This window comes from Streptomyces sp. NPDC015171 (genome assembly GCF_043079545.1).
Taxonomy (GTDB): domain Bacteria; phylum Actinomycetota; class Actinomycetes; order Streptomycetales; family Streptomycetaceae; genus Streptomyces.
Map to the genome: position 1 here is coordinate 1 of NZ_JBIBUO010000001.1, position 56,852 is coordinate 56,852.

The following is a 56,852-nucleotide window of genomic DNA, read 5'->3' on the forward strand; positions in this document are numbered from 1 at the left end:
TCGCCGATCCTCTACTACGGCGACGAGATCGGCATGGGCGACAACATCTGGCTCGGCGACCGCGACGCCGTCCGCACCCCCATGCAGTGGACCCCGGACCGCAACGCCGGCTTCTCGTCCTCCGACCCGGGTCGCCTGTTCCTGCCCACCATCATGGACCCGGTCTACGGCTACCAGGTCACCAACGTCGAGGCGTCGATGTCCTCGCCCTCGTCGCTGCTGCACTGGACCCGCCGCATGATCGAGATCCGCAAGCAGAACCCCGCCTTCGGGCTGGGGTCCTACACCGAGCTGCCCTCGTCGAACCCGGCGGTGCTCGCCTTCCTGCGCGAGGCCCCGGTGTCCCAGGAGGGCGGGGACGACATCGTGCTGTGCGTCCACAACTTCTCCCGCTTCGCCCAGCCCACGGAACTGGACCTGAGCCGGTTCGGCGGGCGGCACCCCGTGGAACTGTTCGGCGGGGTGCGCTTCCCGGCGATCGGCGAACTGCCGTACCTGCTCACCCTCGCGGGCCACGGCTTCTACTGGTTCCGGCTGCGCCGCGACCCCGCGTAGTCCGGCCACCCTCCGGCCGGGTGGGGCGGTGCCGCGTTTCCACCGCCCCACCCGGGGCACGCATCAGTAACACCCCGACGCCCCCCGGGGAAAGGACGTGGCGCCATGGCGGAAACGGTCACCCCCTCCGGCACCTCCGGTTCGCTCCTCGCCTCGCTCGATCCACTGCTGCGCAACTGGCTGCCCCGGCAGCGCTGGTTCGCGGGCAAGGGCCGCCCGGTCACCGGGTTCACCCCGGTGTCCGTCACCCAGCTGCTGCCGGCCGACGGCCGGCTCGGCCTGTACCACCTGCTCCTGCGCGTCCACCAGCCCGACGTACCGGGCGCACCGCCGCACCCCGGCGACTGCTACCAGCTCCTCATAGGCGTGCGCGAGGCGCTGCCGCCCCGGCTGGCGCCCGCGCTGATCGGACATGTGCAGGAGGGCCCGCTCGCCGGACGCACGGTGTACGAGGCCCTGCACGACCCCCGGCCCGCCGAGGTGCTCCTGGAGGCGCTGCGCTCCCAGGCCCGCATCGGCGGGCTGCGTTTCGAGCGGGACCCGCGCCAGGAGATCCGGCCGGGCCTGGTGGCCCGGCTGATGACCGCCGAGCAGTCCAACTCGTCGGTGGTCTACGGAGATACGTTCATTCTCAAGCTGTTGCGCCGGGTCGTGCCCGGCGTCAACCCCGACCTGGAGATCCCCCTCGCCCTGGCCCGCGAGGGCTGTCCCCGGGTGCCGCCGCCGACGGGCTGGCTGCACGCCGACACGGCCGGGGAGCCGTACGTGCTCGCCGTCCTCCAGCCGTTCGTCAGCGGGGCGAGCGACGGCTGGGAGCTGGCGCTGAGCGAGCTGGCCAAGGGCGGGGACTTCACCGCCGAGGCCCGCGCGCTGGGCCGGGCCACCGCCGAGGTGCACACCGGGCTCGCCCGCGCCCTGCCCACGGTCACCCTCGGCCGGGCCCGGGCGGCGCTGCTCGTCGACGGCATGACCGAGCGGCTGGCGGCGGCCGTCCAGGCGGTGCCGGCGCTGCGGCCGTACGCGCGCGGGCTGCGCTCGGCCTATACGGCGCTGGCCGACCTCGCCGACGAGGGCCGCACCTGGACCGCCCAGCGGGTGCACGGCGATCTGCATCTGGGGCAGTGCCTGCGCTCGCCGTCAGGTGACTGGTCGCTGATCGACTTCGAGGGCGAGCCGGCCAGGCCGCTGGCCGAGCGGCGCCAGCCGCAGCCGCCGGTGCGGGACATCGCCGGCATGCTCCGCTCCTTCGACTACGCGGCCCACTCGGCGGTGCCGCCCGCCCCGGACTGGGCGGACATCTGCCGGGCCGCCTACTGCTCCGGGTACGCGGCGGCGGCCGGCCGCGATCCGCGCGCCGACCCGGTGCTGCTGCGGGCCTACGAGACCGACAAGGCGGTCTACGAGGTGGTCTACGAGGCCCGGAACCGCCCCGACTGGCTCCCCGTACCGCTGTCGGCGATCCGTCGCCTCGCCGCGTCCGACCCGACCTGACCCGACCCTCGCCTGGGAGACTCGCTCGTGACGTCCAAGAAGTCAGCCGCCCAGCACTCGTCAGGCAAGTCCAGGGCCGCGCAGCGGGCCGGGAGGCCGCAGGCCGGGCAGGTGCCCCCGCAGCCGGCGCCGCCCCCGCGGGAGCCCGCCGCCTCCCCCGCCCTTGAAGCCGACGACCGCGCGCGGCTGCTGCACGGCACCCACCACGATCCGCACTCCGTCCTCGGCGCCCATCCGGTGCCCGGCGGTGTCGCCTTCCGTGTGTTCCGTCCGTACGCGCGGGCGGTCACCGTGGTCTGCGGCACGCTCCGCGCGGAGCTGCACGACGACGGTGACGGCTTCTACTCCGGTCTGCTGCCGGGCACCGAGGTCGCCGGGGTCCCCGAGTACCGGCTGCTCGTGGCGTACGACGGCACGGTGCGGGAGACGGAGGACGCCTACCGGTTCCTGCCCACCCTCGGCGAGCTGGACCTGCACCTGATCGGCGAGGGCCGGCACGAGCAGTTGTGGCAGGCGCTCGGCGCGCATGTCACCACCCACCAGGGCGTCGCCGGCACCCGGTTCGCGGTGTGGGCGCCGAACGCGCGGGGCGTGCGGGTCACGGGCGGCTTCTGCTTCTGGGACGGCACGGGCTTCCCGATGCGCTCGCTCGGCGGCACCGGGGTCTGGGAGCTGTTCGTGCCGGGGATCGGCGAGGGCGAGCTGTACAAGTTCGAGATCACCCGGCCGGACGGCTCCCGCACGCAGCGCGCCGACCCGCTGGCCCGGCGCACCGAGGTCCCGCCCGCGACCTCCTCGATCGTGCACGCCTCGCACCACGAGTGGGGGGACGCCGCCTGGCTGGCCCGGCGCGGGGACACCCCGGTCCACGAGGCCCCGTTCTCGGTGTACGAGGTCCACCTGCCGTCCTGGCGGCCCGGCCTGACCTACCGTGAGCTGGCGGATGTGCTGCCCGCGTACGTCACGGAGCTGGGCTTCACCCATGTCGAGCTGATGCCGGTCGCCGAGCACCCCTTCGGCGGCTCCTGGGGCTACCAGGTCACCGGGTTCTACGCCCCGACCGCCCGCCTCGGCACCCCCGACGACTTCAAGTACCTGGTGGACCGGCTGCACCAGGCCGGCATCGGGGTGCTGATGGACTGGGTGCCGGCGCACTTCCCGCGCGACGACTGGGCGCTGGCCGCCTTCGACGGGCGCCCGCTGTACGAGCACCACGACCCGCTGCGGGCCGCCCACCCCGACTGGGGCACGCTGGAGTTCGACTTCGGGCGGCGCGAGGTGCGCAACTTCCTGGTGGCGAACGCCGTGTACTGGTGCGAGGAGTTCCATATCGACGGGCTGCGGGTGGACGCGGTCGCCTCGATGCTCTACCTCGACTACTCGCGCGAGCCGGGCCGGTGGACGCCGAACGAGCACGGCGGCCGGGAGAACCTGGACGCGGTGGCCTTCCTCCAGGAGATGAACGCCACCGTGTACCGGCGCTGCCCGGGGGTGGTGACCATCGCCGAGGAGTCCACGGCCTGGGACGGCGTCACCCGGCCCACCCACCACAGGGGCCCGAGCGGTTTCGGCGGGCTCGGCTTCGGCCTGAAGTGGAACATGGGCTGGATGCACGACTCGCTCCAGTACATGGCGCACGACCCCGTGCACCGCGCGTACCACCACCACGAGATGACGTTCTCGATGGTGTACGCGTACAGCGAGAACTACGTCCTGCCCATCTCCCACGACGAGGTGGTGCACGGCAAGCGGTCCCTGGTGTCGAAGATGCCGGGCGACTGGTGGCAGCAGCGCGCGAACCTCCGGGCCTATCTGGGCTTCATGTGGGCTCACCCGGGCAAGCAACTCCTGTTCATGGGGCAGGAGTTCGCACAGGGCGCCGAGTGGTCCGAGGCGCGGGGGCCCGACTGGTGGCTGCTCGACCCGGGGTACGGCGCCGCCGCGGACCACCGGGGCGTGCGGGACCTCGTCCGGGACCTCAACGCGGTGTACCGGGCCACGCCCGCGCTCTGGCAGCGCGACACCGATCCGGCGGGCTTCGGGTGGATCACCGGGGACGCGGCGGACGACAACGTCTTCGCGTTCCTGCGCCTCGACGCGGACGGCTCCCCGCTGCTCGCGGTGACCCACCTGGCCCCGGTGGTCCGGCACGACTACCGGCTCGGGGTGCCCGAGGACGTCCCCGCCTGGCGCGAGGTCCTGAACACCGACGCGGCCCGGTACGGCGGCGGCGACGTCGTCCGCCCGGACGTCGTCAAGCCGGAGGCGCTGGGCCGGCACGGCCGCCCGGCGAGCATCCGGCTGACACTGCCGCCCCTGGCCACGATGTGGCTGCGCCCGGCCTAGGGCCGGTCCGACCCCTTCCCGCCGTCGCCCGCCGGACGGCGAACGGCCCGTCCTGCGTGGCACGGTGGACGGCAGGCGCCAGGCCGCCGGACACCGGCCGCCGCCCCTGTCCACCGACGCGCGCCGGGCCCGGACAGCCCGCCGGACGGCAGGCGGCAGGCGGCAGGCGGCAGGCGGCAGGGATAGGCGGTAGGCGGTAGGGGAACGGACAGGCACAGCGGCTCCGCAAGCGCACCGCCGGGCCTCCGCTCGGTACTTCCGGTCGGGCGGAGGCCGGCCCGCCCCGGCTCGATGCCCGGCCGCCCGGGTTCCCCGGCGCGGCGGCCGGGCCGGGGCCGGACGGGGCGGTCACGCCGGGGGGCCGCCGCGCGGTGAGCAGGTCGGGGAGCGCGGCGGGGCCCTCCGTCAGCGGGGCCGTCCGGCGATCCGAGCGACCGGCCGAAGGACCATCCGGCGATCCGGACGACCGGCCGAAGGACCATCCGGCGATCCGGACGACCGGCCGAAGGACCATCCGGCGATCCGAGCGACCGGCCGAAGGACCATCCGGCGATCCGGACGACCGGCCGAAGGACCATCCGGCGATCCGAGCGACCGGCCGAAGGACCATCCGGCGATCCGAGCGACCGGCCGAGAGACCATCCGGCGATCCGGACGACCAGCCGAGAGACCATCCGGCGATCCGGACGACCAGCCGGGGGGCCGTACCGGTTCGCCGGACTGGGCCCGCCGCGCGCTCGCCCGCCCGCGCCGCCGCTGACCCGGCCCGCCGCCGTCCCGGACACCGCCGGTCAGGCGCGGGCTTGCGCCAGCCCCCGCGGCAGCTCGCCGGTGTGCAGCACGCCGAGCCGCTGGGTGGCCCGGGTCAGCGCCACGTACAGGTCGCTCGTGCCGTAGGCGCCCGGCTCCACCACCAGGACGGAGTCGAATTCGAGGCCCTTGGCCTGGCGGGGGTCGAGCAGGACGACCGTCCGGGTCAGATCGGGCTCCGCGCCGGCCGTGACGCCGTCCAGGCGGGCGGCCAGGGACCGGTGCAGGGCGCGCGGCGCGATCACCGCGAGCCGGCCCTCCGCCGGGGTGAGTTCGGCGACCGCCTCGGCGACCGCGCCGGGCAGGTCGCCGGCCGCCCGCCGCACCCAGGGGTGTACGCCGGTGGAGCGGACCGAGCTGGGCGGCGCGAACTCCGGCTGCTCGGCGCGGACCACGGCCGCCGCGAGGTCCATGATCTCGGCAGGGGTGCGGTAGTTGACGCCCAGCCGGGTGTGCTCCCAGCGGTCCTCGACATAGGGGGCGAGGATCTCCGCCCAGGAGCCGACACCGGCCGCCTCGGCGGTCTGGGCGGGGTCGCCGACCAGGGTCATCGAGCGGGTCGGACTGCGCCGCATCAGCAGCCGCCAGGCCATCGGGGACAGCTCCTGCGCCTCGTCCACGATGATGTGCCCGAACGCCCAGGTGCGGTCGGCGGCGGCCCGCTCGGCGGCAGTGCGGTGGTCCGCCTCCTCCTGCCGCTCGGCGAACCGCTCGGCGTCGATGATGTCGTGCGCGGACAGCACCTCGGAGCCGTCGGGATCGCTGTCCTCCTTGTCCTCGAACTCGTAGGTGCGGGAGGCGTACGAGACGTCCAGCACGCCCTGCGCGTAGGCGACCTGGGTCTCGCGGGCCCGCTCGGCGCGGGCCCTGGCCACCCGGTCGTCCTCGCCGAGGAGTTCGGCCGCCTCGTCCAGCAGCGGGACATCGGCGACGGTCCAGGCACGGGTCACCGGACGGCGCACCGCGTCGGCGTCCGCCCGCGGGAGGTAGGCGTCCGGCTCCGCGAGGAGGTCGGCGACCAGCCGCTGCGGGGTGATCCGCGGCCACAGCTGGTCGACGGCGTCCCAGACCTCGGGGTTCTCGGCGAGGTCGTCGCGGATCTGGGTGATGTCGGCGGGGTCGAGCAGGCTGCCGCCGTCGTAGGGGTCGGTGCCCACGCGCTCGGCGTACAGCTCGGTCAGCGTGTTGAGGATGTAGCCCTCGAAGTACTCGCGGGCCGTGTTGTGCGGCAGCCCGGCCGCGCGGGTGCGCTCGCGGGCGACGTTCACCAGGCCGTCGTCCAGCATGAGGACCTCGCGGTCGTGCTCGATCGCGATGACCGGGTCGGGCAGCGCCTGCCGGTCGCGTACGGCGGCGGCGAGCACCTCGGCCATGCCGGCGCCGCCCTTGACGGCGGCGGCCTCCGGGGTGTCGGCGGCGGTGGCCCGCACGCCCGGGAACAGCTCGCCGACGGTGGCCAGCAGCACCCCGGTCTCGCCGAGCGAGGGCAGCACCTCGCCGATGTAGCCGAGGAAGGCGGGGTTCGGGCCGACGATGAGGACCGCCCGGCGGGCCAGCAGCTCCCGGTGCTCGTACAGCAGATAGGCGGCGCGGTGCAGGGCGACCGCGGTCTTGCCGGTACCCGGGCCGCCCTCGACGACCAGCACACCGCGGTGCGGGGCCCGGATGATCCGGTCCTGCTCGGCCTGGATGGTCTGCACGATGTCGCCCATCCGGCCGGTGCGCGCCGAGTTCAGCGCGGCCAGCAGGACGGCGTCGCCGTTGTGGTCCTCGTGCCCGGTGCGGGTCGCGTCGCCGAGGTCGAGGATCTCGTCGTGCAGGGAGGTGACGGTCCGGCCCTCGGTGGCGATGTGCCGGCGGCGGCGCAGGCCCATCGGGGTGTGCCCGGTGGCCAGGTAGAAGGGGCGGGCGACGTCGGCCCGCCAGTCGATGAGGACGGGGGTGTGCTCGGGGTCGTCCTCGCGCAGCCCGATCCGGCCGATGTGGTGGCTGGTGCCGCCGGCGAGGTCGATCCGGCCGAAGCAGAGCGAGCCGTCCACCGCGTTCAGCGCGGCGAGCAGCCCCGAGCGCTCGGCGACCAGGATGTCCCGCTCCAGCCGGGCCTGCATGGGCTTGTCGCCCTGGGCGAGGGCGTCGGCGACGGAGGACTCGGTGTCGCCGCGCAGCACGTCCGCGCGCGCGTACAGCCCGTCGATGAATTCCTGCTCGTGCCGCAATTCATCGTCCGGAAATTCACTGTTCGATAGATCCGCGTTTGACAATTCCACTCCCGCCCGCATATACTGTGGTCATTGAACTTCTCCGCGACTTCCTTTCATCGGAAGTCGCGAACCATTGAATATACGCACAGAAATCCCCCGGGCGCAATTGCCACGGGGGATTTTTGCGATCCGGTGCGATTTACCGGGCGTCCGCTCGCAGCACGTCCGCCAGATCCGCGAGCAGCCGGCGCTTGGGCCGGGCGCCCACGATGGACCGGACCGGCTCGCCGCCCTGGAACAGCAGCAGGGTGGGCGTCGCCATCACTCCGTAGGAGATCGCCGTCTGCGGATTGCGGTCCACGTCGATCTGTACGACCTTCAGCAGGTCCCCCTCCTCGAACGCGATCTCCTTCAGCACCGGCGCGAGCTGCCGGCAGGGCCCGCACCACTCGGCCGTGAACTGCACGAGCACCGGGAGATCGGAGCCGATCACCTCCGTCGCGAAATCGGCGTCCGTCACCTCGGTCAGTCCGCTCACCAAGCTCACCGTGTCATTCCTCCCCATTCGCATGCGGGTTCCGGGCCCCCCGGAACCAGCGCGTCGGCGAGCAGGTCTCCCCGGATCTCCCGGCCCCCCTCGCACAGGGGGTCCTCCCCGCCCGTCCGCTCGGCCCGCTCCAGCCGTTCCGCGACCGTCTCGCGCACCGTGCTCAGCTGCCCGATGAGCGCGTCCAGCTCGGCCAGCTTGCGCCGGTAGACCACGCGCGAGGCCGGGCAGGCGTCGCCCTCCGGGTGCCCGGCCCGCAGACACTCCACGAACGGCCGCGTCTCCTCCAGGTCGAAGCCGAAGTCCTGCAGGGTGCGGATCTGCAGGAGCAGCCTGAGGTCGCTGTCGTCGTAGGTGCGGTGTCCGTTGCCGTCCCGCCGGGCCGGCAGCAGCCCGCGGGACTCGTAGTACCGCAGGGTGCGTGTCGTGGTCCCGGCCCGCGCGGCCAGCTCGCCGATTCGCATGTCCTCGACCGTACGGGTTGACGTCGGCGTCAAGGCAAGACCGCGGGACCCTTACGTGTGCGCCACGCCGGCCGACTCCTCGACCTCCAGCAGCGAGGCGCTGTGCCGTTCCTCCTCGAACCGGCGCCGCCCGCCGCGCAGCCCGAACAGCCGCTTGGTCAGGGCGATGTAGAGGACGGCGAGGAGGTTCAGGACGAGGGTGGCGATCTTCAGCCAGCTGATGTGCTCGGTGAGTTCGTAGATCTCCAGCGGGAGGAAGGCGGCCGTCGCGACCACCGTCAGGTACTCCGCCCAGCGCTTGGCGTACCAGAGGCCGACCGCCTCGACCAGCTCGATCAGCGCGTAGGCCAGCAGCAGGGCGGCCACCAGCAGGAGCGTGGAGTGCCGGTAGCCGAAGGCCTTCTGGACGGTGCCGACGACCGGTGAGTGGTCGAGGTCGTAGTGGAAGTGCCGGAAGACCGGCCGGAAGACGTCCAGGTACTCGTCGAAGAGCCGGCGCACCGCGTCCTGGCTGTTGCTGAACTTCCACACCGCGACCGCGACCAGCACGATGAACACCCCGCGCACGGCCCGCTCGACGGCGAGGAAGCGCAGCACGAACAGGTCCCGGAGCACCTTGCCGCGCGGCACCAGCGGCGCGTCGGCGGCCGGCCCGGAGCCGTGCGGCTCGCCGAGCGCGAAGTCACCGCAGCGCAGGCACCGCCAGGCGTCGCCGAGCGCGGTCGCGGCGTGCAGCCCCGCCCGCAGCCGGGGGTCGTCGGGCGCGTAGGTCACATGCCCCTTGCGCGCGCAGGTCCGCCGGTCCCAGTCGATCTTCATCCCCCGTGCCTCTCCTTGCTCGTCCCGGACATACGTACGGACGCCATGGACCAACGAGCCGTTCCGGCCCGCGGGTACGGCATGTCACCTCGGCGGGGCGCCGGCGCCCGGTGTCACGCGCCGGCGGCCGGCCCCGGCGGTGTGCCGGTGCCGAGGACCCTGGCCGTGAACGCCGAGAGCTGGGCCCGCAGCTCCTCGCGGGACCGGCCCTCGCCCGCGGCCAGGTACTCCACCAGGTCGGCCCGGACGGCGGCGAGCAGGGCGTGGGCGGTGAAGTCGCCGCCCGCCAGGCCCGGGATCCGGGCCAGCAGCGTACGGAGCAGGGTGTGCCAGCGCGCGTAGTGCTCCGCGTCGTAGGGGCTGCTGCCGCCGCCGGTCTGCTCGAGGGCGAGCGCGAGGTGGCGGTTGTCGAGCTTGAAGCAGAGCACGGCGTCGAGCAGGGCCGGCACCCGCACCTGCGGCGGGGTGCCGGGCCCGAGCGGCGCCGGGCCCTCCTCCACGGCGGCCCTGACCGGTTCGAGGCGTGCCTCGTAGAGCGCGCGGATCAGCCCGGTGCGGTCGCCGAAGGCGCGGAAGAGGGTGGCCTTGCCGACGCCGGCCGCCGTCGCGATGTCGGCCATGGTGACGCTGTCGGGGCTCGGGCACTCGGCGAAGAGCGCGTCCGCTGCGGCGAAGACGGCCGCCCGGTTGCGCAGGGCGTCCTTGCGCGGTCGGCGCTCGGTCACGTGGTTCCTCCCTGGCGGTGGCTTGCGATCCGGACCGGCGGTCCGTATCGTCAATCAAAGCGGACCGCCGGTCCGTATCGTACGCCACGGAGGACCTTCATGCCCACGCCCATGCCCGCGGACACCTCACCGGAGCAGCTCTACCGCCACAGCCTGCGGCTGCTCCTCGACAAGGACATCCCCGCCTGGACGGGCCTGTGGGCCGAGGACGGGGTCATGGAGTTCCCCTTCGCGCCACCCGGCTGGCCCGAGCGGCTGGAGGGCCGGGAGGCGATCGCCGCCTATATGCGCCCCTACCCCGACCACATCGACCTGCACGACTTCCCCGCCCTGCGGATCCATCCGACCGCCGATCCGGAGACCCTCGTCGTCGAGATGCGCGGCGTGGGCCGCATGGTGGAGACGGGTGCCCCCTTCGACATGGCGTACATCGCCGTCGTGACCGTACGGGACGGCCGCTTCGTCTCCTACCGGGACTACTGGAACCCCCTCGCCGTGCGGGAGCCCGGCGCCGGCTTCGCGGGCGGCGAGGCCCGATGACCGCCACCGGCACCACCCTCGTCATCGGGGCCACCGGCACCACCGGCAGCCGGACCGCCGCCGCGCTGCTCGCCGCCGGCCACCGGGTCAGCGCCGCGAGCCGCCGGGCCACCCCGCTCCCGGGCGCGCGAGCGGTCCGGTTCGACTGGTACGACCCCGCCGGCTTCGGCGCCGCCCTCGCCGGCGCCGACCGCGTCTACCTCGTCCCGCCCGTCGGCGACCCGGACCCGGCCGCGGTCATGCTGCCCTTCCTCCGGCAGGCCCGCGCCGCCGGCGTGCGGCGTGCGGTACTCCTCGGTTCCTCGGCCGTCCCCGAGGGCGGGCCGGGGGTCGGCGCCGTGCACCGGGCCCTGCCCGGACTGTTCGACCAGTGGGCGGTCCTGCGGCCCTCCTGGTTCATGCAGAACTTCACCGGCACGCACGCGCACGCCCGGAGCATCCGCGACGAGGGCGTCGTCCTGAGCGCGACCGGCACCGGCCGGATCGGATTCGTGGACGCCGACGACATCGCCGCCGTCGCCGCCCGCGCCCTGACCGACGACCGCGCGCCCGGCACCGACCTGGTGCTGACCGGGCCGGAAACGCTCGGCTACGACGACATCGCCGCCGTGGTCAGCGAGGTCACCGGCCGTCCCGTGGTCCACCGCCGGCTGACCTACGCGCAGATGCGCGACCGGCTGGCCGCGTCCGTGCCCCGGGAGTTCGCCGCCATGCTGGCCGGCATGGACCGCGCCATCGCCGAGGGCGCCGAGGATCGCACCACCGACACCGTCCAACGCCTCACCGGACGCCCGCCGCGCGGCTTTCGGGAGGTGGCCGAACGGGAGTTGTCCCGGGCAGGCGTTGCCCGCGCCCGCACGGATCACTAGAGTCGATCACGTGACTGCCGGGTCGGCCATGGGCCACGCACGAGTGAGGTTCCCGGCCTCGGCGTGAGCACGAGGCGGGCGAGAGGCCCGCCCCCCTTCTCCGCGTTCCTGCCCCGGCGCCCGCACGCGGCGCCCCTCCCCAGCGGACCCCAAGACCCGGAGAAGCCCACCGATGCCCGCTGTCCAGCAGCACCCGCACACCACCGAACCGGCGCCCGCCGCCGTCCAGTTGAACCACACCGCCGTCTACGCGAGCGACCGGCACCGGTCCGCCGGGTTCCTCGCGGCGGTCCTCGGCCTCGCGGTCGGCACCCCGTTCGGACCGTTCCTCCCCGTCGACCTCGGCAACGGCGTCACGCTCGACTACTACGAGAAGCGGGACGAGCCGGTCCAGTCCCAGCACTACGCGTTCCTCGTGCCCGACGAGCGGTTCGACGGCATGATCGCCCGGCTGGAGGCGGCGGGGGTGACGTACTACGCCGACCCGCACCACACCGACCCCGGCCGGATCAACCGGCTGTTCGGCGGCCGCGGCGCCTACTTCGAGGACCCGGACGGCCACAACATGGAGATCATGACCCGGCCCTACATACGCCCCTGACGGGCACCCCGGCCGAACGCCGCAGGACCGCCGCCGGCAGCGTGCCGACGGCGGTCCTGCGGTCCTGCGGTCCTGCGGTCCTGCGGTCCTGCGGTCCTGCGGTCCGGTCCGGTGGTCCGGCGCACCTGGTCGCCGTCCGCGACGCGTGCCGTTCGCGGGTGCGCCCCGGAGGACGTCCGGGGCGGCCCCCGGCGGCCGGTTCCCGCGCGAGGCGCCGGCCGCCGGGAGCGCGTGTCCCGCCGGCCTCGCCGCGGCGTACGCCGACCAGGCGCACCCAGCCGTCGACGCGACACGGGTCGGTCCGGCCGTGTCGAACGGCCGGACCGACCCTGATCGCATCGCGACGGCGGACGCGCGCCCGGCCAGGTCAGCTCGTCGTGCTGTCGGCGAGTTCCTCGGACCGGTCCGCCGCCTCGGGGCCGGCCTGCGCCGCCGTGGACCCGTGGCGCGGCAGCAGGACGGCCACCAGGACGGTGCCGATGCCGAGGATCACCGCACCGACCAGGCTGGTGTGGGCGACCGCGTCGGAGAAGGCGGAGCCCACCGCGTCGGCCATCTGCCGGGCGCCCGACGCCAGTTCGCCGGCCTGCTGCTTGAGCTGCGCGGCCTGCTGCGGGTCGCCCGCCTGCTGGGCCTTGGCCGCGGCCTGCTGGGCCTTCTCGCCGATGCCCTGCGCGACGGCGTACCCGGCGCCGACCGAGTCCTGCGCGGTGTCCAGGGCGCTCGGCGGGAGCTTGCTGCCCGCGGTGGCGTCGGTGAGGTGGTCGCCGTAGGAGGTGGCGAGCAGCGAGCCGAGGATGGCGATGCCGAGCGAGCCGCCCAGCTCCAGCGAGGTGTCGTTGACGGCGCCGCCGACGCCCAGCTCGGACTCCGGGAACGCGCCCATGATGGCGTCGGTGCAGGGCGAGAGGGCGAGGCCGATGGCGAGGCCCAGGATGATCAGGGGCGCCACGAAGTCGCCGTACGTCGAGCCCGCGTCCACCTGCGTCAGCAGGGCGAGGGCGGTCGTGCCGCCGACCATGCCGGCGGTGACGGTCCACTTCATGCCCACGCGCGGGGTCAGCCAGCCGGTCAGGGCCGAGCCGACGAAGACCGCGCCGGCCAGCGGCAGCATGCGGACGCCGGTCTCCAGGGCGTCGTAGCCGAGGACGAACTGGAGGTGCTGGGTGAGGTAGTAGAAGGCGCCGAAGACGGCGAGGAAGAAGAGGGCGACGGCGAGGTTGGAGCCCGCGAACCGGCGGCCGGCGAAGCGGCGCACGTCCAGGATCGGGCGCGGGTGGCGCAGCTCCCACAGCACGAAGGCGGCCAGGCCGACGCCGGCGACGACGGCAGCGCCGACGGCCTTGGCGCCCCAGCCGAAGTGCGGACCCTCGATGATCATGTAGATCAGCGCGCCGGTCCAGATCACCGACAGCAGGCCGCCGACGTAGTCGATGCGGTCGTGGTGGCCGGCCTTGGACGGCGGCACGAGGACGAGGGCGGCGACGATCGCGACGGCCGCGATGGGCACGTTGATCAGGAACGTGGAGGCCCAGCCGTGGTCGCGCAGCAGGGCGCCGGCGACCACCGGGCCCGCCGCGATGGCCAGTCCGGCGGTGGCCGTCCACAGGGTGATGGCCTTGGCGCGCTCGGCGCGCGGGAAGGTCGCGGCCAGCAGCGAGAGCGTGGCCGGCATGATCAGCGCGGCGCCGACGCCCATCACGGCACGGGCGGCGATCACGGTCGCCGCGCTGTCGGCGAGGTAGCCGAAGACGGCACCGCCGCCGAAGACGACGAGCCCGAGGACGAGCGCCCCGCGCCGGCTGTACTTGTCGCCGATCGCGCCGAGCAGCAGCATCAGCGCCGCGTAGGGGACGGTGTAGCCGTCGATCACCCACTGGAGGTCCGCGCTGGAGAGCCCGAGGTCCTTCGTCATGTCGGGCGCCGCGACCGTGAGGGCGGTGTTCGCCATCACGATGATCAGCAGGCTGAGGCAGAGCACCAGCAGTGCCCACCAGCGCCGGGCGTAGGGCCGGCCCATCCTTTCGACCGGTTCGGTCATGACGAGTCGCATGGCAGGGGTCGCCTTCCTCGGGTCGCGACGGGACTTGCACAATGGCGTGCAATTGCACAACCATGTGCAATGTACGACGTTGCACAGTGCTGTGCAAGTCGGGTCGGGACGGCCCAGGGGAGGCACAATGACCGCCATGACCACGGGTAACCTCAGCCGCGCCGACGCCAACCGGCGCCGCATCCTCGACGTCGCCCTCGCCGAACTGCTGCGCGATCCCGACGCCTCCATGGACCAGATCGCGCGCGCCGCCGGGGTCGTACGAAGGACGGTCTACGGCCACTTCCCCAGCCGGGAGGCGCTGATCAGCACCCTCACGGACGGGGCCGTCGCGGCGCTGGCGGACGCGGACGCACGGGCCAGGACCGGCGTGAGCGATCCGGCGGAGGCGGTGGCCCGCACGGTGCTCGCGCTCTGGCCGATCGCCGACCGCTACCGGCTGCTGATCGCCCTGGCCCAGCGCACGGTCACCGTGCAGGGCATCCGCGACCGCCTCGCACCGCTGCGCGAGAACAAGATCCGCGTGCTGCAACAGGGCCTGGACGAGGGTGTGTTCAGCTCGCCGCTGCCCGCGCCGGCCCTCGCGTACGTGCACGAGCAGATGCTGTTCGCGGTGATGGAGGCGGTGAACGACGGTCTCCTGGCGGCCGGGGAGGCGGGCCCCTCCGCCACGGTCGCCGTCCTGACCTCGGCGGGCGTCCCCGCCGCACGGGCCGCCGAGCTGGTCGCCGAGGTGTCGTAGCGCGCCGAGACGGCGCGGCACGCCGAGGTGTCGCAGCGCACGCCGAGATGGCATGGCACGCCGAGGTGTCGCGGCGCACGCCGAGACGGCGTGGCACGCCGAGGTGTCGTAGCGCACGCCGAGGTGTCGTAGCGCGCGGAGATGCTCCAGCGCGCGCCGAGGTGCCGTGGGGCACGGCGAGAGCCGGGCGGCTGGGACAGGGGGGTCTCAGCCGCCCGGCGGCGGTCACCGGATGCCCGGCCCGGGTTCAGGCCGGGCCGGACATCCGGAGTCGTAGGGCGCTGCGCGGCCCTCAGGCCTTGGCCAGCTCCTCCTGACGGGGCTCGGGAGCCTCGCTCACCGTCCCGCCCTCGTCCAGCAGCGTCGTCTCGTCGAACGGCAGCTCGCCCGCGAGCACCTGGCGCACCCGCGCCTTGTCGATCTCCTTGGTCCACGTGCCCACGAGCACGGTGGCGACCGCGTTGCCCGCGAAGTTCGTCAGCGCCCGCGCCTCGCTCATGAACCGGTCGATGCCGACGATCAGCCCGACCCCGTCGACCAGCGCCGGCTTGTGCGACTGCAGCCCGCCGGCCAGGGTGGCGAGCCCCGCGCCGCTGACCCCGGCCGCGCCCTTGGACGCCAGCAGCAGGAAGAGCAGCAGCGGGATCTGCTCGCCGACCGACATCGGCGTACCCAGCGCGTCCGCGATGTACAGCGAGGCCATGGTCATGTAGATCATCGTGCCGTCGAGGTTGAACGAGTAGCCGGTCGGCACGGTGATGCCGACGACCGGCCGGCTGACGCCCAGGTGCTCCATCTTCGCGATCAGCCGCGGCAGCGCGGACTCGGAGGAGGAAGTGGACAGGATCAGCAGGAACTCCCGGGCGAGGTACTTGAACAGGGAGAAGACGTTCAGGCCCGCGACGATCCGGAGCAGTGCGCCGAGCACGATGAAGACGAACAGGAAACAGGTGAGGTAGAAGCCCACCATCAGGACGGCGAGGCTCTTGAGCGCGTCGACGCCCGCGGAGCCGACCACGGCCGCGATCGCGCCGAACGCACCGACCGGCGCGGCCCACATCACCATGGACAGGATGCGGAAGACGAGCCGCTGGATGTGCTCGATGCCGCGCAGCACCGGCTGTCCGGCCGAGCCCATGGCCTGCAGCGCGAACCCGGCGAGCAGGGCGACCAGCAGCGTCTGGAGCACCTGGCCCTGGGTGAAGGCGGACAGGAACGTGGTCGGGATGATCGACAGCACGAAGTCGACGGGCGGCAGGGCGTCGCTCTCGACCTGGTCGTGCCCGGTCTGCTTGAGCGCGTCGGTGAGGTGCAGCCCGTCACCGGGGTGCAGCACGTTGCCGACGACGAGCCCGATGGCGAGCGCGACGAGCGACATCACGAGGAAGTAGCCGAGGGCGATACCGCCGACGGCCCCCACCTTGGCGGCCTTGCGGACGGAGCCGATGCCGAGCACGATCGTGCAGAAGATGATCGGCGAGATCATCATCTTGATCAGATTCACGAACCCGGTGCCCAGCGGCTTCAGCTCCACCGCGGCATCGGGCCAGATGAGCCCCACGGCGATGCCGAGCGCGACCGCCGCGATGACGGCGATGTACAGGTAATGAGTCCGGTCCCGCTTCACACGGGGTGCGGCAGGTGCCGTATCGGGGGTGCTGGCGGCCACGACTGCCCTCCTTGACGTCTTCGTCGGCGAACAACCGGCGTGCGGCTCACGTCCGGGCGTTGTAGGGAATGCCGTGACTATCTCCCGGCGTGTGAGGGCGGTCACCCTTCCGTTCATTTAGTTCACGCTCGGCCGGAGAGGCACACTGCTGGCATGCGCCTCCCCACCCTGCCGCGGCCCCGCAGCCTGGCCGGCCAGCTGTTCGCCATGCAGGCCGTGCTGATCGCGGTGGTCGTGGCCGGGTACGCGCTGTTCACCTACGTCAGCGACCAGCGGCAGGCCGAGGACGCCGCCACCCGGCAGGCCACGGCGGTGGCCCGGTCCATCGCCGACTCGCCCTCGGTGCGCGCGGCGATCCGCACCGCGGACCCCACGGCCCGGCTGGAGCCGTACGCCCTCCAGGTCACGCGGGACGCGAACGTCGACTTCGTCACGATCATGAACCCGTCCGGCATCCGCTGGACGCACCCCGACAGGAAGCAGATCGGCAGACGCTTCCTGGGCACCATCGGCCCCGCCCAGCACGGCCGCACCTTCACCGAGACCTACACCGGCACGCTCGGCGCGTCCGTGCGCGCGGTGACCCCGATCAGCGACAACGGGCGGATCGTCGGCCTGGTGAGCGCCGGCATCAAGGTGGAGACGATCAGCGCCCGGGTCTCGGACCAGGTCACGGCCCTGCTCGGGGTGGCCGGGGTGGCCCTGCTGCTGGGCGCGGTCGGCACGTACGTCATCAACGCCCGGCTGCGCCGTCACACCCACGGCATGAACGCCGGCGAGCTGAGCCGGATGCACGACTACCACGAGGCGGCGCTGCACGCGGTCCGGGAAGGGCTGCTGATGCTGGACGGCGGGTACCGGGTGGCGCTGATCAACGACGGCGGCCGGGAGCTGCTGGGCGTGGGCGGCGCCTCGGACGCGGACCTGGTCGGCCGCTCGGTGGCCGGCCTGGGCCTGCCGGCCCCGCTGACGGGCGCCCTGCTCTCCTCCGAGCCCCGCGTGGACGAGGTGCATCTGACGGCGACCCGGGTGCTGGTGGTGAACACCTCCCCGGTGTCGGGCGGCGAGCAGCGCGGCACGGTGGTCACCCTGCGCGATGTGACCGAACTCCAGTCCCTGATGGGCGAGCTGGACTCGGAGCGGGGCTTCACCACGGCGCTGCGCTCGCAGGCGCACGAGGCCGCGAACCGCCTGCACACGGTCGTCTCCCTGATCGAGCTGGGCCGGGCCGCGGAGGCGGTGGAGTTCGCCACGGCCGAGCTGGAGCTGGCCCAGGCCCTGACCGACCAGGTGGTGGCGGCGGTGAGCGAACCGGTGCTGGCCGCGCTGCTGCTGGGCAAGACCGCCCAGGCGAACGAGCGGGGCGTGGAGCTGGTGGTCTCGCCGGACAGCCGGCTGGACGACGGCCTGCTCCCGGAGCGCCTTTCGGCCCGTGACCTGGTGACGATCCTCGGGAACCTCATCGACAACGCGGTGGACGCGGCGCAGGGCACCGCGCGGGCGCGGGTGACCGTGACGGCGTACACCACGTCCGCCGAAGTGGTGCTCCGGGTGTCGGACACCGGCCCGGGGGTCGACCCGGCCCATGCCGGCCTGGTATTCCAGCGGGGGTTCTCCACGAAGCCGGCCGGGCCCGGCGGGCGGGGGCTCGGTCTCGCCCTGGTCCGGCAGGCGGTCGCCCGCCACGAGGGCACGCTGACGGTGGCGGGATCCGGCGAGGACGGCGAGGGCGGAGCGGTGTTCGAGGTGCGGTTGCCATTGCGCACGTCCACGGGCGGCGGCAGATGACGGACGAGCAGCGGCCCATCCGCGTCCTCGTCGTCGAGGACGACCCGGTGGCCGCCGACGCGCATGTGCTGTACGTCGGCCGGGTGCCCGGGTTCGTCGCGGTCGGCAAGGCCCACACGGGCGCGGAGGCCCGCCGGATCCTCGACCGCACGCCCGTGGATCTCCTCCTGCTCGACCTGCACCTGCCGGACGTGCACGGGCTGCAGTTCGCCCGGTCCCTGCGGGCGGCCGGGCACCACGCGGACGTGATAGCGGTGACCTCGGCACGGGACCTCGCGGTGGTGCGGGAGGGGGTCTCGCTGGGAGTCGTCCAGTACGTGCTGAAGCCGTTCACGTTCGCGACGCTGCGCGACCGGCTCCTGCGCTACGCCGAGTTCCACGCCGCGGTGGGCGAGGCGAGCGGACAGGACGAGGTGGACCGGGCGCTGGGGGCCCTGCGGGCGCCGACACCCGCCGCGCTGCCCAAGGGGCTGAGCGGGCCGACGCTGGAGCGGGTCACGGGAGCGCTGCGGGAGGTGGCGGAGGGCCTGACGGCCGCCGGGGTGGCCGAGGCCGTGGGCATCTCCCGGATCACCGCCCGGCGCTATCTGGAGCACCTGGTGGAGGCGGGCCGGGCCGTGCGCAGTCCGCTGTACGGGCAGGTGGGGCGGCCGGAGTTGGTGTACCGATGGGTCGTCCAGGGACGCTGACCGAGTCCGGCCCGGACACCGGACCCGCGTCCGGCGTTCCCCCTCCCGCCGGCCGGCCCGGGCGACGCGCCGGCGGCTCGCGGCGGCGGGCGGGGGTACGGGCGGGGGTACGGCCGGCCGTGGTGACGGTGGGGGTGCTGCCGGGCGGGGCACCGGCCGGGCGGGCACCGGCGCGCGGCAGGGCGGCCGAGGGCGCCGCGGAGGGTTCCCGGGGGCCGTGCGGGAGCGCGCGCACCGGGTCTTGAGGCGGCGTCTGCCACGGGGCCGCCGGCGCGAGGCGGGCCGGCGCCGGGCGCGGCCCGGGCCCGTGCGGCGGACCGGTGCCGCGCGGCGCCGCCCCCCGCGAAGCCGTCGGGGCCCAATCCGGCACCTACGCATTGACCTGGCCGGACCACTCCTCTTACCTTCACACGGCAGTCATCTCCGCGCCACCCCCACGTGTGCTCAGGAGGTCATGCCCGTGCGCCCCACCGCCGCCCTCTCCGCCCTTCTCGCCACCGCCCTCGCCGCCACCGCGCTCACCGCGTGCGGCGGCGGCTCCGGCAGCGGCCCCGACACGGTCAAGGTGTCGTACAAGCAGTCCACCGACAACTCCGTGAAGGTGATGGACACCTATCTCGCCGGGATCAAGGCGGAGTTCGAGAAGAAGTACCCCGGCAAGAAGGTCGAGTTCGTGCCGATCAAGGCGCCGGACTCCGAGTACTACACCAAGGTGCAGCAGATGCTGCGGTCCCCGCGGACCGCGCCCGACCTGGTCTACGAGGACACCTTCCTCATCAACTCCGACATCACCAGCGGGTACTTGAGGCCGCTCGACGCCTACCTCGCCAAGTGGCCCGACTGGCAGCGGTTCATCGACACCGCGAAGTCGGCGGCCCGGGGGGAGGACGGGAAGACGTACGGCGTTCCGGACGGCACCGACACCCGCGGGCTGTGGTTCGACAAGCGGGTGTTCCGGAAGGCCGGGCTGCCGGCGGACTGGCAGCCGGAGAACTGGGACGAGGTCCTCGCCGCCGCCCGGACCATCAAGCGGAAGGTGCCCGGCGTCACGCCGCTCAACGTCTACACCGGCAAGCCCGCCGGCGAACGGGCCACCATGCAGGGCTTCGAGATGCTCCTGTACGGCACCGGCGACGGCACCTCCGATCCGCTCTACGACAGCACCGCGAAGAAGTGGATCACCGCGGGGCAGGGCTTCGAGGACGCCCTGGATTTCGTCGGGACCGTGTACCGGGAGAAACTCGGCCCCGAGGTGTCCGACGCCCTCGATCCCAACTTCGCCACCGCCGTCAACGGCGAACTCCTCCCCCAGGGCAAGCTCGGCATCGACCTGGACGGCTCCTGGCTGCCGCAGGCCTGGCTCCCGGGCAGCGGCCACGCCTGGCCCGGCTGGTCGAAGCAGCTGGGTCTCGCGTACATGCCCACCCAGCACGGGCAGGCACCCGGCAAGGTGAGCATGTCCGGCGGCTGGGCCTGGTCGATCCCGGCCAAGGCCGGCAACCCGGACCTCGCGTTCGACTTCATCAGGACGATGCAGACCGAGGCGAACGCCAGGAAGTGGTACATCGCCAACTCCGGTATCTCGGTGCGCGAGGACGTCGCGAAGGACCCGGCGTACGCGAGCGCCCAGCCCGGCATCAAGTTCTTCACCGACCTGGTGGCGAGCACCCACTACCGGCCCGCGTTCCCGGCGTACCCGAAGGTGTCGACCGCCGTGCAGGAGGCGATGGAGGGGGTCACGACCGGTGATCTGTCCGCGGCGGAGGCCGCGAGCGGCTACGACGCCACGCTCAAGGACGTCACCGGCGACCGAGTGATCCAGAAGTGAGGCGGCGCCACCTGGTCCTGCGGACCCTCCCGCTGGCCCCCGCCGTGGTCCTGCTCGCCCTCTTCCTCGCCGGACCGATCGCCTACTGCGTCTACATCGCCTTCACCGACCTCCAGCTGACCGGCCAGGCCCACTCCTCCTTCGTCGGCCTCGCCAACTTCCGCCGGGCGTTCCGGGACGACGCGTTCCTGAACGCCGTATGGCTGACCCTGGTGTTCACGGTGCTGTCCTCGCTCGTCGGGCAGAACACCCTGGGGCTGGCCCTGGCCGCGCTGATGAAGCGGGCCTCCAAGCCGGTCCGTACCCTCGCCGGCGGGGTCGTCGTCACCGCGTGGGTGCTGCCCGAGGTCGTCGCCGGGTTCCTGCTCTACGCGTTCTTCCGGCGCGAGGGCACCCTGAACGCGATCCTGGACTGGCTGCATCTGCCCCGGGAGAACTGGCTGTTCACCCTGCCCGTCCTCGCCGTCTCGTTCGCCAACGTGTGGCGCGGGACGGCGTTCTCGATGCTCGTCTACTCCGCGGCGCTCGACGAGATCCCGGCCGAGATCACCGAGGCCGCCGAGGTGGACGGGGCCGGCGGCTGGCGGCGGCTGTGGCACATCACGCTGCCGATGATCCGCCGCTCCATCGGCACCAACCTCATGCTCAACACCCTCCAGACGCTCTCCGTCTTCGGGCTGATCTGGGTGATGACCCGGGGCGGTCCCGGTGACCGGAGCCAGACCCTGCCGCTGTTCATGTACGAACAGGCCTTCCAGAACAGCATGATCGGGTACGGCACCGCCGTCGCCCTGCTCCTGCTGCTCGTCGGCTCCCTGTTCTCCGCCGTCTATCTGCGGCTGCTGCGGACGGAGGTCTGATGCCCCGCAAGCGCGCCTCCCGGCGTCTCGCCGCCGATGTCTCGCTCCTCGCCGTGGCCGCCGCCTTCGCGCTGCCCCTCGTCTGGGTGCTGCTGTCCGCCGTGGATCCGGGCGCCGGGCTGCGGGTGAAGGTGCCGGACGGACTCACCCTGGACAACTTCCGGGCGGTCCTGACCCCGGACATCACCTACACCCCGCTGCTCAACAGCCTGATCCTGTGCGGGGGCGGCACGGCGCTCACCGTCGTCTGCGCCGCCCTGGCCGCCTATCCGCTGTCCCGGTTCCGGTCCCGGCTCAACCGGCCGTTCCTGCTGACGATCCTGTTCGCGACGAGCCTGCCCATCACGGCGATCATGGTGCCGGTGTACGCGCTGTTCGTCCGGGTGAACCTGATCGACACCCTGCAGGGCACGGTCTTCTTCTTCGCCGCCTCCCAGCTGCCGTTCGCCATCTGGCTGATGAAGAACTTCATGGACGGCGTGCCGCGGGAGCTGGAGGAGGCGGCCTGGACGGACGGGGCCTCGGCGGCGCAGTCCCTGATCCGGATCGTGCTGCCGCTGATGGGCCCGGGCGTCGCGGTCGTCACCGTGTTCTCGTTCGTGATGATGTGGGGGAACTTCTTCGTCCCGTTCATGCTGCTGCTCACGCCGGACCAGATGCCGGCCTCGGTCAGCATCAACGACTTCTTCGGCAACCGGGGCATGGTGGCCTACGGACAACTCGCCGCGTTCTCCGTGATCTATTCGACGCCGGTCATCCTTTTGTATGTTCTGGTGGCACGGCGGCTCGGCGGCGGCTTTGCGCTGGGCGGTGCGGTGAAGGGGTGACGCGGGGTAAGACCAGGTCACAGCGGTATGGCACGGGGTGCCAGCGCACTCGGTGCGATCACCCCGTACGTTTCTACGATCCGTGATCTCGGTGGAACCGACCGTAGTCATCGCCCCGGCGTGCCCCTACTTTGTGCCGGGTGCGCCACTCAGCCCAACCGAACCCTCCGGCCCTCCCGTTCAACGCCCCGGCCGCCCGCAGGCTCCGCGCCGCGCTGGGCATGGGGCCCGAGCACGTCGCCTACGGAATGCGTGCCTCCTACGGACTGCCGTACGTCACCCCTGACCTCGTGATCGCCTGGGAGCGCGGGACCACCGCTCCCAGCAGCCCCGAACTGACCGCCCTGGCCGGTGTGTTGTGGTGTGCGCCGGGCGAACTCATCGGCCGGCCGCGGACGCTGCGCGAGCACCGCATGGCCCGTGCCGTCGCGCCCGAGGACGTCGCCCACGCCGTCGGCATGGAGCTGCGCGCCTATCTGCGGGCGGAGGAGAGCGGCCAGTGGCGGGGCAACGAGCGCCAGTCGGCCGAGCTGGCGCGGGCACTGGAGCTGGCCCTGCCCGACTTCGTGGCCGTCACCGGCCGCGAGGCGAAGCTCGCCGATCTGCTGCACAGCGCGGTGACCACCCGCTGGCAGGCCTATGTGCGTCCGGTGATGAAGCTCGCCCCGGTGGACAAGGGCGTCCTGGAGCAGGTCCTGCAGGAGCTGCACCAGGACTACCAGGGGCACATGGCCGCCACCCTCAGCTGGGGCGGCGGCAGCCGGAGCGCCAGCGAGCCGGGGCAGAGGTTCCTCGACGACATCGTCGACCGCTTCTGGACCGCCGTGACGGACCGGACCGGCTGACCGGACCGGCCGACCGTGCCAAAGGACCCGGCCGAGGGAGCCGACCGGGGGGCCGGCCGCGCGTTCCCGGGGGCCGGCCGGTCGCCCTAGAAGACCGACTCGGCCTCGTCCATCCGGTCCTTCGGCACCGTCTTCAGCTCGGTGACCGCCTCGGCGAGCGGCACCATCACGATGTCGGTGCCGCGCAGCGCGGTCATCCGGCCGAACTCGCCGCGGTGCGCGGCCTCGACGGCGTGCCAGCCGAAGCGGGTGGCGAGGACGCGGTCGTAGGGGGTGGGCACACCGCCGCGCTGGACATGGCCGAGGATGACCGGCTTGGCCTCCTTGCCGAGGCGCCGCTCCAGCTCGTAGGCGAGCGCGGTGCCGATGCCCTGGAAGCGCTCGTGGCCGTACTGGTCGATCGCGCCCTTGCCGTAGTCCATGCTGCCCTCGACGGGGTGGGCGCCCTCGGCGACGCAGATGACGGCGAACTTCTTGCCGCGGGAGAAGCGCTCCTCGACCATCTTGACCAGGTCGGCGGGGTCGAAGGGGCGCTCGGGCAGGCAGATGCCGTGGGCGCCGGCGGCCATGCCTGATTCCAGGGCGATCCAGCCCGCGTGCCGGCCCATGACCTCGACGACCATCACCCGCTGGTGGGACTCGGCGGTGGTCTTCAGCCGGTCCATCGCCTCGGCGGCCACGCCGACGGCCGTGTCGAAGCCGAAGGTGCGGTCGGTGGAGGAGATGTCGTTGTCGATGGTCTTGGGCACGCCGACGACCGGGAGGCCGGCGTCGGAGAGCATGCGGGCCGCGGTCAGGGTGCCCTCGCCGCCGATCGGGATCAGCGCGTCGATGCCGAACTCCTCGACCATGTCGGCGGCGCCCTCGCAGGCCTCGCGCAGCCGGTCGCGCTCCAGCCGGGAGGAGCCGAGGATGGTGCCGCCGCGGGCCAGGATGCCGCTGACCGCGTCCAGGTCGAGGCCGCGGTAGTGCCGGTCCAGCAGGCCCCGGTAGCCGTCCTCGAAACCGATGACCTCGTCGCCGTACTGGGCCACCGCCCGGTGCACGACCGACCGGATCACGGCGTTCAGGCCGGGGCAGTCGCCGCCTGCGGTGAGGACTCCGATGCGCATCGTGCTGTGTCTCCTGCTCGCTGTCGGTGCCGGTGAGCCAGTGACGATTGTTTCACGTCCGCCGGACCGGTGAAGTCTTGACGGGCGCCTTATCCGTCGACAGAGGTATTGTCAAGAGGGTTCCGCTCACCTCGGTGGGCGATTTTTATGCCGACAGGATGACGCCCACAGGCCGGCACGGACGCCCAAGATGGCATGGACGGCACGGACGACATGAGGAACGGAGTGGACGCGTGACGCGCAGCGTGTACGTGACCGGGATCGACCGCGGTGACGGCCGCCAGGTCGTGGAGCTGGGAGTCATGGAACTCCTGACCCGGCAGGTGGACCGGGTGGGCGTGTTCCGGCCGCTCGTCCACGATCGGCCCGATCGGATGTTCGAGCTGTTGCGCTCCCGGTACCGCCTCTCCCAGGACCCGGCGTCCGTGTACGGCATGGACTACCACGAGGCGTCCGCGCTCCAGGCCGAGCAGGGCTCCGACGAGCTGGTCTCCACCCTCGTCGACCGCTTCCACCAGGTGGCCCGCGACTACGACGTCGTCCTGGTCCTCGGCACCGACTTCGCCGACACCCAGCTGCCGGACGAGCTGGCCCTCAACGCGCGGCTCGCCAACGAGTTCGGCGCCTCGGTGATCCCGGTGGTGGGCGGGCGCGGGCAGTCCGCCGAGTCCGTGCTCGCCGAGACCCGCAACGCCTACCGCGCCTACGACGGCCTGGGCTGCGACGTCCTCGCCATGGTCGCCAACCGGGTGGCCCGGGAGGACCGCGACCAGCTCGCCGAGCGGCTCGGCAACCGGCTGCCGGTGCCGACGTACGTCCTGCCGGACGAGCCCGCGCTGTCCGCGCCGACGGTCGCCCAGATAGCCCAGGCCCTCGGCGCCAAGGTGCTGCTCGGCGACGACGCCGGGCTCGCCCGGGACGCCCTCGGCTTCGTCTTCGGCGGTGCGATGCTGCCGAACCTGCTGGGCGCGCTCACCCCCGGCTGCCTGGTCGTGACCCCCGGGGACCGCGCCGACCTGGTCGTCGGCTCGCTCGCCGCGCACAGCGCCGGCACCCCGCCGATAGCCGGTGTGCTGCTCACCCTGAACGAGGTGCCGAGCGAGGAGATCCTCACGCTCGCCGCCCGGCTCGCCCCGGGCACCCCGGTGCTCTCGGTCCCCGGCAACAGCTTCCCCACCGCAGAGCGGCTCTTCTCGATGGAGGGGAAGATGACCGCGGCCACCCCGCGCAAGGCGGAGACCGCGCTCGGCCTGTTCGAGCGGTACGCCGACACCGCCGGCCTGGCCCGCCGGGTCTCGGCGCCGAGCAGCGACCGGGTCACCCCGATGATGTTCGAGCACAAGCTCCTGGAGCAGGCCCGCTCCGACAAGCGGCGGGTGGTGCTGCCGGAGGGCACCGAGGAGCGGGTGCTGCACGCGGCCGAGGTGCTGCTGCGCCGGGGCGTGTGCGATCTGACCCTGCTCGGGCCGGTGGACCGGATCCGCAAGAAGGCCGCCGACCTCGGTATCGACCTCGGCGACACCCAGCTGATCGACCCGGCCGCCTCCGGGCTGCGCGACTCCTTCGCCGAGAAGTACGCGGCCCTGCGCGCCCACAAGGGCGTCACCGTCGAGCTGGCCTACGACGTGGTGTCCGACGTGAACTACTTCGGCACCCTGATGGTCCAGGAGGGCCTGGCCGACGGCATGGTGTCCGGCTCCGTGCACTCCACCGCCGCCACCATCCGGCCCGCCTTCGAGATCATCAAGACCAGGCCGGACTCCTCGATCGTCTCGTCCGTGTTCTTCATGTGCCTGGCCGACAAGGTGCTGGTCTACGGCGACTGCGCGGTCAACCCGGACCCCGCCGCCGAGCAGCTGGCGGACATCGCCATCCAGTCGGCGGGCACCGCGGCGCAGTTCGGCGTGGAGCCGCGGATCGCGATGCTGTCGTACTCCACCGGTACGTCGGGCTCGGGCGCCGACGTCGACAAGGTGCGCGAGGCGACCGAGCTGGCACGCTCGCGCCGGCCCGATCTGAAGATCGAGGGCCCGATCCAGTACGACGCGGCCGTGGAGCCGTCGGTCGCCGCGACCAAGCTGCCGGGGTCCGAGGTGGCGGGCCAGGCCAGCGTGCTGATCTTCCCCGACCTCAACACCGGCAACAACACCTACAAGGCCGTGCAGCGCTCGGCCGGCGCGATCGCCGTCGGCCCGGTGCTGCAGGGTCTGCGCAAGCCCGTCAACGACCTGTCCCGGGGCGCTCTGGTCCAGGACATCGTGAACACCGTCGCCATCACGGCGATCCAGGCCCAGAACCCCAGCGAGAAGGCTGACCAGCAGTGACCTCCCCCACCCGCGTCCTCGTCCTCAACTCCGGCTCCTCGTCGGTGAAGTACCAGCTGCTGGACATGCGGGACAGCAGCCGGCTCGCGGTGGGCCTCGTCGAGCGCATCGGCGAGCAGACCTCCCGGCTGAAGCACACCTGCCTCACCTCGGGCGACACCCGCGAGCACACCGGGCCGATCGCCGACCACGAGGCCGCCCTCAAGGCGGTCGCCGAGGAGCTGACCCGCGACGGCCTCGGCCTCGACTCCCCCGAGCTGGCCGCGATCGGTCACCGCGTGGTGCACGGCGGGCTGTTCTTCACCGAGCCCACCGTCATCGACGACGAGGTGCTCACCGAGATCGAGCGGCTGATCCCGGTCGCCCCGCTGCACAACCCGGCGAACCTCACCGGCATCCGCACCGCGCAGGCGCTGCGCCCGGACCTGCCCCAGGTCGCCGTCTTCGACACCGCGTTCCACACGACGATGCCGGAGTCGGCGGCGCGCTACGCGATCGAGCCGAAGATCGCCGACCGCCACCGCATCCGCCGCTACGGCTTCCACGGCACCTCGCACGCGTACGTCTCCCGGGCGACCGCGCGGCTGCTGGGCAAGGACCCGTCCGAGGTCAACGTGATCGTGCTGCACCTGGGCAACGGCGCCTCCGCCTCCGCGGTGGAGAAGGGCCGGTGCGTGGACACCTCCATGGGCTTGACGCCGCTGGAGGGGCTCGTGATGGGCACCCGCTCCGGCGATCTGGACCCCGCCGTCATCTTCCATTTGGCACGGGTCGGCGGAATGTCCATGGATGAGATCGACACTCTTCTCAACAAGAGGAGCGGTCTGTTCGGTCTGTGCGGGGACAACGACATGCGGGAGATCCGCCGCCGGATCGACGAGGGGGACGAAGAGGCCGCGCTCGCGTTCGACATTTACATTCACCGGCTCAAGAAGTACATCGGCGCCTATTACGCGGTGCTCGGCACGGTGGACGCGGTCGCCTTCACGGCCGGCGTCGGCGAGAACGCGGCACCGGTGCGGGAGGCCGCGATCGCGGGCCTCGACGGCCTGGGTCTCGCGGTCGACCCGGAGCGCAACGGCGTGCGCGGTGACGAGCCCCGGCTGATTTCGCCGGAGTCCGCCCGGGTGGCGGTCGCCGTGGTGCCGACGGACGAAGAACTGGAGATCGCGACCCAGACCTACGCACTGGTCGGAATGAACAACTGAATAGCACCTGAGCGGTGTGCCACTCATTTGTACTTTCCGCCAGACGGAATATTCCGTAGCGAAACAAACCGATAGGATCGCTCCATGCGCCGTTCGAAAATCGTCTGTACTCTCGGCCCCGCGGTCGACTCCCACGAGATGCTCGTCGCCATGATCGAGGCGGGCATGAACGTAGCCCGGTTCAACTTCAGCCACGGCAGCCAGGCCGAGCACCAGGCGCGGTACGACCGCGTCCGGGCCGCGTCCAAGGAGACCGGCCGCCCCATCGGCGTCCTCGCCGACCTGCAGGGCCCGAAGATCCGCCTGGAGACCTTCGCCGAGGGTCCGGTCGAGCTGGAGCGCGGTGACGAGTTCGTCATCACGACCGACGACGTGCCGGGCGACAAGCACATCTGCGGTACGACGTACAAGGGTCTGCCCGGTGACGTCTCGCGCGGCGACCAGGTCCTGATCAACGACGGCAACGTCGAGCTGAAGGTCCTGGACGTCGAGGGTTCGCGGGTGCGGACGATCGTCATCGAGGGCGGTGTCGTCTCCGACCACAAGGGCATCAACCTGCCCGGCACGGCCGTCAACGTCCCGGCGCTGTCCGAGAAGGACGTCGAGGACCTGCGCTTCGCCCTCCGCATGGGCTGCGACATGGTCGCGCTGTCCTTCGTCCGGGACGCCAAGGACGTGAACGACGTCCACCGCGTGATGGACGAGGAGGGCCGCCGGGTCCCGGTGATCGCCAAGGTGGAGAAGCCGCAGGCGGTCGACAACATGGAGGACGTCGTCATGGCGTTCGACGGCGTGATGGTCGCCCGTGGCGACCTCGCCGTCGAGTACCCGCTGGAGAAGGTCCCGATGGTGCAGAAGCGCCTGGTGGAGATGTGCCGGCGCAACGCCAAGCCGGTGATCGTGGCGACCCAGATGATGGAGTCGATGATCACCAACTCCCGGCCCACCCGCGCCGAGGCCTCCGACGTCGCCAACGCGATCCTGGACGGGGCCGACGCGGTCATGCTGTCGGCGGAGTCGAGCGTGGGCGCGTACCCGCTCGAGACCGTGAAGACGATGTCGAAGATCGTCGTCGCGGCCGAGCAGGAGCTGCTCTCCAAGGGCCTGCAGCCGCTGGTGCCGGGCAAGAAGCCGCGCACGCAGGGCGGTTCGGTGGCCCGCGCCGCCGCCGAGATCGCCGACTTCCTCGGCGCCAAGGGCCTGGTCGCCTTCACCCAGTCCGGCGACACCGCGCGCCGGCTGTCCCGGTACCGCGCCTGCCAGCCGATCATCGCCTTCACCACCGACGAGGCCACCCGCAACCAGCTCACCCTCAGCTGGGGCGTGGAGTCGCACATCGTGCCGTTCGTCAACACCACCGACGAGATGGTCGACCTGGTGGACCAGGAGATCGCCAAGCTGAGCCGCTTCGACTCGGGCGACACGGTCATCATCACCGCCGGCTCGCCCCCCGGCGTCCCCGGCACCACCAACATGCTCCGCGTCCACCACCTGGGCGGCCAGAGCAGCTGATCCGTCCCGCACGGACCCGGCACGACACCGAGGGCGCCCCCTGCGACAGGGGGCGCCCTCGGTGCTTCGCGGCTCCCGGACCGGCTTGTGCGACCGCTCAGTCGGTGGTGTACACGTGCATGCCCGGCACGTGCAGGTTGCCGCCGAACTGCGCGGCCTGTACCACCTTGACGTCGGTGAAGTAGATCAGCGGGATGTTCAGCGGCGGCGGGCTGTCGGGGCTGAACGTCACCGGGATCAGGCCGAACAGGTTGCCCGAGATGCTCTCGGTGTACATCACCGTGTCGCCACCGGTGATGGTGGACGTCGAGCCCTTGGCCGCCTGGACGTGGTAGGTCTTCTTGGCCTGCTTGTCGTTCACCGTCTGGTGCAGGTCACCGATGTCGGTGCCGCTGGAGATGACGTACTTCAGCACCTTCTTCTTGGTGCCGTCGGCCGTCTTCACCTCGACGATGCCCTGGTAGTCGGCGCCCTTGAGGAGCAGGGAGCTGGCGTTCAGGTACCAGGGGTCGTCCGCCACCGGCACCTTGTTGTCGACGCCGCCCTCGTCGTCCGTGGCCGCCGGGCAGTCCTCCGCCGAGGCGGAATCACTGGCGGACGGGCTCGGGGTGGCCGGGTCCGTCGCGTCGCCGGCCTTCCCGGCGGCGTCCCCGGCCTTCCCGGCGGCGGTGCCGGCGGCGTCCCGGGCCTTGTCGGTGACCTTGTCCCCGGCCTTGTCGGTCGCCTTCTTCACCGTGTCCTCGACGGTGTCGGAGGCGCCGGTGCCGGAGTCCTTGCCGGCCTTGCCGGCCGTGCCGCCGCCCGCCGGGGTGTCCGTGGCGGACGACGACGGGGACGCGGACGGGGCCGGGGTCGCGGACCCCGTACCGGAGTCCTTGTTCCGGCCGCCGGTGAGGATGTCGCCGATCGTGTCGCCGATCTGGCCGAGGATGTCCCCGCCGCTCTTCTCGGTCGCCGACGGCGCCGGCGTGTCCGTGGCACCGCCCGAACCCGGCTCCGGGGAACCGGAGTCCGAGCCGGCCGAACCCGGACCGGAGGTCGCGGTCGGCTCGGGCGCGGACTCGTCGCCGGAACCTGAATCCGGCGAAGAGGTGCCGCCCGAGCCCGCGGTGTCCTCGGTACCGTGGCCGTCCTCGGCGTCCGCGGTCCCGGTGGAGGACGGCGTGGGCGTGTCGGCGGGCGTGCTCTGCGACTCCGAAGGCGACGGCGAGGACGAGGGGTCCCCGGCGTCGTCCAGCGCCTTCACGCAGTCCTTGTACTCGTCGGCCGTCAGGCTCTTGGCGGACGTCGACGGGGACGGGCTGCCGTTGTTGTCGGCGAGCGCGAGCGTGGACGTGAACCCCATGCCCATGAGGACCGCCGTGGGCATCGCGACGGAGGCTATGGCCTTGCCCGCGGGCATGTGGAACCTGGTGAACAGCGGCTTTCTGGGGGCCGCGTGGCGGGGCCCGGTTCTCGCGCGGGACACGTCCACGTCGGTCCCGCGGGTCACCTCGTCAGCCGGCACTGTGCCTCCCGTTCGCCCCGTTGGCCGGGCTCGTTCCTGACAGGTCGTTCTCCCACGGCGTCTTGTAGGTGTGGGAGGGGCTCGCCTCGCCCGCCGGGCCCGCGCCACCCTGGTGCGGCACCGGGCCGGTGCCCTGGTGCGGCGCCGGGGCAGCCTCGGGGGCACCGCCCGCGGCCGGAGCGGCCCCGGCCGGCGGCTGCGGCTGCGGAGGTGCGCCGGGGGCCCAGGCCACGGCCATCGCTCCGCCGACCAGGGCGAAGAGGAAGCCCACGACGAAGCCACCGAAGTTGGACACCGGGATGGACACCAGCCCGAGCAGGATCGCGGCGACACCCGCGAAGGTCCGTACGTGCTTCTGGAACCAGAGGCTGATGCCCAGAACGATGAGCAGCACACCGATGATCAGGGACCCGGCTCCCGCGGTGGTCGACATCGCCAGCGTCAGATGCCCGAACCGGAGGTGGGCGTACGGGAAGTACATGATCGGAAGGCCGCCGAGCAAGACGAACAGACCAGCCCAGAACGGACGCGTGCCCCGCCAGGCGCGGAACTGCAGCCTCCGGCGGGTGAACTGGCCGGGTGCGGCGGCAGGAGTCTCGGCGCTCATGGAAAACAGCTCCCTGGTGCGGCGTTGCTGTGGTGGTGATGTGTGCCGCGCGTGAGGACGCGGCCGGAGAGTGGACGGGCGGGGGCGCCATCGGCTCCCCCGCCCGTCAGCGAGTGCCTAGTAGCACTCCTTGACACCCGTCGACAGCGACATGTGCAGACCGCTGAGCTTGAAGGTGCCGGCGGTGGTCGCCCACGCCGTCTGCTTCACGCCGACCAGCGTGGCCTTGTCGGCCTGCTGGGCGAAGCCGAAGGGGTTGGCCTGCTCGCCGCCGCCCTTCATGCCCGGACCCTTGGAGGCGTCCTTGGTGGCCACACCGATGTCGATGTTGTCGAACGTCGCGTCGGCTTGGAGGTCGGCAACATCGATGTAGATGTTGTCGGCCTGGACCTTGTCGTGGCCCTCGCCGCCGGCCCGCAGGATCAGGCTGACGTTGCCGAAGATCGGCACGTCCGGCGTGACCACGGACTGGCACAGGTTGGTGATCTCGGCGTGCTTGAACGCCGAGACGGCCACCGGGTGCGCCGTCTTCTTGCCGTCCATCGTGTAGCCGCTGTCGATGGCGCCGTACTGCTCGAACCCGGTGCCGACGAGCTGGTCGGCGGACACCTTGAACGACTGGCCGGACACGCTGAACGAGGCGGCGAGAGCGCCCTGCGCGAGGGCGACACCTATACAAGCCGTGGCGGCCACGCTGGGCACCATGACCACAGCGAACCGCTTCCATCTGGTCCCGCCACGCACCTGGGACTCCATATTTCCTCCTTCTCGGACGTACATCTCCTGGCCCGGATGCGCCCACGTTCGGCGGCTCAGCCGGGCAGGGATGGGAGAAGTGCTACGTCCTCGGGAAGGAGAGCGCCTGCGCTCGGCGGCGCGAACCGCGCCCGAATCACCGGCGATCACCCCCGAGCGACAACCACTGGTCGCGCCTGACACGCATCACGCACAACCCTGCTGGACAGGCTTCGCCGGCCGGCGAAGACCCCCCTGTCCTAGAGCCGGCGCCACTGCCGCCGGCTCTGCTCGGTGGGGACCCTGAGTCTCCCGCGACCCGGCCGGATGCCGGGGTACGGGAATGGACCGAGCGTCGCCGATCGTGGTGCATTCTCGCCCCCGGCACAAGGGGGTTCGTTACTGGCTAGTAACGGCTGGATAACCGGAGGACGACCGACCGGTCTCGGAGCGCGACTCTCGGTGGCATCAAAGGGCAGAGCAAAGCCGTTGATCCGTGGACGAATCCCGACAGATCAACGGCTTCGACTTACTCCGAGTAACAGCAGCCGCGATTACCAAGATTTGGTAAAGCGCGGCTGCCCTGACGCCTCATCGGCGAATCTTTCACCCCGGCAACACAAGCCGTGGCGTTTAGCGACTGGTCAGAACAGCGCCCGGGCCAGCGCCCGGCGCGCACCGATCACCCGCGGGTCCTCCTGGCCCACGACCTCGAACAGCTCCAGCAGGCGGACCCGTACGGCGTCCCGGTCCTCGCCCGCGGTGCGCTGCACGGTCTCGATCAGCCGCCCGAAGGCGTCCTCGACATGTCCGCCCACCAGGTCCAGGTCGGCGGCGGCGATCTGCGCCGCGACGTCCTTCGGCTGCCCGGCGGCGTCCTGACGTACCTTCTGCGGATCCATACCCTGCACCCGCTGGAGCAACTCGGCCTGCGCCAGGCCGAGTTTCGCCTCGGGGTGCGCCGGGTCGTCGGCCAGCACGCTCTGGTAGGCCCGGACGGCCCCGCCCAGGTCGCCCTCGTCCAGCGCCTGCGCGGCCGCGTTCAGCGCCGCGTCGTAGGGGCCCTCGGGCACCGCCGTCTCGGCCGGACCGCCCGGCTCGGCGTCCGCGTCGACGGTCAGGCCCGTCAGGCCGAAGCGCTGCTCGCCGACCGCCACCAGCTGGTCCAGGGTCTCCCGGATCTGCTGCTCGCCGGCCGCGCCCTGGAACAGCGGCAGCGCCTGGCCGGCGACGACGGCGAAGACGGCCGGGATGCCCTGGATCCCGAACTGCTGCATCAGCATCTGGTTGGCGTCGACGTCGATCCGGGCGAGCAGGATGCGCCCGTTGTACTCGACGGCGAGGCGCTCCAGGAGGGGGCTCAGCTGCTTGCAGGGCTCACACCACTCGGCCCAGAAGTCGATGACGACGGGGACTTCGGCGGAGCGCTGCAGGACGTCCCGCTCGAATCCTGCCTCATCGACGTCGATGACGAGATCGGCCGGGGAGACGGCCCCCGTCCCGCCCTGTCGGGCGGCTTCGGCGCGCGTCTGCTCGGCTTTGGCCTTGGCCTCCTGGGCCGCCTTCACCGCGGCGAGGTCGACGACACCGCTCATGGACATGTTCCGTGGCTGCATGCGTCTATCCTCCCCCGATCCCGTGCCTGAGTGAAAAATCGATGTACGTGAAAAGCGAGGTGCGGCGCCGGGTCCCCACCCCACGCCTGTGGTCGTCGCCCGTGCAGGTGCCTCACGAGCTTTCGCTACGACCCGTAGCGTAATGCCAGGAGGGCACCGCGCGACACCACACCCCGGTGATCTCCCTCACGGCTGCGCACGACCCGCCGGTTATGGTCGGGGGATGCAGAGCCGCACCCCCGCCAGCCGCACCGGGCGCCCGCGCAGCGCCGCCGCGGACACCGCGATCCTGGCCGCGACCCGGGAGGCTCTCGTCGAACTCGGCTGGTCCCGGTTCACCCTCGGAGACGTCGCGACACGGGCCGGGGTTGCGAAGACGACGGTCTACCGCCGCTGGGCGGGCAAGAGCGAGCTGGTCACCGATGCCCTCGCCACCCTGTTCGACCAGCTGGTCCTGCCGGACCGGGGCAGCCTGCGCGCCGATATCGAGGGCGTGGTGCTCCAGTTCGCCGAGCTGCTGGAGCAGCCCGCGACCAAGACGGCGCTGATGGCGGTGGTCGCCGAGGCCACCCATGACGAGGCCCTGCGGCAGCGGCTCCGCGAGAAGATCGTGGCCCGGCAGAAGCGGCTGGTGGTCGAGGGGCGCCGCCGCGCCCAGCACCGCGGGGAGATCCCGGCGGACGCGACCGACCCCGCTCCGCAGATCGACCTGATCTTCGACGTGATCGCCGGTGCGGTGGTGCACCGCACCCTGGTCTCCTGCGAGCCGGTCGACGCGGACTGGGCGGCCCGGTTCGCCGCCGTCCTGCTGGACGGGCTCGCCACCGCCGGCGCCTGAGCCGCGCCCGTACCCGCCGTTCGCCCTGTGACATTGACACGACTCTTGTCACAGTGTCATGTCACCGTCATTCTGGTCGGGCGGATCTACTCGCATAGATCCGTACGTCGCACCGCTCCACCTGACCGCGTCACCCCACTCGCCAGGAGGACCGATCCACGTGAGACCCCGTCATCCCCGCCGCCGCGCAGCCGTGGCCCTCGCGGCCGCCCTGGCCGCTCTCGGCACCGGCCAGGCCCTCGGCGCACCGACCGCCTCGGCGGCCCCGCGCTCCCCCGCACCCGCCGCCGCGGTGGCCGCGGCACAGGACCAGGCCGCACGCGCCATCGCCGGCTCGCTCTCCGACCCCGTCTGGCGCGCTCGCGTCCGCACGGCGGCACTCGCCTCCGACGAGGTGCCCGTCGGCACGCTGGCCGAGGGCTCCCTGAAGTCCGCCCTGACCGCGGCCGACCACCGCGTCGCCGTCGCCAAGGGCCTGGACGGCCAGGTCGGCTCACTGCTCCGGCTGCGCTTCGGAGACGACTCCATGCGCACCGCGCCGGCCGCCGGCGGCGTCCCCTGGGTCGCCGCCGCGGCCTCCGACGACGACACCGCCTCCGTCACCGCCTACGACAGCCGCGGCCGGGCCCACACGCTCGACGCGCGCGAGGCGCCCGCGCACCCGGTCTACGTCGTCGACATCGACGGTGACCAGGCGCTCGCCGCCGGTCTGCGGGTCCTCGGCACGGAGCTGCACCGGCTCGGCGTCGCCTCGGCCGCCCCCGCCGCCGGGCATCGCACCAGGACGCCCCGCCCGGACACCGCCGGCCGGTCCGCGGGCGCTGCGGCGGCCGGCTTCTGGACCACCCGGATCACCTCGGTGGAGCTCTCGGACGACGAGGAGCCCTGGGTCAAGGGCGACGCGGAGATCTACACCCTGGTCACCGGCTTCGGCCAGGACGGCAAGGTCCGCGTCGACCCGGTCGACATGCCCTACCTCGACAACGACGGCACGGTGTACCGGCCGAACCAGATCCTCGTCAACTGGTCGAACTACAAGTACGACCTGGCCGACGCCGTGATGATGGAGGAGGACGGCAGCACCAACTACCGCGACCTCGCCAAGGCCATCGCCACGGCCCTGCTCACCATCGCCGACCAGGGCGCCTACATACCGCTCGTGAACGCCGTCCTGGACGCCATCCCGGACGACTGGTGGACCGACGACCCGGACTACGTCGACTCCTGGTACACCCTCGCCCGGAGCGACGACGGCACCCGTGACGGCGCCCGGGGCAACGGCCGGATGACCGTCGAGCCGTACTTCGTACCGGAACTCTGAGCCGCGCCGCCCCCGGGCGGGGCGGCGGCGGGCCGGCGGAGCGACTCCGCCGGCCCGCACGTGTCCCCCGGCCGCCCGCCGACGGCCGCCGACGGCTGCCGTCAGAAGCCGGCGGGCTCCGTGTACACCCCCCACTCGTCCCGCAGCACCCCGCAGATCTCGCCCAGCGTCGCCTCCGCGCGCACCGCGTCCAGCATGGGTCCGATCATGTTGGAGCCGTCCCGTGCAGCGGCCAGCATCGCGTCGAGCGCGGACCGTACGGCGCCCTCGTCCCGGGCCGCCTTGCGCTCGGCGAGCACCCGCACCTGCTCCCGCTCCACCTCATGGCTGACCCGGAGGATCTCCAGGTTCCCGGTCACCGACCCGGTGTGGGCGTTGACGCCCACGACCCGCTTCTCGCCCTTCTCCAGAGCCCGCTGGTAGCGGAAGGCGGACTCGGCGATCTCCCCGGTGAACCAGCCGTCCTCGATCCCGCGCAGGATGCCCGAGGTGACCGGCCCGATCGGGTGCCGCCCGTCCGGATGGGCCCGCAGGCCCCGCTCCTTGATCTGCTCGAAGATCTTCTCCGCGTCCGCCTCGATCCGGTCCGTCAGCTGTTCGACGTACCAGGCGCCGCCCAGCGGATCGGCCACGTTGGCGACCCCGGTCTCCTCCATCAGCACCTGCTGGGTGCGCAGCGCGATCTCCGCCGCCTGCTCGCTGGGCAGCGCGAGGGTCTCGTCCAGGGCGTTGGTGTGCAGCGAGTTGGTCCCGCCGAGCACGGCCGCCAGCGCCTCCACGGCCGTACGGACCACGTTGTTGTACGGCTGCTGCGCGGTCAGCGACACACCGGCCGTCTGCGTGTGGAAGCGCAGCCACTGCGCCTTGTCGGTCTTCGCCCCGTACACGTCCCGCATCCAGCGCGCCCAGATGCGCCGGGCCGCGCGGAACTTGGCGATCTCCTCGAAGAAGTCGAGGTGCGCGTCGAAGAAGAAGGACAGACCGGGGGCGAAGACATCGACGTCGAGGCCGCGGCTGAGCCCCAGCTCGACATAGCCGAACCCGTCCGCCAGCGTGTACGCCAGCTCCTGCGCGGCCGTCGCGCCCGCCTCGCGGATGTGGTACCCGGACACGGACAGCGGCTTGTACGCGGGGATCCCCGCCGCGCAGTACTCCATGAGGTCGCCGATCAGCCGCAGATGGGGCTCCGGCTGGAACAGCCACTCCTTCTGGGCGATGTACTCCTTGAAGATGTCGGTCTGCAGCGTGCCGTTGAGGACCGACGGATCCACGCCCTGGCGCTCGGCGGCGACCAGGTACATGCAGAAGGCGGGCACGGCGGGCCCGCTGATGGTCATGGAGGTCGTCACATCCCCCAGCGGGATGTCCTTGAACAGCACCTCCATGTCGGCGGCCGAGTCGATGGCGACCCCGCAGTGCCCGACCTCGCCGAGCGAGCGCGGGTCGTCGGAGTCGCGCCCCATCAGCGTCGGCATGTCGAAGGCGACGGACAGGCCCCCGCCGCCGGCGGCGAGGATCATCTTGTACCGCTCGTTGGTCTGCTCGGCGTTGCCGAAGCCGGCGAACTGCCGGATCGTCCAGGTACGCCCGCGGTAGCCGGTGGGATGGAGCCCACGGGTGAAGGGGTACTCCCCGGGCCAGCCGATCCGCTCGAATCCCTCGTACGTGTCACCCGGCCGGGGCCCGTACACCGGCTCCACGGGGTCGCCGGAGAGCGTGGTGAAGTCCGCGTCGCGCTTGCGCGCGGCGTCGTAACGGGCCTGCCAGCGTCGGCGGCCCTCCTCGATGGCGTGAGCGTCCATACCCTCGAATTTACTAGGACGTCCTAGTAAATGTCGATGGCATACCGCCGTACGGATTCCGTACGGCGGTGTGACTAGGCCTTGACGGCGGCCGGGACCTGGTCGCCCGCCCTGGCGTCCAGCTCGCGGCTGATCTTGCGCTCGACGAAGAAGGCGGCGGTGGGGATGGTGCCCGCGAGGAGCACCCACAGCTGCTTGCCGACCGGCCACTTCGCCTTGGAGCCCAGGTCGAAGGCGAAGATCAGGTAGACGACGTACAGCCAGCCGTGGGCGATGGCGACGACCCGGGTGAAGTCGGCGGCACCGTCGACGTCCAGCCCGTACTTCGCGATCATGCCCAGGCAGAGCAGCACCAGGAGGACACCGGTGAGGTAGGCCATGACTCGGTAGCGGGTCAGCACGCTCTTTTTCATGGAGATGAGCGTAACCACCCGTTCCGGGAGATCTTGGCCCGGGTCACTCGTCGAAGTCGTGTGCCGCGACCCGCAGCGGGCGGAACATCGCGAAGATCTCCTGGCACTCCTCCGCGTCGTACGCCCCGAGCCCGAAGTCCATGGCCATCAGGTCGCGGGTGGCCGCGTCGACCACCTCACGGCCCTTGTCGGTGATGACGGCGAGGGTGCCGCGGCCGTCGTTGGGGTTGGGGCGCTTGGCCACCAGGCCGGACTTCATCAGCCGGTCCACGGTGTTCGTCACCGATGTGGGATGCACCATCAGCCGCTCGCCGATCTTGGACATCGGCAGCTCACCCGCCTTGGAGAAGGTGAGCAGCACCAGCGCTTCGTAGCGGGCGAACGTCAGTCCGTACGGCTTGACCACCGCGTCCACCTCGGCGAGCAGGATCTGCTGGGCCCGCATGATCGAGGTGATCGCGGCCATGGACGGCACGTTGCCCCAGCGCTGCTTCCAGAGCTCGTCGGCGCGGGCGATGGGGTCGAAGGGGAGACTGAGAGGCTTCGGCACGTCATCAGACCCTACCGGCCGGTCATATGCCGGTCAGCTCCGTCTCGGGTTTCGGTCACCCGCCGGTCCCGGCCGGCCTGCGGACCGGCTCCCGGGCCGCCCGGCGGCCGGGGCGAGGGCGCCGCAGCACAGCCTGCCGAGCCCGCCCGCGCCCGCCCACCCGCGCGAGGAACGCGAGGAACGCGAGGAACGCGAGGAACGCGAGGAACGCGAGGAAGGTGCCGACGGTGATCAGCGGGGCGCGGCGGGGGGGGTGACGGCGGTGAGCAGCAGTCCGCCGAGGCAGTAGCAGGCGAGCAGGGCGCTCCGGGCGACGAGCAGGGCGCTCTGGGCGACGAGCAGGGCGCTCTGGGCGACGGAGGGCAGGCCAGGAGGTGGCGCCGCCAAGGGGGCGGGGCAGTCGGCCACCGCGGACGGACGGCCACCGGGTGCGGGCGGACACCGGTGCGGACGGCCACCGCTCCGGACGGATGTCAGGTGCGGGCGGTCGCCGGGGCTAGCCGTTCCGCCCCGCCGCCCGGCGCCTCAGCTGGTGCCGGACGGCTCGCTGGGCGACCGGGCCCAGCGACTCCACCGCGGCCACCAGCGCGCCGAGCTGCTCCAGCGCGTCCAGCGCCGCGTGCGCCCCGGCCTCGTCGACCCCCTCGTACAGCTCGATGCCCACGAAGGAGGCGGCGACCGCGCGGGCCAGCCCCGCCGGGTCGGCGAACTCGCCGAAGGGCGTCGCCGCCAGCACCCGTACGAGGACCTGTTCGATCTCGTCGATCCACTCGCCGAGGCCGGCGGCCGTGGCCGGGCCGAGGGCCGGATGGGTCGGGGCGCCGGCCAGCAGCTGGCCCAGCAGGGCCACATGCCCGTCCGCCCGCTCGTGCGTATGGATCTCGCGGCCCACGGCGAGCAGCTCGGAGAGCGAGCCCACCTCGGCCAGCCGCTCCCGGTACCGGGCCACCGCCTTCCGCGCCCCGTACCGGCAGGCCGCCGCGAGGAGTTCGTCCACGGAGCCGAAGTGGTAGAAGACCAGCGCCTGGTTGACCCCGGCCGCCGCCGCGACCGTACGCGCGGAGGTCTTGGCGATCCCCTGCTCGGTGAGCGTCCGCAGCGCGCCCTCCAGCAGCTTGTTCTTCGTCTCCAGGGACTTGGCGGTCTCCGGGCTCACGCGCGCGACTCCTCACGGACGGGCCGCAGCCCGGGCCGCACCCCGCCCCCGCGGATGTCGGTGTACGACGCCGTGAAGGAACCCTGGTAGCCGAAGAGCGGGCCGAAGTACCGGTTCACGACCCGGACCCGGATCCGGAAGCGGCCGGCCGCGTCGTCGTAGGACTCGCGCACCTCGGCGGTGGCGCCGATCAGTTCGGGGACGCGGACGTCCACCGGGCCCTCGCGGAAGCGGTGTTCGCCGGAGCGGATGAGCAGGGAGCCGTCGGGCTCGGCGTGGAAGTGCAGCTCGCTGGCGAGGTGCTGATGGGTGCCGAGGTAGTCGAGGATGCGGTCGCCCTTGGGGCTGAGCACCATCTGGGCGTCGAAGCGGCGGGGGCGGCCCGGCAGGTCGAAGGTGCGCACGAAGCTCACCGTCTCACGGCCGTGGGTGTCGGCATAGGGCACGTTCTCGATCACGAAGGGGACGTTCCGCCCGGCCTCGGGGACCAGGATGTTGCGGGTGGTGCCGAGGGCCAGGAACGGCTTCACGAACGCGGGACCGTGCCAGACGCGCTCCATCACGCCCCGGCCGGTACATGCCTCGCCGCTCGCCAGGCCGACCGAGAAGCGGCGCTGGAGGCGCGGGTGCAGACGGTCGAAGCCGGAACCGAGCACGGCGCGGAACATCGAGGTCATGAGTGCTTCTCCAGGGTGCGCAGGATACGGGGCGCCCGCACCCTGGTCGCCGGCGCGCGCAGGCAGCGGCGGGCGGCGGGGGTGGTGGCGAGCGGCTTCTTGAACAGGGCCAAGAAGACGCCGACGACCAGCAGCAGCGGGCACAGGAAGGCCAGGGCGTCCGTGAAGGGTCCCGGCAGGCCGGGGAGCGAGCCCCGGCCGAGCCCGGCCGCGCACAGAGTGAGGACGAGCGCCCGGACCGCCAGCTCGGCCAGCCAGTTGCGCAGCGCGCGCTCCGGGGTGATCCCGCGCTCGAGCCACAGCCGCAGCCGGTCGAAGGACCAGGCCGTCGCCCAGCCCATCAGCGGACGGAACAGCACGCGGTCGGCGAGCGCGCCGAACGCCCCCCAGCGCGGGCGGTAGTCGTATCCGGTGAGGAAGCGGACACCGTCGCCGACCGGGACGTAGCGCCAGTAGCCGCTGCCCTCGGCGAGCAGGGAGAGGGGGTGCGGGGAGGCGAAGCGCAGGGCGGAGGTGCGGGTGCCGTCGGGGCGCTCCCGCTCCCCCGCCGAGACCCCGGTGCCGGAGACCGTGAGGAACGGCAGCACGCGCACGGCGTACCGGAAGCGCTGCGGCTCGCCCTCCGCGCGCGGGAGGTGATCGATCTCGGTGAACCTCAGGTCCCAGCGCTGGTGCCGGGCCGGGTCCTGGGTGTGCGCCCACAGCGCGTCGAGGTCGGCGCGGATGCGCGCCTCTATGTAGAGCCCCATGTGCCTTCGTACCCCCGTCACCAGGCGTTTTGAGCGAGTGCTCAAACTCTTGGAGATGAAGGTACTCCGTTTTGAGCGGTCGCTCAATCGCGGGGGGCGAGAAAACCCCGGCCCTGGGCGGGCCGGGGTCTTCCGCGGCTGCGGACTACGGGGCCAGGTGGCGCTCCACCGTCTCGACCTTGCTGGTCAGGCCGTCGGTCACGCCGGGCCGGATGTCTGCCTTGAGGACGACCGACACGCGCGGCGCGCGGGCCTCCACGGCGGCGACGGCGCGCTTGACGACGTCCATGACCTCGTCCCACTCGCCCTCGACCGAGGTGAACATCGCGTCGGTGCGGTTGGGCAGCCCCGACTCGCGCACGACCCGTACGGCGTCGGCGACGTACTCCCCCACGTCCTCGCCCACGCCGAGGGGGGTCACGGAGAAGGCGACGATCATGCGTTCACGGTTCCTTCCTGGCGGGCCCGCGCGGCGATGACGGCGTCCTCGGCCTCGCGGCGCAGCTTGCGCTCGGCGAAGAAGCCGCCGGTGGGCAGCACCGAGAGGACGAAGTAGAGGGCCGCCGTCTTCCACGGCCACTTGGTGCGGCTCCAGGCGTCGGCCCAGAAGATCACGTACAGGATGAACAGGACGCCGTGGACGGAACCCATCACGGGGACCGCGTCGAAGTCCGAGGTCCGCTTCAGCACCGAGCAGAGGAGCAGGATCAGGAAGGACACGGCCTCCGGAGCCGAGACCAGGCGGAGGCGGCGGAGGGCGGTGGCGGTCTTGATGTCCACGGGTCACCTTCGGGGAGTTTCGACGACGGTCTGCCGGTTGCGGCCTGCCGAAACGGCCTGCCGGTTTGTGAAAGCACGCACAAGCGTTCCTCCATTGTGGCAAACGGTGTCCCTAGGGGTCCGCTCAGGGTGGGTATCCACCCCCGGGCCCTGTTCCGTCCACCCGCGGCACCGCTACTTTCGCAGCGTGGCGATGTTCCGGCTCCAGGGGAGCAAGGTCCTCGCCGTCGACATGACCGGGGACGCCGTGAAGGCGAAGAACGGCTCGATGGTCGCGTACGACGGGCAGATGGCCTTCAAGAAGCTGAGCGGTGGCGGCGAGGGGCTGCGCGGGATGGTGACCCGGCGGCTCACCGGCGAGCAGATGACGGTGATGGAGGTGAAGGGGCACGGGACCTGCTGGTTCGCGGACCGCGCGTCCGAGATCAATCTGGTCGGCCTCCACGGGGACAAGCTGTACGTCGAGGCGGGCAACCTGCTGGCGACGGACGCGGGGCTGCGGACGGGCACGACGTTCACGGGGCTGCGCGGTGCCTCGCAGGGCAACGGCCTGTTCACGACGACGGTGGAGGGGCACGGCCAGGCGGCGATCGTCTCCGACGGCCCGGCGGTCGTCCTGCGCGTCAGCCCGCAGTACCCGCTGATCGTCGACCCGGGCGCCTATGTCGCCCACCAGGGCGACGTCCGGCAGACCTTCCAGTCCGGTGTGACGTTCCGCACGCTTCTCGGGGAGGGCGGCGGCGAGGCCTTCCAGATCCGCTTCGAGGGCGACGGCCTGGTCTACGTGCAGCCGAGCGAGCGGAACACGATCGCGGGGGACCTGTGAGATGACCTTCCGAGAGATCAACTCCAAGATGGTCGAGGCGACCGTGCTGCCGGGGCAGCGGCTGTTCAGCCAGCGCGGCGCGATGCTCGCCTACCGGGGGGACGTGTCCTTCACGCCCAACGTCCAGGGCGGCCAGGGCGGGCTGATGTCCATGCTCGGGCGCCGGGTGGCAGGCGAGGCGACCCCGCTGATGACGGTCGAGGGCAGCGGCACGGTCTTCTTCGGGCACGGCGGCCATCACGTCCATGTGATCACCCTGGGCGGCGACACCCTCTATGTGGAGGCCGACCGGCTGCTCGCCTTCGAGGGCTCCCTGCGGCAGGGCACGATGTTCATGGGCTCGCAGGGCGGGGTCATGGGCATGGTGCGCGGGCAGGTCACCGGGCAGGGCCTGTTCACGACGACCCTCCAGGGGAACGGCTCGGTGGCCGTGATGGCGCACGGCGGCGTCTTCGAGATCCCGATCACCCCGCAGCGCCCGGTCCACGTCGACCCCCAGGCCTACGTCGCCCACCACGGCGACGTGCGCAACAAGCTCTCCACCGCGCTCGGCTGGCGCGACATGCTGGGCCGCGGCTCCGGCGAGGCCTTCCAGCTGGAGCTGAGCGGCAACGGCACGGTGTACGTACAGGCGTCGGAGGAGAAGCTGTGAGCACCTACGGACCCCCGGGCGCCGGCCCCGTCGTGTACGACCCGATGACGCTGCCCGTCGACGACAACGTGAACACGTACACGTTCTGCGTGGAACTCAAGAGCGGCCAGTGGTTCCTGCAGAAGGGGAAGATGATCGCCTACTACGGGGCGATCGAGTTCAACGGCATCGGGCATGGTCGACTTGACCGACTTGTCCGCACGTCGTTCCATTCGCCACTGCACGCGAGCGACTGGGTCGTGGCGGCGGGCTCCGGCAAGATGCTGCTGGCCGACCGGGCCTTCGACGTCAACTCCTACGATCTGGACGACGGGAACTTGACCATTCGCGCGGGCAATCTGCTCGCTTTTCAGCCAAGTCTCGCGCTCAAGCAATCGATCGTGCCGGGTTTTCTGACCCTTATCGGAACCGGGAAGTTTGTGGCCGCATCCAACGGTCCGGTGGTGTTCCTGGAACCCCCGCTCCGGGTCGACCCCCAGGCGCTCGTCGGGTGGGCCGACTGCCCGTCCCCGTGTCACCACTACGACCACGGGTACATGGCGGGTGTGCTGGGCGGACTCCGTGCGATGACTGGCCTCGGCGGGGTCTCCGGCGAGGAGCACCAGTTCGAGTTCGTCGGCGCCGGGACGGTTCTGCTGCAGTCCACGGAGGCCCTCATGGCCGAGGCGGCCACCGGCGCGGTGCCGTCCGAACCGGGGGTGCCGGGAGGTGGCGGAACGGCACCGGGCGGACACGGTCCGCAATCGTCGGGCGTACCGCGCCTTCCCGGACAGCTGGGGGACCTCCAGCGTCGCTTCGGGCTGTGAGCGGTAGTCTGCGGAGTGTGACGTCGAACGCGTGCGCACTGTCACACCACCCGAAGTAGTTCGGCATTCAACTTCTTAGGTAGACTTCATTCATGGAGACCGAGACGGCCACGCGCTGGCTGACCGATGCGGAGCAGTGCGCCTGGCGCACCCACCTGGAGGTCAACAGGCTGTTGACGTACCAGCTCGAAAAGGATCTGCAGCCGTTCGGCCTGACAATGAACGACTACGAGATCCTGGTGAATCTGTCCGAGTCGGACGACGTACGGATGCGGATGAGCGACCTCGCGTCCGCCACCCTGCAGTCCAAGAGCCGGCTCTCGCACCAGATCACGCGGATGGAGAACGCGAACCTGGTGCGCCGGGAGAACTGTGACACGGACCGGCGGGGACTGTATGCCGTACTCACCGACCACGGCATGGAGACGATGAAGAAGGTCTCGCCGCACCACGTGGCATCGGTGCGGCGGCACTTCATCGACCTGCTCTCCTCCGACGCGCTGATCGAGCTGGACAAGGCCCTCAAGCCGATCGCCGAGCACCTCAGAGGACAGCGAGGGCGTCCCTGAGAGCGGCCGGGCCCCTCAGGCGGCGGCAGCCGGGCGGGAGCACGGCCGTCGGCCGGCGCTCCCGGCCGCGACGGCGGCGGCCAGGGCCACCGCGCCCGCCAGGGCGAAGCACAGGGCGGTCGGCACACGGCCGATGAGCAGGCCCGCCACCAGCGCTCCCCCGGCACTTCCCGCGTTCACCGCCATGTTCACCCACGCCCCGGCCTGCGTACGCGCGCCCTCCGCCGCCGTCTCGTCGGCCAGCAGATAGGCCGTGGTGAGCGCCGGGGCGATGAACGCGCCCGCGAGGGCCATCGTCCCGGCGAGCGCCCACAGGCCGGGGGCGCGGCCCGCCACGGCGAGCACCAGGCCGAGGGCCGCCGCGAACCCGCACAGCCTGGTGCGGGTTCGCGCGCGCCAGCGCACCGCCCCGTTCGCCAGACCGCCCAGCGCACTGCCCGCCGAGAGCGCGCCCAGGATCCAGGGGACGACGGCGGTGCCGTACGCGCGTTCGACGGCGACGGCCGTCACCAGCAGTTCCACACCGCTGAGGGCCAGGCCGACGCCACGCCCCCACCCACCGGGCGGGCGACGCGCCCTCAGCCCTCCGTGAGGCCCGCCACCAGCTCGTCCGCCGCGCGGTACGGGTCCAGCTCGCCGGCCGCGATGCGCTCCGCGAGCGCGCCGAGCCGGCGGTCACCGTGCAGATCGGCGATGCGCTCGCGCAACGCGGTCACGGCGATCGCCTCCACCTCGCGGGCCGCGCGGGCGGTGCGGCGCTCGGCGAGGACACCGCGCTCCTCCATCCAGGCCCGGTGCTTCTCCAGGGCCTCCACGACCTCGTCGATGCCCTCGGCGCGGGCCGCGACCGTCTTCACGATGGGCGGGCGCCAGTCGCCGGGGCCGCGGGACTCGCCCAGGCCCAGCATGTGGTTCAGCTCGCGGGCCGTGGCGTCGGCGCCGTCCCGGTCGGCCTTGTTGACGACGTAGATGTCGCCGATCTCCAGGATCCCGGCCTTCGCCGCCTGGATGCCGTCGCCCATGCCGGGGGCCAGCAGCACCACGCTGGTGTCCGCCTGGGAGGCGATCTCGACCTCCGACTGGCCGACGCCGACCGTCTCGACCAGGATCACGTCGCAGCCCGCCGCGTCCAGCACCCGGATGGCCTGCGGGGCCGCCCAGGCCAGGCCGCCGAGGTGGCCGCGGGTGGCCATCGAGCGGATGTAGACACCGGGGTCGGAGGAGTGGTCCGACATCCGGACGCGGTCGCCGAGCAGGGCGCCCCCGGAGAACGGGGACGAGGGGTCGACGGCCAGCACGCCGACCCGCTTGCCCTGCTTGCGGTACGCGGTGACGAGCGCGGAGGTGGAGGTGGACTTGCCGACGCCCGGCGAGCCGGTCAGGCCCACCACATAGGCGTTGCCGGTCAGCGGCGCCAGTGCCGCCATGACCTCCCTGAGCTGCGGGGACGCCCCCTCCACCAAGGAGATCAGCCGGGCCACGGCCCGCGGCCGGCCTTCCCTGGCCTGGGCCACCAGAGAGGAGACGTCCTGCATCACAGCTCCGTTCACTTCACCGACGTACCGGAATCGTTCCCGCGGGTCCTCAGGCCTGCGGCACCTTCACGATCAGCGCGTCGCCCTGACCGCCGCCGCCGCACAGCGCCGCCGCGCCGACACCGCCGCCCCGCCGCTTGAGCTCCAGCGCCAAGTGGAGCACGAGGCGGGCGCCGGACATGCCGATCGGGTGGCCGAGGGCGATGGCGCCGCCGTTGACGTTCACCTTTTCCGTGGACACGCCGAGGTCCTTCATTGACTGCACGGCGACCGCGGCGAAGGCCTCGTTGATCTCGACGAGGTCGAGGTCGGAGACCTCAAGGCCGTCCTTCTTCAGGGCGTGCAGGATGGCGTTGGACGGCTGGGACTGCAGGGAGTTGTCCGGTCCCGCCACATTGCCGTGCGCGCCGATCTCGGCGAGCCAGCTGAGGCCCAGCTCCTCGGCCTTGGCCTTGCTCATCACGACCACGGCGGCGGCGCCGTCGGAGATCTGCGAGGAGGTGCCGGCCGTGATGGTGCCGTCCTTGGTGAAGGCCGGACGCAGCTTGGCCAGGGACTCCGCGGTGGTGTCGCCGCGGATGCCCTCGTCCTTGCTGAACAGCACCGGGTCGCCCTTGCGCTGCGGGATCTCCACCGGGGTGATCTCGGCCTCGAACAGGCCGTTCTTCTGCGCGGCGGCGGCCCGCTGGTGGGACAGGGCGGCGATCTCGTCCTGCTCGGGGCGCTTGATGCCCAGGCGCGTGTTGTGCTTCTCCGTCGACTCGCCCATCGGGATGTTCTCCCACGGGTCGGTCAGGCCGTCGTAGGCCATCGCGTCGAGCATCTGGACCGCGCCGTACTTGTAGCCCTCGCGGGACTTGGGCAGCAGGTGCGGGGCGTTGCTCATGGACTCCTGCCCGCCCGCCACGACGATGTCGAACTCACCGGCGCGGATCAGCTGGTCGGCGAGGGCGATGGCGTCGAGCCCCGAGAGGCACACCTTGTTGACGGTGAGCGCCGGGACGCTCATCGGGATGCCGGCCTTGACGGCGGCCTGGCGGGCCGGGATCTGACCGGCGCCGGCCTGGAGCACCTGGCCCATGATCACGTACTGCACCTGGTCACCGCCGATCCCCGCACGGTCGAGGGCGGCCTTGATCGCGAAGCCGCCCAGGTCGGCCCCGGAGAAGGACTTCAGCGAGCCCAGCAGCCGCCCCATGGGCGTCCGGGCGCCCGCGACGATCACCGAGCTGGTCGTTCCAGAAGACATGAGGTGCGATCCCCTTCCAGCTGTACACAGCCGAGGAGTGAACGAGGGTTTACTTCGAATGTACTGAGCGGTCCAGCACGGCGTCACCGGCCCGTAGGTGTGATCGCGCGCACGTTGCGTAACCACCCCGGGACCGCTGCACTGAATCCATGCTGACGCGAATCGACCACATCGGGATCGCCTGCCACGACCTCGACGCGACCGTCGAGTTCTACCGGGCCACGTACGGCTTCGAGGTGTTCCACACCGAGGTCAACGAGGAACAGGGGGTGCGTGAGGCCATGCTCAAGATCAACGACACGTCGGACGGCGGCGCCTCCTACCTCCAGCTGCTTGAGCCGGTCCGCGAGGACTCCACGGTCGCCAAGTGGCTCGCCAAGAACGGAGAGGGCGTCCATCACATCGCCTTCGGCACGGCGGACGTCGACACGGACTCCGAGGAGATCCGGGACAAGGGCGTCCGGGTGCTCTACGAGGAGCCCCGGCGCGGCTCCATGGGGTCGCGGATCACCTTCCTGCACCCCAAGGATTGCCATGGTGTTCTCACAGAACTGGTCACTTCGGCGCCTGTTGAGTCACCTGAGCACTGACCCCCGTACATAAGGGCCGGTAGGGTTGGGGGCGGTCGTCCCTCTCACCGGGGCGACCGCATGCCGGGGTCCGGGTTTCGGGGGACGAGCGTCGGGGCAGCAGCCCGTGCTCCGCCGTTGATCTGACACCATTCCCCGGGGGCCCCGTTCGGCGGATGAACGGTGCTCGTTGGAGAAGCTGACCAGGGGACGGATGGGACCGCGCAGTGCGGGGCTACGAGAGCCAGGAGCGAGAGCCGGCGGCTGACGTCGACCACCTCTCTCGGTTCGAGGCCGAGATGAAGCGGCTGAGGACCGAGCGAGAGAAGGCGATTCAGCACGCCGAGGACCTCGGCTACCAGGTCGAGGTACTGCGCGCCAAGCTGCACGAGGCGCGGCGCACCCTCATGACCCGGCCCGCCTACGACGGCGGTGACATCGGCTACCAGGCCGAACAATTGCTCCGCAATGCCCAGATGCAGGCCGAGCAGCTGCGTCAGGACGCCGAGCGGGAGCTGAGCCAGGCCCGCGCGCAGACGCAGCGCATCCTGCAGGAGCACGCCGAGCAGGCCGCCCGGCTCCAGGCCGAGCTGCACCAGGAGGCCGTGACCCGGCGCCAGCAGCTGGACCAGGAGCTGGCCGAGCGCAGGTCGACCGTCGAGTCGCACGTCAACGAGAACGTGGCGTGGGCCGAGCAGCTGCGGGCCCGTACCGAGCAGCAGGCCCGCCGGCTGCTGGACGAGTCCCGCGCGGAGGCCGAGCAGGCCATGGCCGCCGCCCGCGCGGAGGCCGAGCGGCTGACCCGGGAGGCCCGGGAGCGGCTGCAGAGCGATGCCGAGTCGGCCCGCGCGGAGGCCGAGCAGCTCCTGCGCCGGGCCCGCACGGACGCCGAGCGCCTGCTGAACGCGGCCTCGACGCAGGCCCAGGAGGCCACCGAGCACGCCGAGCAGCTGCGCACCGCCACCGTCACCGAGTCGGACACCGCGCGCCGGCAGGCCGCCGAGCTGAGCCGGACCGCCGAGGAGCGGTTGGCCGCGGCCGAGGACGCCCTGCGCAAGGCGCGGAGCGAGGCCGACAAGGTGCTCACGGAGGCGAAGGACGCCGCCGCCAAGGCCCTCGCCGGCGCCGAGGCGGCGGGCGAGGCGCGCACGCGCACCGCCAAGGAGCAGGTCGCCCGGCTGGTCGAGGAGGCCACCAAGGAGGCCGAGCACACCAAGTCCGAGGCCGAGCAGCTGGTCGCCGACGCCCGTGCCGAGGCGGAGAAGATCGTCGCCGAGGCCGGCGAGAAGGCCCGCTCGATCACCGCCGAGGAGACGGCGAGCCAGCTGTCCAAGGCGGCCAAGACCGCCGAGGACGTGCTCAACAAGGCGTCCGAGGACGCCCAGAAGACCACCAGGGCCGCCGCCGAGGAGGCCGAGCGGATCCGCCGGGAGGCGGAGACCGAGGCGGACCGGCTGCGGGCCGAGGCGCACGACATCGCCGAGGAGCTCAAGGGCGCGGCCAAGGACGACACCAAGGAGTACCGCGCCAAGACGGTCGAGCTGCAGGAGGAGGCCCGCCGGCTGCGCGGCGAGGCCGAGCAGCTGCGCGCCGACGCGGTCGCCGAGGGCGAGTCGATCCGTGCCGAGGCCCGCCGCGAGGCCGTCGGGCAGATCGAGGAGGCGGCCAGGTCCGCCGAGGAGCTGCTGGCCAAGGCCAAGGCGGACGCCGACGAGCTGCGGCAGAGCGCGACCACGGACAGCGAGAAGGTCCGCACCGAGGCCATCGAGCGCGCCACGGCGCTGCGCCGGCAGGCCGAGGAGACCCTGGACCGCGCCCGCAAGGAGGCCGAGCGGCTGCGCGCCGAGGCCGCCGAGCAGGCCGAGACGGTCGGCGCGGACGCCGAGAAGGCCGCGCGGGAGCTGCGCGAGGAGACCGAGAAGGCCGTCGAGGCCCGGCGCGGCGAGGCCGCGGCGGAACTGGCGCGGCTGCAGACGGAGACGCAGGAGCGGCTCGCGGCGGCCGAGCAGGCGCTGACCGATGCCCGCGAGGAGGCCGAACGGATCCGCCGGGAGGCCGGCGAGGAGACCGAGCGGCTGCGCGCGGAGTCCGCCGAGCGGATCCGCACGCTCCGGCAGCAGGCCGAGACCGAGGCCGAACGGCTGCGCGACGAGGCCGCGTCCGACGCGTCCGCGTCCCGCGCCGAGGGCGAGGCCGTCGCCGTACGGCTGCGTTCGGAGGCCGCCGCCGAGGCCGAGCGCCTGAAGGCGGAGGCCCAGGACACCGCCGACCGGGTGCGCGCCGAGGCCCAGGCCGCGGCCGAGCGGCTCGGCGCCGAGGCGTCCGAGACGCTGGCCGCCGCGCAGGAGGAGGCCGCCCGGCGCCGCCGCGAGGCCGAGGAGCTGCTCGGTTCCGCCCGCGAGGAGGCCGACCAGGAGCGGCAGCGGGCCCGCGAGCAGAGCGAGGAACTGCTGGCCTCGGCGCGCAAGCGCGTGGAGGACGCGCAGACCGAGGCGACCCGGCTGGTCGAGGAGGCCGACCGGCGGGCCACCGAGATGGTCGCCGCCGCCGACCAGCACGCCCAGCAGGTCCGCGACTCCGTCAGCGGGCTGCACGAGCAGGCGCAGGAGGAGATCGCCGGGCTGCGCTCGGCCGCCGAGCACGCGGCGGACCGGACGCGGCGCGAGGCCGAGGAGGAGGCGGACCGGGTCCGCGGCGACGCCTACGCCGAGCGGGAGCGGGCCGGCGAGGACGCCTCCCGGATGCGGCGCGAGGCGAACGAGGAGTCGGAGGCCGCGAAGGCGCTGGCCGAGCGTACGGTCGGCGAGGCGATCGCGGAGGCCGAGCGGCTGCGCGCCGACGCGGGCGAGTACTCCCAGCGGGTGCGCACCGAGGCGTCGGACGCGCTCGCCGAGGCCGACCAGGCGGCGGCCCGGACCCGGGCGGACGCCCGGGAGGACGCCAACCGCATCCGTTCGGACGCGGCGACCCAGGCCGACACCCTCATCACCGAGGCCCGCAGCGAGGCCGAGCGGCTCCAGACGGAGACGGTGGCGGAGGCCGAGCGGCTCCAGACGGAGACCGTCGCCGAGGCCGAGCGGGTGCGCGCCGAGTCGCTGGCCGAGGCCGAGCGGGTGCGAACCGAGGCGCTGGCCGAGGCCGACCGGGTCCGCGCCGAGGCGCTCGCGGGCGCCGAGCAGCTCATCGGGGACGCCACCGGGGACGCGGAGCGGCTGCGCGCCGAGGCCGCCGAGACGGTCGGCTCCGCGCAGGCGCACGCCGAGCGGCTGCGGGCCGAGGCCGAGCGGCTCAGGTCGGACGCGGAGGCAGAGGCCGAACGGCTCGTCAACTCCGCGCGTGAGGAGAGCGAGCGGACCCTGGACGAGGCCCGCAAGGACGCCAACAAGCGGCGCTCCGAGGCGGCCGAGCAGGTGGACACGCTCATCACGGAGACCGCCGCCGAGGCCGACAAGCTGCTCACCGAGGCGCAGCAGCAGGCGCTGAAGACCACCGCGGACGCCGAGTCGCAGGCCGACACGATGGTGGGCGCGGCCCGCAGCGAGGCCGAGCGGATCGTGTCCGAGTCGACCATCGAGGGCAACTCCCTGGTGGAGAAGGCCCGTACGGACGCGGACGAGTTGCTGGTCGGCGCCCGCCGGGACGCGACCGCCATAAGGGAGCGGGCGGAGGAGCTGCGCGACCGGATCACCGCCGAGATCGAGGAGCTGCACGAGCGGGCCCGCCGTGAGGCCGCCGAGACCATGAAGTCCACCGGTGACCGCTGCGACGCGCTCATCAAGGCCGCCGAGGAGCAGCTGGCGAAGGCCGAGGCGAAGGCGAAGGAGCTGGTCTCGGACGCCAGTTCCGAGGCCGGGAAGGTCCGAATCGCCGCGGTCAAGAAGGCGGAGGGGCTGCTCAAGGAGGCCGAGCAGAAGAAGGCCAGCCTGGTCAAGGAGGCCGAGGAGCTGAAGGCGGAGGCGATCCGGGAGGCCCGGCGCACGGTCGAGGAGGGCAAGCGGGAGCTGGAGATCCTGGTGCGCAGGCGCGAGGACATCAACGCCGAGATCTCGCGGGTCCAGGACGTCCTGGAGGCGCTGGAGTCCTTCGAGACCCCCGCCTCCGGCAAGGACGGCGGGGTCAAGGCGAGTGCCAGTGTGGGCGCCCCCCGAACGGGTGGCAAGCCGTCAGAGGGCTAGCGAGCGGGGTGTGTTCCGATGTCTTCTGGGGGCTTTGCCCGACTCCTTGGCAAGCCCTCCGACAGCCCGCCACCCAAAAGTGGTGTCATTCTCCAGATCAAACACGTATCCGCGTGATGACACACCGCTTCGGCCCCTAGGATTCCCCCTATCACCTCACCGGTCTCATTGACAGGAACCCCATGAGCGACACTTCCCCCTACGGCTTCGAGCTTGTGCGGCGTGGGTACGACCGCGCTCAGGTGGACGAACGTATCTCCAAGCTCGTCTCCGACCGTGACAGTGCTCTCACCCGCATCACCGCTCTGGAGAAGCGGATCGAGGAGCTGCACCTCGAAACGCAGAACGCCCAGGCCCAGATCACGGACGCCGAGCCGTCGTACGCGGGTCTCGGCGCGCGGGTCGAGAAGATCCTGCGCCTGGCCGAGGAAGAGGCCAAGGAGCTGCGTGAGGAGGCCCGGCGGGCGGCCGAGCAGCACCGCGACCTCGCCGAGTCGGCGGCTCAGCAGGTCCGCAATGACGCCGAGTCGTACGCGGCCGAGCGCAAGTCCAAGGCCGAGGACGAGGGCGTCCGGATCGTCGAGAAGGCCAAGACCGACGCGTCCCAGCTGCGTGCCGAGGCGCAGAAGGACGCGCAGTCCAAGCGCGAGGAGGCGGACGCCCTCTTCGAGGAGACCCGCGCCAAGGCCGCGCAGGCCGCCGCCGACTTCGAGACGAACCTCGCCAAGCGCCGCGAGCAGTCCGAGCGCGACCTGGCCTCGCGTCAGCAGAAGGCCGAGAAGCGCCTCGCCGAGATCGAGCACCGGGCCGAGCAGCTGCGCCTGGAGGCGGAGAAGCTGCGCACCGACGCCGAGCGCCGTGCCCGCCAGACGGTGGAGACCGCGCAGCGCCAGGCCGAGGACATCGTGGCCGACGCCAACGCCAAGGCCGACCGGATCCGTTCGGAATCCGAGCGGGAGCTGGCGGCGCTCACCAACCGCCGCGACAGCATCAACGCCCAGCTGACGAACGTCCGCGAGATGCTCGCCACGCTGACCGGTGCCGCGGTGGCCGCGGCCGGCACGTCGACCGACGACGAGCCGATCTCCCGGGGCGTCCCGGCGCAGCAGACCCGCTAGGTCCGGGCAGTCGTACGCACCCCGAGGGGGGCGGTGGGCCGGTCCCGCCGCCCCCCTCGCGTGCCCGAGTGCCGTGTCCCGGTCCCGTCGGCGGGCGTAGCCTGAGGGCAGAGGCGCGGGGCCCGGCGGGCGGACCGTACCGGCTCCGCGCGCGGCCCCGCGGGCGGGAAGAGGTGCCTCGTATGCCGGACGGCGACCGATCCCTCGAAGACGCCATCCTCGGTCTGCTCGACCGGAGGGCGCCGGGGGCGTCGGTGTGCCCCTCGGACGTCGCCCGCGCGGTGCACGGGTCCCGGGACGAGGGCTGGCGTGAACTGATGGAGCCCGTCCGCCGGGCCGCCGCCCGGCTCGCCGCCGAGGGGCGGGTGGAGATCACCCAGCACGGCGATGCCGTCGACCCCGCGCGGGCCCGCGGCCCCGTCCGGATCCGCCGGCCCGGCTGACGCGGGCGCACGGCACCGCGCGCCGCCGCTCAAGTGGCAGGCCCCCACGGCCGGTCTTAGCGTGGCCGCATGATCGAGCTGGAGGGGCTGACCAAGCGGTACGGCGAGAAGGTGGCGGTCGACCACCTCACCTTCACGGTGCGGCCGGGCATCGTGACGGGCTTTCTCGGGCCCAACGGGGCCGGGAAGTCCACGACCATGCGGATGATCCTCGGGCTCGACCACCCCACCGCCGGTGACGTCCGTATCGACGGCAGGCACTACGACGCCCTCAAGGACCCGCTGACGTACATCGGCGCCCTGCTGGACGCCAAGGCCGTGCACGGCGGCCGGAGCGCCTACAACCATCTGCTCTGTCTCGCGCAGAGCAACGGCATCCCGGCGAGCCGGGTGGCCGAGGTGCTGGAGACGGTCGGGCTCACCGCCGTGGCACGGCAGAAGGCCAAGGGGTTCTCGCTGGGCATGGGCCAGCGGCTGGGGATCGCGGGCGCGCTGCTCGGCGATCCGCGGATCCTGATGTTCGACGAGCCGGTCAACGGGCTCGACCCGGAGGGCATCCACTGGATCCGGAATCTGATGAAGTCGCTGGCCGCGCAGGGCCGGACGGTGTTCGTGTCGAGCCACCTGATGAGCGAGATGGCGCTGACCGCCGACCATCTGGTGGTCATCGGCCAGGGGCGGCTGCTCGCGGACACCTCCATGGCCGATTTCATCCGGACGAACTCGCGGTCGTACGTGCGGATCCGCTCCCCGCAGCGCGAACGGCTGCTCGATGTGCTGCACCAGGCCGGGATCACGGTCGTGGAGGCGGGCGGCGGGGCGCTGGAGGTGGCGGGCGGCAAGGGCGAGCAGATCGGTGAGCTGGCCGCGCGCAACGGGCTCGTGCTGCACGAGCTGAGTCCGCGGCAGGCCTCGCTCGAGGAGGCGTTCATGCAGTTGACGGCGGAAGCGGTGGAGTACCACGCGCAGTCCGGTCCGGGTGCCGCCCCGCAGGACTGGGGCACCGGCTGGAAGGGGGCTTGAGCCATGGCGGCCGTCCAGGTCATCCGGTCCGAGTGGACCAAGATCCGGTCAGTGGCGTCCACGGTGTGGGCGCTGTCGCTGGCCGTGGTGGTCACCGTCGCCCTCGGGATGCTGATCTCCGCGCTGTCGAGCCGGCAGTTCGCCGACATGCCCGCGCGGGAGCGGTTCTCCTTCGATCCCACGGTCATCAGCTTCGCGGGGATGACCCTCGGCCAGCTCGCCATGATCGTGTTCGGTGTGCTGGTCGTCTCGAACGAGTACAGCACCGGCATGATCCGGGTCTCGCTGGCCGCCGTGCCGCGCCGCGCCACCTTCCTGTTCAGCAAGGTCGCGGTGGCCGCCGCGCTCGCGCTGCTCACCGGCATGGTCACCAGCTTCGCCGCGTTCTTCCTCGGCCAGGCGATGCTCGGCTCCCACCGGGCCGCCATCGGTGATCCCGGGGTGCTGCGGGCGGTGTTCGGCGGCGGCCTGTACATGACCCTGATCGCGGTGTTCTCCATGGGCGTCGCCGCGATGCTGCGCTCGCCGATGCTCTCCCTCGGCGTCCTGATGCCGTTCTTCTTCCTGATCTCCAACATCCTCGGCAACGTCGACGCCACCAAGAAACTCGGCCGCTTCCTGCCCGACCAGGCCGGCAGCCGGATCATGCAGGTGGTGCCGCGCGTCGGCGACGACACCCCCTACGGGCCCTGGGCCGGACTGGGGATCATGGCGCTGTGGGTGATCGCCGCGCTCGCGGGCGGCTATCTGCTCCTCAAGCGCCGGGACGCCCAGTAGATCCTCCGGTCACCTCACGTGATACTCAGCCTTTACCCTCTCTTGGGCGGAACCGTCAGCGCCTCGATATCCTCCTAACCCTTACGGGGGCGTGTGCCCCGCTGTCCTGAACCTTTCGATGGGTGCGGAGCATGATCGAGGCTGTCGGCCTGACCAAGCGCTACGGCGACAAGACCGCCGTGTACAACCTTTCCTTCCAGGTGCGGCCCGGGGCCGTCACCGGCTTCCTCGGGCCGAACGGCTCGGGCAAGTCCACGACGATGCGGATGATCCTCGGGCTGGACAATCCCACGTCCGGGTCGGTCTCCATCGGCGGCTACCCGTACCGCAAGCTGCCCAACGCCCCGCGCCAGGTCGGCGCGCTGCTCGACGCCAAGGCCGTGCACGGCGGCCGGTCCGCCCGCAACCACCTGCTGAGCCTCGCCCAGCTCTCGGGCATCCCGGCCCGCCGGGTGGACGAGGTGCTCGGCGTCGTCGGCCTCCAGCAGGTGGCCAAAAAGCGCTCCAAGGGCTTCTCGCTCGGCATGGGCCAGCGCCTCGGCATCGCCGCCGCGCTGCTCGGCGACCCGCAGGTGCTGCTCTTCGACGAGCCGGTCAACGGCCTCGACCCCGAGGGCATCCTCTGGGTCCGCAATCTGATGAAGGCGCTGGCGGCCGAGGGCCGTACGGTCTTCGTCTCCTCGCACCTGATGAGCGAGATGGCGCTGACCGCCGACCACCTCATCGTGATCGGGCGCGGCCAGCTGCTCGCCGACATGAGCGTGAAGGACTTCATCTCGGCCAACTCGGCCGACTTCGCGCGGGTCCGCACGCCCGACACCGAGCCCCAGCTGCGCGAGAAGCTGTCCTCGGCGCTGGCCGAGGCGGGCGGGCACGTGCTGCCGGAGCAGGACGGCGCGCTCCGGGTGACCGGACTGCCGCTGCCCCGGATCAG

Annotated in this window: 53 protein-coding genes (1 of these 53 running past the window's edge); 29 read left to right on the forward strand and 24 right to left on the reverse strand. The window is 72.2% G+C overall.

The features are described from left to right. The 3 genes from ACF073_RS00005 to glgB all read left to right on the forward strand — a co-directional run. Window positions 1-555, forward strand: a 555-nt coding sequence (locus ACF073_RS00005; RefSeq protein ID WP_392065256.1) for an alpha-glucosidase C-terminal domain-containing protein, incomplete at its 5' end; no start/stop codon positions are given. A 105-nt stretch (window positions 556-660) separates the two neighbouring features. Next, entirely contained in the window at window positions 661-2,046 is a 1,386-nt protein-coding gene (locus ACF073_RS00010; protein WP_392065259.1) for a maltokinase, read from the forward strand. 27 nt (window positions 2,047-2,073) lie between these two features. Further along, window positions 2,074-4,392, forward strand: a complete 2,319-nt coding sequence (glgB, locus tag ACF073_RS00015; protein WP_392065262.1) for a 1,4-alpha-glucan branching enzyme — start codon at window positions 2,074-2,076, stop codon at window positions 4,390-4,392. 791 nt (window positions 4,393-5,183) lie between these two features. On the opposite strand, the gene ACF073_RS00020 is transcribed toward glgB, so the two are convergent. The 5 genes from ACF073_RS00020 to ACF073_RS00040 form a co-directional block, all read right to left on the reverse strand. Further along, window positions 5,184-7,481: a HelD family protein gene (locus ACF073_RS00020; RefSeq protein ID WP_392065265.1), complete on the reverse strand. Its 2,298-nt coding sequence runs from the start codon at window positions 7,479-7,481 to the stop codon at window positions 5,184-5,186. A gap of 121 nt (window positions 7,482-7,602) precedes the next feature. Then, window positions 7,603-7,974, reverse strand: coding sequence for a thioredoxin family protein (locus ACF073_RS00025; RefSeq protein ID WP_392065267.1), 372 nt, complete (start codon window positions 7,972-7,974; stop codon window positions 7,603-7,605). Further along, window positions 7,947-8,414 carry a MerR family transcriptional regulator gene (locus ACF073_RS00030; RefSeq protein ID WP_392065270.1) on the reverse strand — a complete coding sequence of 156 codons (468 nt, stop codon included), beginning with the start codon at window positions 8,412-8,414 and terminating at the stop codon, window positions 7,947-7,949. Before ACF073_RS00030 ends, ACF073_RS00025 begins: the two co-directional genes overlap by 28 nt. 51 nt (window positions 8,415-8,465) lie before the next feature. Further along, the gene (locus tag ACF073_RS00035) at window positions 8,466-9,233 is read right to left on the reverse strand and encodes a DUF2127 domain-containing protein (RefSeq protein ID WP_392065273.1); all 768 of its coding nucleotides are present in this window, start codon (window positions 9,231-9,233) and stop codon (window positions 8,466-8,468) included. A gap of 113 nt (window positions 9,234-9,346) precedes the next feature. Next, window positions 9,347-9,958 (reverse strand): TetR/AcrR family transcriptional regulator, encoded by a 612-nt coding sequence (locus tag ACF073_RS00040; RefSeq protein WP_392065276.1) that lies wholly within the window; start codon window positions 9,956-9,958, stop codon window positions 9,347-9,349. 111 nt (window positions 9,959-10,069) lie between these two features. Here ACF073_RS00040 and ACF073_RS00045 point away from each other — a divergent pair, with 111 nt between their 5' ends. From ACF073_RS00045 to ACF073_RS00055, 3 genes are all read left to right on the forward strand, one after another. Continuing rightward, on the forward strand, window positions 10,070-10,498 hold the full coding sequence (locus ACF073_RS00045; protein WP_392066816.1) for a nuclear transport factor 2 family protein: 429 nt from the start codon (window positions 10,070-10,072) through the stop codon (window positions 10,496-10,498). Beyond that, window positions 10,495-11,367: an NmrA family NAD(P)-binding protein gene (locus ACF073_RS00050; RefSeq protein ID WP_392065279.1), complete on the forward strand. Its 873-nt coding sequence runs from the start codon at window positions 10,495-10,497 to the stop codon at window positions 11,365-11,367. Before ACF073_RS00045 ends, ACF073_RS00050 begins: the two co-directional genes overlap by 4 nt. 172 nt (window positions 11,368-11,539) lie before the next feature. After that, window positions 11,540-11,968 (forward strand): VOC family protein, encoded by a 429-nt coding sequence (locus tag ACF073_RS00055; protein WP_392065282.1) that lies wholly within the window; start codon window positions 11,540-11,542, stop codon window positions 11,966-11,968. 367 nt (window positions 11,969-12,335) lie between these two features. Here ACF073_RS00055 and ACF073_RS00060 read toward each other — a convergent pair whose 3' ends face one another. Next, entirely contained in the window at window positions 12,336-14,021 is a 1,686-nt protein-coding gene (locus tag ACF073_RS00060; protein ID WP_392065285.1) for an MFS transporter, read from the reverse strand. Between the two features lie 127 nt (window positions 14,022-14,148). On the opposite strand from ACF073_RS00060, the gene ACF073_RS00065 reads away from it, so the two are divergent. Continuing rightward, on the forward strand, window positions 14,149-14,763 hold the full coding sequence (locus tag ACF073_RS00065; protein WP_392065288.1) for a TetR/AcrR family transcriptional regulator: 615 nt from the start codon (window positions 14,149-14,151) through the stop codon (window positions 14,761-14,763). Window positions 14,764-15,055: 292 nt separating this feature from the next. On the opposite strand, the gene ACF073_RS00070 is transcribed toward ACF073_RS00065, so the two are convergent. Further along, the gene (locus tag ACF073_RS00070; RefSeq protein WP_392065291.1) at window positions 15,056-16,432 is read right to left on the reverse strand and encodes a cation:dicarboxylate symporter family transporter; all 1,377 of its coding nucleotides are present in this window, start codon (window positions 16,430-16,432) and stop codon (window positions 15,056-15,058) included. 153 nt (window positions 16,433-16,585) lie between these two features. Between ACF073_RS00070 and ACF073_RS00075 the strand changes: the two genes are divergently transcribed. The 6 genes from ACF073_RS00075 to ACF073_RS00100 all read left to right on the forward strand — a co-directional run bounded on the left by ACF073_RS00075 (window position 16,586) and on the right by ACF073_RS00100 (window position 23,269). Continuing rightward, window positions 16,586-18,220, forward strand: a complete 1,635-nt coding sequence (locus ACF073_RS00075) for an ATP-binding protein (RefSeq protein ID WP_392065294.1) — start codon at window positions 16,586-16,588, stop codon at window positions 18,218-18,220. Then, a complete protein-coding gene (locus ACF073_RS00080; RefSeq protein WP_392065297.1) occupies window positions 18,217-18,909 on the forward strand; it encodes a response regulator in 693 nt (230 codons plus the stop codon). The genes ACF073_RS00075 and ACF073_RS00080 overlap by 4 nt, the downstream gene beginning before the upstream one ends. A 454-nt stretch (window positions 18,910-19,363) precedes the next feature. Continuing rightward, window positions 19,364-20,737, forward strand: coding sequence for an extracellular solute-binding protein (locus tag ACF073_RS00085; RefSeq protein WP_392065300.1), 1,374 nt, complete (start codon window positions 19,364-19,366; stop codon window positions 20,735-20,737). After that, a complete protein-coding gene (locus ACF073_RS00090; protein ID WP_392065303.1) occupies window positions 20,734-21,597 on the forward strand; it encodes a carbohydrate ABC transporter permease in 864 nt (287 codons plus the stop codon). Before ACF073_RS00085 ends, ACF073_RS00090 begins: the two co-directional genes overlap by 4 nt. Further along, window positions 21,597-22,424: a carbohydrate ABC transporter permease gene (locus tag ACF073_RS00095; protein ID WP_392065306.1), complete on the forward strand. Its 828-nt coding sequence runs from the start codon at window positions 21,597-21,599 to the stop codon at window positions 22,422-22,424. Before ACF073_RS00090 ends, ACF073_RS00095 begins: the two co-directional genes overlap by 1 nt. Window positions 22,425-22,555: 131 nt before the next feature. Then, entirely contained in the window at window positions 22,556-23,269 is a 714-nt protein-coding gene (locus ACF073_RS00100; protein WP_392065308.1) for an XRE family transcriptional regulator, read from the forward strand. An 86-nt stretch (window positions 23,270-23,355) separates the two neighbouring features. Here ACF073_RS00100 and ACF073_RS00105 read toward each other — a convergent pair whose 3' ends face one another. Next, the gene (locus ACF073_RS00105) at window positions 23,356-24,381 is read right to left on the reverse strand and encodes an ATP-dependent 6-phosphofructokinase (protein ID WP_392065311.1); all 1,026 of its coding nucleotides are present in this window, start codon (window positions 24,379-24,381) and stop codon (window positions 23,356-23,358) included. Between the two features lie 233 nt (window positions 24,382-24,614). Here ACF073_RS00105 and pta point away from each other — a divergent pair, with 233 nt between their 5' ends. The 3 genes from pta (at window position 24,615) to pyk (ending at window position 29,425) form a co-directional block, all read left to right on the forward strand. Continuing rightward, window positions 24,615-26,705, forward strand: a complete 2,091-nt coding sequence (pta, locus tag ACF073_RS00110) for a phosphate acetyltransferase (protein ID WP_392065314.1) — start codon at window positions 24,615-24,617, stop codon at window positions 26,703-26,705. Beyond that, a complete protein-coding gene (locus ACF073_RS00115; RefSeq protein ID WP_392065317.1) occupies window positions 26,702-27,913 on the forward strand; it encodes an acetate kinase in 1,212 nt (403 codons plus the stop codon). Before pta ends, ACF073_RS00115 begins: the two co-directional genes overlap by 4 nt. An 84-nt stretch (window positions 27,914-27,997) precedes the next feature. After that, the gene (pyk, locus tag ACF073_RS00120) at window positions 27,998-29,425 is read left to right on the forward strand and encodes a pyruvate kinase (RefSeq protein ID WP_392065320.1); all 1,428 of its coding nucleotides are present in this window, start codon (window positions 27,998-28,000) and stop codon (window positions 29,423-29,425) included. 97 nt (window positions 29,426-29,522) lie between these two features. On the opposite strand, the gene ACF073_RS00125 is transcribed toward pyk, so the two are convergent. From ACF073_RS00125 to ACF073_RS00140, 4 genes are all read right to left on the reverse strand, one after another. Continuing rightward, complete coding sequence (locus ACF073_RS00125; RefSeq protein ID WP_392065323.1) at window positions 29,523-30,932, reverse strand: hypothetical protein; 1,410 nt, start codon at window positions 30,930-30,932, stop codon at window positions 29,523-29,525. Continuing rightward, window positions 30,922-31,539 carry a DUF6114 domain-containing protein gene (locus tag ACF073_RS00130; protein WP_392065326.1) on the reverse strand — a complete coding sequence of 206 codons (618 nt, stop codon included), beginning with the start codon at window positions 31,537-31,539 and terminating at the stop codon, window positions 30,922-30,924. Before ACF073_RS00130 ends, ACF073_RS00125 begins: the two co-directional genes overlap by 11 nt. A 117-nt stretch (window positions 31,540-31,656) precedes the next feature. Beyond that, entirely contained in the window at window positions 31,657-32,295 is a 639-nt protein-coding gene (locus tag ACF073_RS00135; protein ID WP_392065329.1) for a DUF6230 family protein, read from the reverse strand. Window positions 32,296-32,918: 623 nt separating this feature from the next. Further along, window positions 32,919-33,890: a tetratricopeptide repeat protein gene (locus tag ACF073_RS00140; RefSeq protein WP_392065332.1), complete on the reverse strand. Its 972-nt coding sequence runs from the start codon at window positions 33,888-33,890 to the stop codon at window positions 32,919-32,921. A 223-nt stretch (window positions 33,891-34,113) separates the two neighbouring features. On the opposite strand from ACF073_RS00140, the gene ACF073_RS00145 reads away from it, so the two are divergent. Next, entirely contained in the window at window positions 34,114-34,728 is a 615-nt protein-coding gene (locus ACF073_RS00145; RefSeq protein WP_392065334.1) for a TetR/AcrR family transcriptional regulator, read from the forward strand. 160 nt (window positions 34,729-34,888) lie between these two features. Next, a complete protein-coding gene (locus ACF073_RS00150; RefSeq protein WP_392065337.1) occupies window positions 34,889-36,049 on the forward strand; it encodes a DUF3103 family protein in 1,161 nt (386 codons plus the stop codon). A gap of 101 nt (window positions 36,050-36,150) precedes the next feature. Here ACF073_RS00150 and ACF073_RS00155 read toward each other — a convergent pair whose 3' ends face one another. The 9 genes from ACF073_RS00155 to ACF073_RS00195 form a co-directional block, all read right to left on the reverse strand. Further along, entirely contained in the window at window positions 36,151-37,851 is a 1,701-nt protein-coding gene (locus ACF073_RS00155; RefSeq protein WP_392065340.1) for a methylmalonyl-CoA mutase, read from the reverse strand. A 74-nt stretch (window positions 37,852-37,925) separates the two neighbouring features. Beyond that, the gene (locus ACF073_RS00160) at window positions 37,926-38,264 is read right to left on the reverse strand and encodes a DUF3817 domain-containing protein (RefSeq protein ID WP_392065343.1); all 339 of its coding nucleotides are present in this window, start codon (window positions 38,262-38,264) and stop codon (window positions 37,926-37,928) included. Between the two features lie 43 nt (window positions 38,265-38,307). Beyond that, a complete protein-coding gene (locus tag ACF073_RS00165) occupies window positions 38,308-38,814 on the reverse strand; it encodes a MarR family winged helix-turn-helix transcriptional regulator (protein ID WP_392065346.1) in 507 nt (168 codons plus the stop codon). 231 nt (window positions 38,815-39,045) lie between these two features. Continuing rightward, window positions 39,046-39,201: a hypothetical protein gene (locus tag ACF073_RS00170; RefSeq protein WP_392065348.1), complete on the reverse strand. Its 156-nt coding sequence runs from the start codon at window positions 39,199-39,201 to the stop codon at window positions 39,046-39,048. A gap of 109 nt (window positions 39,202-39,310) precedes the next feature. Then, the gene (locus tag ACF073_RS00175; RefSeq protein ID WP_392065350.1) at window positions 39,311-39,970 is read right to left on the reverse strand and encodes a TetR/AcrR family transcriptional regulator; all 660 of its coding nucleotides are present in this window, start codon (window positions 39,968-39,970) and stop codon (window positions 39,311-39,313) included. Continuing rightward, entirely contained in the window at window positions 39,967-40,647 is a 681-nt protein-coding gene (locus tag ACF073_RS00180; RefSeq protein WP_392065352.1) for a DUF4166 domain-containing protein, read from the reverse strand. Before ACF073_RS00180 ends, ACF073_RS00175 begins: the two co-directional genes overlap by 4 nt. Then, entirely contained in the window at window positions 40,644-41,396 is a 753-nt protein-coding gene (locus ACF073_RS00185; protein WP_392065354.1) for a hypothetical protein, read from the reverse strand. The genes ACF073_RS00180 and ACF073_RS00185 overlap by 4 nt, the downstream gene beginning before the upstream one ends. Before the next feature lie 145 nt (window positions 41,397-41,541). Then, the gene (locus ACF073_RS00190; protein ID WP_392065356.1) at window positions 41,542-41,835 is read right to left on the reverse strand and encodes an MTH1187 family thiamine-binding protein; all 294 of its coding nucleotides are present in this window, start codon (window positions 41,833-41,835) and stop codon (window positions 41,542-41,544) included. After that, complete coding sequence (locus tag ACF073_RS00195) at window positions 41,832-42,176, reverse strand: DUF3817 domain-containing protein (RefSeq protein ID WP_392065358.1); 345 nt, start codon at window positions 42,174-42,176, stop codon at window positions 41,832-41,834. Before ACF073_RS00195 ends, ACF073_RS00190 begins: the two co-directional genes overlap by 4 nt. A gap of 193 nt (window positions 42,177-42,369) precedes the next feature. Here ACF073_RS00195 and ACF073_RS00200 point away from each other — a divergent pair, with 193 nt between their 5' ends. The 4 genes from ACF073_RS00200 to ACF073_RS00215 all read left to right on the forward strand — a co-directional run bounded on the left by ACF073_RS00200 (window position 42,370) and on the right by ACF073_RS00215 (window position 45,029). Further along, window positions 42,370-43,002, forward strand: coding sequence for an AIM24 family protein (locus tag ACF073_RS00200; RefSeq protein ID WP_392066818.1), 633 nt, complete (start codon window positions 42,370-42,372; stop codon window positions 43,000-43,002). 1 nt (window position 43,003) lies between these two features. Further along, entirely contained in the window at window positions 43,004-43,654 is a 651-nt protein-coding gene (locus ACF073_RS00205; RefSeq protein WP_392065360.1) for an AIM24 family protein, read from the forward strand. After that, a complete protein-coding gene (locus ACF073_RS00210; RefSeq protein WP_392065362.1) occupies window positions 43,651-44,460 on the forward strand; it encodes an AIM24 family protein in 810 nt (269 codons plus the stop codon). Before ACF073_RS00205 ends, ACF073_RS00210 begins: the two co-directional genes overlap by 4 nt. Window positions 44,461-44,552: 92 nt before the next feature. Next, complete coding sequence (locus tag ACF073_RS00215) at window positions 44,553-45,029, forward strand: MarR family winged helix-turn-helix transcriptional regulator (RefSeq protein WP_392065364.1); 477 nt, start codon at window positions 44,553-44,555, stop codon at window positions 45,027-45,029. 15 nt (window positions 45,030-45,044) lie between these two features. Here the strand turns inward: ACF073_RS00215 and ACF073_RS00220 are convergent, their stop codons facing one another. The 3 genes from ACF073_RS00220 to ACF073_RS00230 are packed head-to-tail and all read right to left on the reverse strand — an operon-like array spanning window position 45,045 to window position 47,813. Then, entirely contained in the window at window positions 45,045-45,551 is a 507-nt protein-coding gene (locus ACF073_RS00220) for an MFS transporter (RefSeq protein ID WP_392065366.1), read from the reverse strand. A 56-nt stretch (window positions 45,552-45,607) separates the two neighbouring features. Beyond that, window positions 45,608-46,564 carry a methylmalonyl Co-A mutase-associated GTPase MeaB gene (meaB, locus tag ACF073_RS00225; protein WP_392065368.1) on the reverse strand — a complete coding sequence of 319 codons (957 nt, stop codon included), beginning with the start codon at window positions 46,562-46,564 and terminating at the stop codon, window positions 45,608-45,610. Between the two features lie 49 nt (window positions 46,565-46,613). After that, a complete protein-coding gene (locus ACF073_RS00230) occupies window positions 46,614-47,813 on the reverse strand; it encodes an acetyl-CoA C-acetyltransferase (protein ID WP_392065370.1) in 1,200 nt (399 codons plus the stop codon). A 149-nt stretch (window positions 47,814-47,962) separates the two neighbouring features. Here ACF073_RS00230 and mce point away from each other — a divergent pair, with 149 nt between their 5' ends. The 7 genes from mce to ACF073_RS00265 form a co-directional block, all read left to right on the forward strand. Beyond that, window positions 47,963-48,403, forward strand: a complete 441-nt coding sequence (mce, locus tag ACF073_RS00235; protein ID WP_392065372.1) for a methylmalonyl-CoA epimerase — start codon at window positions 47,963-47,965, stop codon at window positions 48,401-48,403. Between the two features lie 206 nt (window positions 48,404-48,609). Continuing rightward, a complete protein-coding gene (gene scy, locus ACF073_RS00240; RefSeq protein ID WP_392065373.1) occupies window positions 48,610-52,557 on the forward strand; it encodes a polarized growth protein Scy in 3,948 nt (1,315 codons plus the stop codon). A 182-nt stretch (window positions 52,558-52,739) separates the two neighbouring features. Then, entirely contained in the window at window positions 52,740-53,675 is a 936-nt protein-coding gene (locus ACF073_RS00245) for a cellulose-binding protein (RefSeq protein ID WP_392065375.1), read from the forward strand. Between the two features lie 182 nt (window positions 53,676-53,857). Next, the gene (locus ACF073_RS00250; protein ID WP_392065376.1) at window positions 53,858-54,118 is read left to right on the forward strand and encodes a DUF3253 domain-containing protein; all 261 of its coding nucleotides are present in this window, start codon (window positions 53,858-53,860) and stop codon (window positions 54,116-54,118) included. Window positions 54,119-54,187: 69 nt separating this feature from the next. Continuing rightward, entirely contained in the window at window positions 54,188-55,141 is a 954-nt protein-coding gene (locus ACF073_RS00255) for an ABC transporter ATP-binding protein (RefSeq protein WP_392065378.1), read from the forward strand. A 3-nt stretch (window positions 55,142-55,144) separates the two neighbouring features. Further along, complete coding sequence (locus ACF073_RS00260) at window positions 55,145-55,918, forward strand: ABC transporter permease (RefSeq protein WP_392065380.1); 774 nt, start codon at window positions 55,145-55,147, stop codon at window positions 55,916-55,918. A gap of 131 nt (window positions 55,919-56,049) precedes the next feature. Next, window positions 56,050-56,852, forward strand: the 5' portion of a protein-coding gene (locus ACF073_RS00265) for an ABC transporter ATP-binding protein (protein ID WP_392065382.1). 616 nt of this gene lie beyond the right edge of the window; 803 of the gene's 1,419 nt are visible here — the first part of the coding sequence; it begins with the start codon at window positions 56,050-56,052; the stop codon falls past the right edge of the window.

Coding starts and splice junctions, on each gene's coding strand:
- ACF073_RS00010 (WP_392065259.1), top strand. CDS start 661: ATGGCGGAAACGGTCACCCCCTCCGGCACCTCCGGTTCGCTCCTCGCC.
- ACF073_RS00020 (WP_392065265.1), bottom strand. CDS start 7,481: ATGCGGGCGGGAGTGGAATTGTCAAACGCGGATCTATCGAACAGTGAA.
- ACF073_RS00025 (WP_392065267.1), bottom strand. CDS start 7,974: ATGCGAATGGGGAGGAATGACACGGTGAGCTTGGTGAGCGGACTGACC.
- ACF073_RS00030 (WP_392065270.1), bottom strand. CDS start 8,414: ATGCGAATCGGCGAGCTGGCCGCGCGGGCCGGGACCACGACACGCACC.
- ACF073_RS00035 (WP_392065273.1), bottom strand. CDS start 9,233: ATGAAGATCGACTGGGACCGGCGGACCTGCGCGCGCAAGGGGCATGTG.
- ACF073_RS00045 (WP_392066816.1), top strand. CDS start 10,070: ATGCCCGCGGACACCTCACCGGAGCAGCTCTACCGCCACAGCCTGCGG.
- ACF073_RS00050 (WP_392065279.1), top strand. CDS start 10,495: ATGACCGCCACCGGCACCACCCTCGTCATCGGGGCCACCGGCACCACC.
- ACF073_RS00055 (WP_392065282.1), top strand. CDS start 11,540: ATGCCCGCTGTCCAGCAGCACCCGCACACCACCGAACCGGCGCCCGCC.
- ACF073_RS00060 (WP_392065285.1), bottom strand. CDS start 14,021: ATGCGACTCGTCATGACCGAACCGGTCGAAAGGATGGGCCGGCCCTAC.
- ACF073_RS00065 (WP_392065288.1), top strand. CDS start 14,149: ATGACCGCCATGACCACGGGTAACCTCAGCCGCGCCGACGCCAACCGG.
- ACF073_RS00075 (WP_392065294.1), top strand. CDS start 16,586: ATGCGCCTCCCCACCCTGCCGCGGCCCCGCAGCCTGGCCGGCCAGCTG.
- ACF073_RS00080 (WP_392065297.1), top strand. CDS start 18,217: ATGACGGACGAGCAGCGGCCCATCCGCGTCCTCGTCGTCGAGGACGAC.
- ACF073_RS00085 (WP_392065300.1), top strand. CDS start 19,364: ATGCCCGTGCGCCCCACCGCCGCCCTCTCCGCCCTTCTCGCCACCGCC.
- ACF073_RS00095 (WP_392065306.1), top strand. CDS start 21,597: ATGCCCCGCAAGCGCGCCTCCCGGCGTCTCGCCGCCGATGTCTCGCTC.
- ACF073_RS00105 (WP_392065311.1), bottom strand. CDS start 24,381: ATGCGCATCGGAGTCCTCACCGCAGGCGGCGACTGCCCCGGCCTGAAC.
- pyk (WP_392065320.1), top strand. CDS start 27,998: ATGCGCCGTTCGAAAATCGTCTGTACTCTCGGCCCCGCGGTCGACTCC.
- ACF073_RS00130 (WP_392065326.1), bottom strand. CDS start 31,539: ATGAGCGCCGAGACTCCTGCCGCCGCACCCGGCCAGTTCACCCGCCGG.
- ACF073_RS00135 (WP_392065329.1), bottom strand. CDS start 32,295: ATGGAGTCCCAGGTGCGTGGCGGGACCAGATGGAAGCGGTTCGCTGTG.
- ACF073_RS00140 (WP_392065332.1), bottom strand. CDS start 33,890: ATGCAGCCACGGAACATGTCCATGAGCGGTGTCGTCGACCTCGCCGCG.
- ACF073_RS00145 (WP_392065334.1), top strand. CDS start 34,114: ATGCAGAGCCGCACCCCCGCCAGCCGCACCGGGCGCCCGCGCAGCGCC.
- ACF073_RS00155 (WP_392065340.1), bottom strand. CDS start 37,851: ATGGACGCTCACGCCATCGAGGAGGGCCGCCGACGCTGGCAGGCCCGT.
- ACF073_RS00160 (WP_392065343.1), bottom strand. CDS start 38,264: ATGAAAAAGAGCGTGCTGACCCGCTACCGAGTCATGGCCTACCTCACC.
- ACF073_RS00180 (WP_392065352.1), bottom strand. CDS start 40,647: ATGACCTCGATGTTCCGCGCCGTGCTCGGTTCCGGCTTCGACCGTCTG.
- ACF073_RS00185 (WP_392065354.1), bottom strand. CDS start 41,396: ATGGGGCTCTACATAGAGGCGCGCATCCGCGCCGACCTCGACGCGCTG.
- ACF073_RS00190 (WP_392065356.1), bottom strand. CDS start 41,835: ATGATCGTCGCCTTCTCCGTGACCCCCCTCGGCGTGGGCGAGGACGTG.
- ACF073_RS00200 (WP_392066818.1), top strand. CDS start 42,370: ATGTTCCGGCTCCAGGGGAGCAAGGTCCTCGCCGTCGACATGACCGGG.
- ACF073_RS00205 (WP_392065360.1), top strand. CDS start 43,004: ATGACCTTCCGAGAGATCAACTCCAAGATGGTCGAGGCGACCGTGCTG.
- ACF073_RS00215 (WP_392065364.1), top strand. CDS start 44,553: ATGGAGACCGAGACGGCCACGCGCTGGCTGACCGATGCGGAGCAGTGC.
- meaB (WP_392065368.1), bottom strand. CDS start 46,564: ATGCAGGACGTCTCCTCTCTGGTGGCCCAGGCCAGGGAAGGCCGGCCG.
- ACF073_RS00230 (WP_392065370.1), bottom strand. CDS start 47,813: ATGTCTTCTGGAACGACCAGCTCGGTGATCGTCGCGGGCGCCCGGACG.
- mce (WP_392065372.1), top strand. CDS start 47,963: ATGCTGACGCGAATCGACCACATCGGGATCGCCTGCCACGACCTCGAC.
- ACF073_RS00245 (WP_392065375.1), top strand. CDS start 52,740: ATGAGCGACACTTCCCCCTACGGCTTCGAGCTTGTGCGGCGTGGGTAC.
- ACF073_RS00250 (WP_392065376.1), top strand. CDS start 53,858: ATGCCGGACGGCGACCGATCCCTCGAAGACGCCATCCTCGGTCTGCTC.
- ACF073_RS00255 (WP_392065378.1), top strand. CDS start 54,188: ATGATCGAGCTGGAGGGGCTGACCAAGCGGTACGGCGAGAAGGTGGCG.
- ACF073_RS00260 (WP_392065380.1), top strand. CDS start 55,145: ATGGCGGCCGTCCAGGTCATCCGGTCCGAGTGGACCAAGATCCGGTCA.